We start from the raw sequence: 57,671 nt of genomic DNA on the forward strand, positions 1-57,671 counted from the left end.
AATGGTTAATTGGGGAATGGTTAATTGGGGAACGGTTAATTGGGGAAAAAATCAATCCGTGAATCTGTGGCATTTTTTTCAAGCCCCAAATTCCAGGCCCCAAATTCAACCAAAGATGTCCCGAAGGGACAAAAGATTGGTAGAAAACAATAACCCCGCAATATAAAGTCCCGTAGGGACGACAGATCGGGCTCCCTGGAACCTTCTGAAAGTGCTGTGAAGATCATATTAGAGTTCCGTCATACCATATTATTTAGAATGGAAAGCTAAATTTTCGGTATCACTGCCAACTAATTACTGCAAACTGCATACTGAAATTAAACCTTCTCCTGCTCATTCAGTCCAACTAAAGTACCTCTGGAACAATCTTTGCTTGGATTGTTTGCCTTCGGGTCCTATTTTAATTCATGAAAAAAATATTTTTAATTTTATTATCCCTGCTGCCATTGCTTTCTTTTTCTGTAGCTCACAAGTTTTATGTGAGTGCTACAGACATTAAGTACAACGAGGAACAGCGATCTCTTCAGATAATTTCCCATGTATTTACAGATGATCTGGAAAACCTTTTAAAGACCCGGTATAATAAAGAATTATACCTGGTTGAGGAAGAAGAACATCCGGCGGCCGATAAATTTGTAGAAAGATATTTTCAGGATAAGCTTAACATCAGCGTAAACGGTAAGAAAAGAACTCTCAATTATCTCGGAAAAGAATACAATAAGGATCAGCTTCTTATCTATATTGAAGTTGAAGATGTGGAACCCATTAGAAACATAAGTGTCGAAAATGCAATTTTGACCGATCTTTTTCCGGAGCAGAAAAATGTAGTGAAGGTCAGCTATAACGGCAAGATCAAGAGCTTATTGCTTATGCGGGATGCCGTGCAGGGAACATTAAAATTCAGCAATTAAAATTGTAAAACTTCAGAATTAAATTATTTTTAGCAACCTAAACTTAAACATTACATATGAATTCAATCAAAACTGCCCTCGCGGCTTTTTTCATTTTATTTTCTACCGGCTTATTTGCCCAGGAGACAGAATCAAAGAGCGAGCAAAGGGAAGGTGGGCACATCAATGAAAACAAATTCAGGCAGCTTTATCAGGAGTTTTCTACTCCAAATCAATACCGGACCGGTAGTGGTGCGCCGGGGCCTGCCTATTATCAAAATCAGGCAGACTACAAGATGGACATCGAACTTGACGACCGCAACCAGCGGTTAACAGGGCGTGAGACCATTACCTATCATAATAACTCACCGGATGTTCTTGAATATCTATGGGTTCAGCTTGATCAGAATATTCGAACAAAAGAATCTGTTGCTAAATTAAAGGATGGCAATGGTATTCCGCCGGTTGCACAACCAGGGAATTTTGTTTCAGAATATATGCAGGATTCCTTTGATGGCGGATTTAATATCACTGAAGTCAGTGCTAATGGGAAGCCGTTAAAAACTGTCATCAATTTTACTATGATGAGGGTGGACCTTCCGAAGCCATTAAAAGCAGGCGAAAGTTTCACTTTTGACATTGCATGGTGGTACAACATAAATAATCACATTACAGATCGTGCCCGTTCAGGTTATGAGCATTTTCCGGAAGATGGGAATAACGCATACGTGATCGCTCAGTTCTTCCCCAGAATGGCAGTTTACAATGATGTGGAAGGCTGGCAGAACATGCAGTTTTGGGGGAATGGAGAATTCGCTCTTCCTTTCGGGGATTATGAGGTGAATATAACTGTGCCTGCAGATCATATTCTTGATGGAACAGGAGAGCTTGTGAACCGGAAAGAGGTCTTTACCAAAGAAATGATGCGCCGTTATGAACAGGCAAAGAAATCTTATGATAAGCCGGTATTGATCGTAACTCAGGAAGAAGCAGAGGCGGCCGAAAAAGGTTTTTCTGACAAAAAGAAGACCTGGAAACTTAAGGCAAATATGGTTCGTGACTTTGCTTTCGCTACTTCCCGAAAGTTCATTTGGGATATGATGGCTGTAAAGCTTGACACCAAAGACGTAATGGCTGTTTCCCTGTATCCGAAAGAGGGAAATCCGTTATGGGAAGATTTTTCTACCAAAGTAGTAGGGCACACTCTTCAATCTTACTCTGATCATACTTTTGAGTATCCATATCACAAATCTATTTCTGTTCACGCGAAGAACCAGGGGATGGAATATCCCATGATCTCCTGGAACTACGGAAGACCGAATGAAGACGGGACCTATAGCGACCGGGTAAAATATGGAATGATGAGTGTAATCATTCACGAAGTAGGACATAACTTCTTCCCGATGATCGTGAATTCAGATGAGCGTCAATGGGGCTGGATGGACGAAGGACTTGACACCTTTATGCAGTATGTAGCTGAGCAGGAATATGGGGAAAGATATCCTGAAGATATTGCTCCGCATACCGAATATCCGTCGCGTAGAGGGGAGCCTGCAAGAATTGTAGATTACATGAAAGGGGATCAAAAGTATATTGCACCTATTATGTCCAATCCCGAGAATGTTTATCAGCTGGGGAATAATGCCTACGGAAAACCTGCAACTGCACTCAATATTCTTAGAGAAACAGTAATGGGCAGGGAGTTATTCGACCATGCATTTAAAACCTACGCTCAAAGATGGATGTTCAAGCACCCAACACCCGAAGATTTCTTCAGAACAATGGAAGATGCCTCGGCAGTGGATCTTGACTGGTTCTGGAGAGGTTGGTTCTATACTACAGATTATGTGGACATAGGCGTGGAAGACGTTAAAAAGTACTATGTGACAGATACACCTACTAAAGAAGGAACAGCATTGCTACAGCGTTACGGGGTTGAAGATCCTTCATCTCTTGATGTTCTGTATGTTGTTGAGGAAGGAAGTGAAGAGTTTGATCCTAATATGAAAGGGAAGACTCCTGCTGAAAATGCCACTACTTTAAATGAATATTTAATGGACAACTTCACTCCGCAGCAAAGAGCAGAGATGAAGATGCCAAAATATTTTTACCAGGTGACCTTCAACAAACCCGGCGGACTGGTAATGCCTATCATTGTGGAATATACTTATGCTGATGGTACTTCAGAAAAAGTAACTTATCCGGTACAGATCTGGAGAAAGAACGATCAGCAGGTAAGCAGAGCATTGGCTACAGACAAAGAGATCGTAAAGATCGTAGTAGATCCCGATCTTGAAACAGCCGACGTTGACACCAGCAACAACTCCTGGCCACAAGAGGCTGAGGTGGATAAGTTCCAGCAGTTTAAGGAAAAAACTCAGGGTTAAGCCTCCCCCCGCCCCTCCGAAGGAGGGGAGCTATATGAGGTTCAAAACACCTGAAGGTTTTTTCTCCTTTGGAGATTTCTATTTCAACTAATAAAAGAAAGCCTTTCGTTAAATCGGGAGGCTTTTTTGCATTTAGGGAATTTAGCAGTACACCTGCCGATCAGGCAGAGGATGCCGCAGGCATCCAAGGTGTTCCCCTCCTAAATTAGGAGGGGTGGCCGCCTTGGCGGACGGGGTGGTACATCCCCACTTCCTCCGCAGGAGGAGCGACAGCTGTCGGGAACAAGTCTTGGCTCTTGGTTCTAGCAGCGCAGCCGTCTTGTTTCTTTAATTCCCCTCATCCTCCCCCGGCCCCTCCGAAGGAGGGGAGTTAACTGGGTTAAATCTGAAGCTATTAGGCTGCCGAAGGCAGGGGGTGCCGCAGGCATCCAAGGTATTCCCCTCCTAATTTAGGAGGGGTGGCCGCCTTTGGCGGACGGGGTGGTTACATCCCCACTTCCTCCGCAGGAGGAGCGACAGCTGTCGGGAACAAGTCTTGGCTCTTGGTTCTAGCAGCGCAGCGGTCTCGTTTCTTTAATTCCCCTCATCCTCCCCCGGCCCCTCCGAAGGAGGGGAGTTAACTGGTTATATCTGAAGCTATTAGGCTGCCGAAGGCAGGAGATGCCGCAGGCATCCAAGGTATTCCCCTCCTAATTTAGGAGGGGTGGCCGCCTTGGCGGACGGGGTGGTTACATCCCCACTTCCTCCGCAGGAGGAGCGCAGCTGTCGTGAACAAGTCTTGGTTCTTGATTCTAGCAGCGCAGCGGTCTTGACTCTTTTTCATTCTCATCCTCCCCCCCAATCCATTTGGAGGAGGGGAATTAAAAAGTAAATTCGGAGTTAGGTTAGTGTTCTTTTCAAGCAATAAACCTGCCGAAGGCAGGGGATGCCGCAGGCAACCTGTGAGTACCCCTCCTTTGCTAAGGAGGGGTGCCCGCCGTAGGCGGGTGGGGTGGTAGGACCTCGCCCCCTCCGCAGGAGGAGCGCAGCTGTCGTGAACAAGTCTTGGTTCTTGATTCTAGCAGCGCAGCGGTCTTGACTCTCCCTAAAAACCTTCCTGAAAAGAAGTGGGCGCAGCCAATACAGAATTAACAAGCCCCCTTTTTCTATTGACTGAAAATCTGAGTATATTTGCAGTCTTATGCAAACACTTCCTTTATTTATCAGTGGTGCCGAAATTGCCTTCATCATGTTCATCCTGGTGATGGTCTTTGGTGCAGATAAAATTCCCGAGATCGCCCGCGGACTCGGAAAAGGAATGCGCAGCATCAAAAACGCCACCAACGATATCAAATCGGAAGTAATGCGCAGCGCCGAAAAGAACGGCATGGATACTTCCGTTGGTGATGATCTGAAAAAGGAAGTCGACAAGGTCAAAGAGGAGATCGAGGAGATCACGGGGAGTGTGAAACGGAGATTTTAGCCTCACCCCCGCCTCTCCAAAGGAGAGGAGCTATATTCCTTCAACACATTAGTTTAGCTAAATGTATACGTCTTTGCGAAGGAGCCGATAGGCGACTGAAGCAAGCACCAAAAATTCAAGCACCAAATTCCAACAGGTTATTGGTTAATAGTTAATCGGTTAATATGGGGATTGGTTAATTAGAAAATTCCATTACTCTGAGTTACGTTTTTAGTTTACGAAATCTCAGCTTACAGATATTTATTCGATCGATTTAGTAGAAAAAGTCTTGGTTCTAGTCTCTAGGCTCTAGGTTCTCAAAATTTGTATTTTTACCACCTCAATACTAAAAACATGCATTTCCTTCCCCAGAACATAGACGATTACGTAGTTGCACACTCCGCTAAAGAACCGGAGCTATTGCAGCAACTCAACCGGGAAACAAATCAGAAAGTTTTGGCCCCCAGGATGCTTAGCGGACATTACCAGGGTCGGATTCTCAGCATGCTCTCAAAGTTGATCAATCCGCAGAATATCCTGGAGATAGGTACTTACACGGGATATTCCGCTTTGTGCCTGGCAGAAGGAATGAAATCGGACGGAGTTTTGCACACCATTGATATCAACGAGGAATTGATGGACCTTCAAAAAAGGTATTTTGAAGCCTCTCCCTGGAATGAGCAGATCGTTCAGCACCTCGGAGACGCTACAGAGATCATCCCGACGCTGAAAGAGAATTTCGACCTAGTATTTATTGATGCCGATAAACGTAATTACCCCACATATTTTCAGCAGATCATGGAAAAGCTGCGTCCGGGTGGCGTGATCTTATCAGACAATGTCTTGTGGAGCGGCAAAGTCGTGGAGCCTGTGCAGGAAGATGATGACTCTACGAAAGCTCTTTTGGAGTATAATCATTTGCTAGCTGAAGATGAGAGGTTAGAGACGGTGATGTTGCCGGTGAGGGATGGATTGACGATTTCGAGGAGGAAATAGTTAATCTATCCCTTACAAATTCCAAGCACCAAATTCCACTGTTTTAATGGAGCTTTGGGAATGGTGTGTCACCCCGAGCGGAGTCGAGGGGTCTTTTTCCGTTTTGCCCCTGCCCTCAAGGGAGCCGGAAAAAGGTTCAGAGATTGATCTTCTTTAAAAGAAGTTTTAAAACTTTCTGCATAGCTTGTCTCACCTGCTGATTTGTGAAGCGGATTACATTTAATTCTTGAATAAAAATTGGCTCTGTACAAAAAAGAACATTTTCCAATTTTGAGGTCTCGACTCCGCTCGACCTGACATGAGAGTTTATTTCTTCTCAAAAAGTGTATTTTTACTTCGGTTTTTCTCACTACTCAATACTCAATTCTCAATACTTGAAGAATGAACTTCGAAAATACACAGCAATACGCCCAACAACTCGACCAACAGGATCCCCTTAGAAGCTACAGAGACAAATTCCATTTCCCAAAAGTTAACGGTAAAGAAGTTATCTACTTCACCGGGAATTCTCTTGGGTTACAGCCGAAGAATGCGAAGAAATATGTGGATGAGATCATGACCGACTGGGCGGAGCTGGCGGTGGAAGGCCACTTTCAGGCAGAGAAACCCTGGTGGGATTATCATGAGAGATTTGCTGAAAAATTAGCGCCTATAGTTGGAGCCAAACCTTCTGAGGTCACTGTGATGAATACATTAACTGTAAACCTCCATCTGTTGATGGTTTCTTTTTACCGGCCTACGAGTAAGCGGTATAAGATCATCATGGAAGAAAAGGCTTTTCCCAGTGATCAATACATGGTTGCGAGTCAGGTGAGATTCCACGGATTTGATCCGGAGGAGGCTATTATAACAGTGAAGAAAAGAGAAGGGGAGCATTATTTCAGGACTGAGGATGTTCTACAGGTCATTGAAGAAACAGGAGAAGAATGCGCACTGGTGCTGATGGGCGGAGTGAACTATTACAACGGTCAGGTGTTGGATATGGAAACAATTACTAAAGCCGGAAAAGGCATTGGAGCTTTTGTAGGCTGGGATCTCGCTCATGCCGCGGGGAATGTGGAGCTGAAGCTGCATGAGTGGGACGTGGATTTCGCTGCCTGGTGCAGTTACAAATATATGAATTCAGGTCCTGGAAACGCGTCAGGATGTTTTGTGCATGAACAATATCACGGGCAGAAGGATATTCCGCGGTTCGAAGGCTGGTGGGGACATTCTAAAGAAAGACGCTTTTTAATGGAACCAGAATTCCAACCTGAACCCGATGCCAATGCCTGGCAGGTGAGTAATGCTCCCGTTTTAGCATTGGCCCCGTATTTAGCCTCATTGGAGTTATTTGAGGAAGTTGGAATGCCGGCGCTGAACGAAAAGCGGAACAAGATCGTGGCTTACCTGGAATTCATTCTTCAGGAAGTGGCAGAGGAAGTCGGGGGGCATTTTGAGATCATCACGCCAAAGGAGCGGGGTACCCAGTTGTCCGTTTTCCTGCACGGGCAGGGGAAGGAGCTTTTCCATTATCTAATGAAAAATGGCGTAGTAACGGATTGGCGGGAACCGAATGTTATCCGGCTGGCACCGGCAGCTTTTTATTGTTCTTTTACTGATATGTATGAGTTTGGAAGAATTTTGAGGGGATATTTTTCTTCAGAGACTAGAACCTAGAGTCTAGAGACTAGACGTCTTGATTTGAAAATTTGAGGATTCTGGGAATTTGAAGATGAAGGCGTCATTGTCATCCCGACAGAGCTGCGCGGAACGGGAGTGGAGCGCAGTGACGAGGGATCTCATCTTGTAACGATCTGGTTCCGTGATGAAGTGAAGTAGTGGGTCAAGTTAAAAATCATGACAATTCTTCTCCATCACCAAAATGTCACACCAAATTCACAAAGAAAAATTTTAAGCTCCGGGAGAATACTGAATTTTATTAGAAGTTTTTCTTTTCGGGATTCTGTCTCACATCAAAGAAGGAAAGGATTATTATTCTGTCTTCTTTTACTGTATAAAATACCCTAAGCTGTGTAGTTAATTGTAATCCTCTAATATTTTTAGCAGGAAATTCAATAGAACCCATTTCGGGAAAGATCTCCAGGAGATCAAAAAAATGCCGGGTTCTCTTATTTAAAGCTTCAACAACATTAGCTCCCCATTCTTTATGGAGGTAGTTTGTTATTGATTTATAGTTCTTTTCTGCACGTTTGGTAATAAAGATTTTCATTTAAAAAAATCTTCTCTGGCTATCAAATTATCTTCATTTCGACTTTCCTCATAAGCGGCAAAGACCTCTTCCTTCTGTTTTTGGGTAAGGCGGTCCCAGTGCTTTCCGACTTGTTGGTTTTCATTTTCCTTTAGAAAGTTAAGAAGACTTTGTAGCAGTTCCTCGTTCTCTATTCTATCTACGAGAGCATGAAGGTTTTTCTTAAGTTCTGCTGTTTTCATTGTGCAACTTTTATTAAAGATAATAAAATAGAAAAATTTCCCCCTACCCATGAAGATAATTTTTCTCACAAAGAGAATCTTTAATATTGATTTTTAAACCATTAAACTTTTCTCGCAAAGGACGCAGAGATAAGGCGCAAAGAGCGCAGAGTTCTTTCACAGTCTGATCGTTCAAAGCTAATAGCCAACAGCTAGCAGCTTTTTAACTTCTAATTTCGTCCCTCTAAAATCGTACTTCAGATTTCCCGATAATTTCTCAGATTTTCGCTGATAAGCTAAAGGCCAACAGCTAACGACTAATAACTTTTAAATCTACTTTAAAACCTATGGTCTCAACAGCACCAAATCTTATACATTCGCATATTTTTACTTATCTTTGACGTTAGTAACGTAATTCATTATTATTTTTGATAAGATCATTTACAGACAAAGAAGCGAACAAAATTTGGAATGGTATTCAATCAAGAAAACTTCCTGCTAATATTCAGAATGTAGCCAGAAGAAAATTAAGAATGATAAATAATGCGCAAAATATAAATGATCTAAGAATTCCTCCAGCTAATCATTTAGAAAAATTAAGTGGAAAGTTAGAAGGTTTTCATAGCATTAGAATCAATAAACAGTGGAGAATAATATTCAAATGGGAAAATGATAATGCTTTTGACGTTAGAATTGTTGACTACCATTAAAACTAATTAGCAAAATGAAAAAACTTGGAAATATACATCCCGGAGAAATTCTAAAGGAAGAATTTTTAGATCCAATGGAAATAAGTGCATACCGACTTTCTAAAGAAACATTTATTCCCCAAACAAGAATAAGTGAAATCCTGAAAAAGAAGAGAAGGATTACTGCCGACACCGCTCTTCGACTTTCCAAATATTTTGGAACAACTGCTAAATTTTGGTTGGGTTTACAAAATGACTATGATTTGGAAGAAGAGAAATTATTGAAAGAGAAAGATTTTAAGAATATTAAACCTTTAGTAGATAATATCGAATCCTGATTTTTTGAACATAAACCATTTGTCGCAACGGCTGCTGAGAACGTAAAAAATATCCCATAAAATTCACAGAGATAATATTTAAGAACAAAAACTGCACTCTATTTATTTATTATTCGGAATTGAAGTCAGTAGCTCATTTTCTCAAAACTCTGTACTCATTTCTAATACTACTTTCTCGCAGGGCCGAAGAGCACGACGCAAAGAGGGCAAAGTTCTATCACTGTCTGATGGGTTTCTTTTCCGGTTCCTCCCGATCCGTCAGGATAGGGAAAGAGGCAAAACGGAAAAGGGATTTTTCTGCTAATAGCCGACAACCAATAACTTTTTACTTCTACCTTCGTACCTCTAAAATCGCACTTGAATATTTCCCGCTGATCTCGCAGATCTTCGCAGAACTTTGTCATTCAGAGCGCAGCTTTTGCGAAGCGAAGAATCTCTCTGCTTCTCAAGAAGAAGATTTTCGCGGTCGCTCCAAAAAGCTCCCTATCAAAGACGTAAACCGGGAGCTAACAACTAAAGGCCAATAGCCAATAGCACATAGCTGAGAGCTACCGACTCTTGACTACCGTCTGTAGACCATTTCTGACTTCGTACTTCTAAAATCTAACTTTCACAGAGATCTCTCGTCGCTTCATCTTTCTGTCGAAAGGAAATGCTCTGTCGAGATGACAGAAGAACCCGCAATTCAGTGGGCAGTAGGCAGTTCTAGGTCGGCAGTAGAGATTTGATTCTTCGCAGATACTACTATGCTTTTCCCGGCTCCTCCCGATCCTTCGGGATAGGGTGAGGGGTAAAACAGGAAAAGGACAAGGGCAGAGGATGAGATCAAAATCCGCAGATGTCTCAAATTTTAATCTTCTATAACCACTGCCTACTGATCACTGAGCACTGCCAACTTTTTCCCTGGTTCCTCCCGATCCGTCGGGATAGGGAAAGGGGTAAATCGCGGAAAGGGATTCTGAAGTAACTTTGGTAATGCGATAATGAGATTGCTTCGGCTGCTACAAATGCAGCCTCGCAAAGACGTAAATCATAGCCAATGGTTAATTCTCCTGCGCCTCAAAAAGCTTCGGAGGACAGGCAGCCAAAAGCTAAAAACCAAAAGCTCCAACCGGAGATCTTCGCAGATACTACTACGCTTTTCCCGGTTCCTCCCGATCCTTCGGGATAGGGATAGGGCAAAACGGGAAAAGAAATTTTTCTGCCAATAGCCAACAGCTTTTTTTTATAACTCCATCACTCCATTACTTCGTCACTCCCTCACTTCTTACCTCCAACACATAAAACCACCTCACCAGCCGGTCCTTATATCCTGAACTCCCGGGGGAAACCTGATTCAGATCGTATCTTTCGGAAGATTTGATGAGGTACTGCGGACCAAGTTCCTTCAGAATAACTGTGTCTTTTTCTTCTAACAATATACCGAAATGATTTCCTAATTGATCAAGTTCATATTCGGAGAGGACAGGAATGGGAGATCCGTAATCCCAGATCAATTCAGGAGCCGGATCGCCGTAAAGGTATAGGGGAAGTTTCTTTTCCTGAATTTTTTCTCTTAGCTCTGCATAGGTTCGGAACCTCGGATTATCTAAAAGGGCTTCGCTTAAAGGAAATCCAAAAATTATAATGCTGCTCATAAAGGCTATGGTCAGGTAGAAAACAATAGGATAGAATTGCTTTTTCAGATAGTATAGTGTTGCTCCGCCGATTCCGAAAAGGGTTACGGAAGTGAGAATATACCAGATCCAGTGGTCTTCTAGTTCAAGAACAAAAAAAGCGGCAACCGGGAAGGAGATTCCCAAAACAGCAATTATTCCGTGGTTAAAATAAACGATCCATTGCTCCTTTAGCGGCAAATCTTTGAACCTCCTAAAAAGATATGCAACATAAAAGCTGGTGTTCAAAGCCATGGGAATAAGAACAGGAAGCAGGTAGCGGGATTTTTTTTCAGGAATAAGGGAAAGAAGAATCACAGCACTAAGGGTCCAAAAAAGGGAAAATTGGTATGCTTTTTTGTCGGACACCCTGTTCTTCAGATAAGGATAGAGCAGGGCAACAAAAGCCGGGATGCACCAGATTCCACTTTGGATGAAAAAGCTCCAGTAGTAATAGAAAGGCCTCACATTATAACTGGTCCATCTGCTGGCTTCGCGGGTAGTGATTTCAATAAAAGCTTCAGGATCTGCAATGCGGACGTAAAGAAACCACCAGGTTCCTGCCACAATACCTGTAACTAAATACAGGAGGAGCGGCTTCCAGATCTGTTTCATATCTCTGAATTTGTATACGCTTCCGTAGGCCAGGAGAAAAGGAAGAAGCAGTGCATATGGAGAGACAGGCCCTTTACTTAGTATGGAACATCCAAAAAATATACCTCCCAAAAATGCGCTTTTCCACAGGTTTTTTTGGAGGGAGAAGAGTTGCCAGAGATAATAAATACTCAGCAGCATAAAGGCATGTGTGAAAATATCCCATTGGCCATTGCGGCCCATAAAAATGATGTAAAAGGAGGTGGCAAGAATCAGGCTTCCGAGGAAACTCTGTTTTTCAGAGATCTTCAGCACAAGGGAAAACTTGTAAAAGTAAATGAGGAGAAGTAATGTAACCAGGGCGGCGGGAAGACGGAGGGCAAAATTGCTGAATCCCAGAATCATTCCGCTGATGGCCGTAAGCCAGGTCGGCAGGGGAGGTTTTTCGTAGCGGGGTTCGAGGTTCAGGGTGGTGAGCAGCCAGTTATTTTCGTTCACCATCTCCCTGGCAGTAATGAAATTCCGTGCCTCCATGATATTTATGTAAAGCAGATCAAGATGCGGAAGAAAGATCAGCGCCCAAACTCCGATGATGATCCAGAGGTATTTTTTATCCAGCAACATAAGTGCTTCGGATTAGGCTGATGTTTCGGATGTAAATAAAGCTTCCGAAGAGATGACCCACCATTAGAACAGGATCCTGTCTAAAGAAAGCGTACAGGAGAATCAAGGCACTTCCGGAGAGGCTTAAAGTCCAAAATGGCAAAGGGAGAACAGAAGTCCGGACCTTTTCAGAATAAAGCCATTGAATCACAAACCGTAGTGCAAATATGACCTGCCCCAGGAGGCCTAAGATCAATAGCCAACTTGAAATATCGAAAAATGAGCTTCCGGGATGGGTGTAGAAAAAAATGATAAAGGCAAATGGTGGAAAGATCCAGATCAATAAGCGGAAGTACCGTGAAACATTCCATTCGCCTTGTAACTTTAGGTTTCTGATGTAAATACCAAAGATCAATACTTGTCCTGATATGATTGCCAGATCATTGCGCAGCATTCCGTAAATGAGTAAAAGAAAAGAGCCAAAGAGGGAAAGCTTCCAGAAGAGGGAAGGAGTAACTACTTGTTTTGCTTTTTCGGAAGCAATCCATTGAAAGAGGAATCTGCCCGTGAAAAGCAGTTGCGCAATAAATCCCAGGCTAAATACCTGCCAGCTATTCATTTGTTTGGGAGATCTTGTAGTTGATATAATTTCTTTTCATCCACAAATAGGCAAAACAGTCCAGAAAAGGATCGACCAGCCGATTGAAGAAATTGAATTTCGCCTCCCCTGCGATTCGCGGGTAATGAGTGATAGGAACCTGCTTTACGCTTCCCCCCTGAAGCAGGATCATGGCAGGTAAAAACCGATGAAGACCGCGGAACATCGGGATCCTCTTCGCATAATCTGCTTTTATGATCTTAAGAGGACAACAGGTATCTTCCATTCCGTCATTGGTAAAAAAGCGGCGCGTATGATTCGCAACCAGAGAAGACATTTTTTTGGTCAGGGAATCTTGTCGATGAACTCTCATACCTGTAACCAGATCATTAGCCTTTATAAATGGTAAGAGGAGCTCGAAATCCTTAGGATCTGTCTGCAGATCGGCATCCATATAACCAATGAGCGGAGTTGATGCATGATTTATTCCGGCTTTAATTGCGGCGCTGAGTCCGTAGTTCTTGTCAAAAGAGATGAAGCCGAAATTACTATTGCGCTGTGAGATCTGCCGAATAATTGAAAAGCTGTCATCTGTGGAACCATCGTTGACAAACAGAACAAAGGTTTTAATACTGGCTTTTTGGAGGTAGGAAGTCAATTCGGCTTCCAGTCGGGATAAATTCTCCTCCTCATTAAAGAGAGGGACTATGATGGTGAACTCAAATTCCATTATAAATAATCTGGTGGCAAAGGTATTTTATTTTATTCAGAACCTTTGAACCGGATAAAAGATTGTTAATTTGCAGTTAAAATTTTACTGAATGAAAGTACTCGTGACCGGTGCGGCAGGATTCCTTGGATCACATACTGCGGAAAGATTGCTGCTAGCAGGTATGGAGGTGACAGGCCTCGATAATTTTTCTGATTATTACGATGTGGCGCAGAAACGGTCAAATGCTGAAGCAGTTATTTCCCGAGGGGCAGAGATAGTCAAAATGGATCTGCGGAATGCTGAGGAATATCAAAAGCTCGACAGGGATTTTGACTTTATCATACATTTTGCTGCCCAGCCTGGAATTTCCGGCAGCAGTACTTTTGAAGATTATTATACAAATAATGTTTTAGCTACCCGGAACCTGATCAATTTTGCCTTAGAAAATCCCGATCTGAAACATTTCTTTTTTATCTCCACTTCTTCTATTTATGGTTTAGAAGCCACACATCCCGAAACTGCAGTTCCCAATCCGGCTTCTGATTACGCATCCACTAAGCTGGAAGGAGAGAGATTGATCTTAGAACAAAGTCACTCCGGGAAGATATCTACCTCGGTACTGCGTCTTTTTTCTGTTTACGGCCCGAGGGAGCGACCGGAAAAACTGTATGCCCAACTTATTTCCTGCGGAATTAACAATCAACCTTTTAAGATCTTCGAGGGAAGTGAAATGCACCTGAGAAGTTTTACCTATGTGCGAGATATAGTAGAAGGAATATATCGGGCATTGGTGAGGCACAAAACCTTAAATGGAGAGATTATGAACCTGGGTGCTTCAGAAGAATATAGTACCCTTGAAGGCATTAAACTGGTTGAGGAATTGCTTGGCAGGGAAATTCGGTTAGAGGTTATTCCAAGAAGGGCAGGAGATCAGAACCGTACTGCTGCAAATATTGAAAAAGCCCGGAAGCTGCTGGATTATAATCCATCTACTTCTTTACGAGAGGGATTGATAAAGCAAATTGAGTGGTATAAACAATTTGAAGATTTGAAGATTATGGAATTTGAAAATCAACTTCTTTGAACATCTCACTTCATACTTCTACAATCGTAATTCGAGTTGTCATTCAGAGCGTAGCTTTTGCGGAGCGAAGAATCTCTCGTTCTGTAGGGATTCCTCCTTCGTCGCAGTGACCTTGGTAATCAGAAACAAAATACTGCCAACTAATTACTGCCGACTGCCTACTAAAATTTCTAACTTCTAACTTCTAAAAATCTGACTTCAAATTTCTCGCAGAGGACGTAAAGGCTGGCGCAAAGGACGCAGAAAGTTTGAGTAACTAATTATCCTACTCAACATACTTTTTCGGTTCCTCCCGATCCGTCGGGATAGGGAAGGGGCAGAAGGAAAAAGTTTCCCGCTGATTTCGCAGATCTACGCAGAAGCATTGTAATTCAGAGTGGAGCTTTTGCGGAGGGAAGAGTCTCAAGAGTACTATAGAGATTCCTCCTGCGTCGGAATGACAAGGAGAACTTTGTGGTGGTGGAAACAATCGAGCCAACTGCTATCGGCCAACAGCTAATGGCTACTTTTAATTGCTGCTTCATCACTGCATTACTCCGTCACTTCGTCACAGAATAATATACTTCAGGCTAACTCCCGCCCCAAAATTAGGATCCAGGAGGCTGTTGAAATCTGCAGCGAAAAGGAAGTTCAGCGTAAGGCGGGGAATGTCAAACTCGAAATCGCCATTGTACAAACGGGTTGTGAGATAGGTGGAGAGAATTTTTGGTTCCCGGTCAGCCGTATAAGGATCTCTATAGTAGCTTCCTTCATTGTTGCGGTAACTCAGCATTACTTTAAAGGGATAAGGATTAAAAAAAGTTCCGAGATTTCCGGCCAATCCGAAATGATGAGCTGTGAATTTATTGTTGATAATCCTGTCCTGCTGTTTGTCGTAAAGGAAAAAAGGAGAACCTATAACCTGGTCAAAATAGCTCCAACCTGAGTTATAAGTCATTAGGTGGTTCAGATAATTGTCTGCGCCCCATCTGTTTACATCATGACTTTGATGTTTGGTATAATAGAATTCATAAAGAAGACCAGAGATTAGAGCTGCCGATTCTTCATTCTCCCAAAACAAGCCGTATCTTCCGTCCGGAAAATTTGCTAGTCGGCTACCCGATCCATCTTCAAAGATGTTGTTAAATATAAATTGAAGGGAATGGTCATTAAAGGCTTTTTTCACCTGGACCTCCCATGATCCTAAATGATTTCCCAAAGAATTATTTATATCTCCTTGGAGGGCTCTCTCTCCTCCCTGTCTTCCTGCAAAAACACGTAAGTAATCTATGAAACTTTCCGGTTGACGTCCTCTATCAGGCGAAACGCCACCCCACTGAGCGAAGTGCTGAATACCGGCTTTTATTTCCCAATCTTCAGCAGGCTGTAAGACAATATTAATTTTCTTGTGATGCACTCTGGCCCAGGGCACGTGTCGCTCTTCCTCAAGAATATATTCTCCCCACCTGCCTTCAAAGCCAACTCCCGGGAGAGCAAAAACCGGTTTTGTCGTTCCTATTTCCAGTCCGGGTAGGGAACGGGCATTAAGGGACCAGAGGATGTTTTCGTTAGTTGCACTTAAGCCGTAATACAACTCCTCTTTTTGCTTTACTCCACCTGTTACATAGAAGTGCTGATTCTTTAATTGAATATATGCTTCGTCTAAAGCCCGTTTCTTAGTAAATCCGTCATGGACTACACCACCGGCACCAATTTCCAGTATGCCTTTTCCACCCAATTGGTGTTGCATTCTGGCAGTCGCCAAGCCCATTATGTGGGTTTCGGGAGATATTCGTCCCCGCTGATTGCTGTACATCCAGAAGGGGAGTTCTTCTTTAGTGGAAATTTGGGCTTTGAGTTCCACTTCGGCTGAGTAGGTGGTTTGGCTTAATGCTGTAGTGGCATTAAAAAATATTAGCAGCAAGATGATGCTGCTAACAGAGACATGTTTACAAGTCATGAAATAATTGTTGTTGTACTATTAATTTCCCCAGATTTCATACAAAGGTCACGAAGATGAAAGGGAAGAGCACTAAGAAGTCGAATTGAAGATCATATGTTTCCCGCAGATAGCGCGGATTTTCGCAGATCTATTTTGGTAAATAATAGAGGGTGGAACTTACGAAAAGTTTTCGGTAGCACTCATCCCACTCCCCCGCCTCTCCCCAAGGGAGAGGAGCTAATTGTGGAATTACTCCCTCTCCTTTGGAGAGGGTTGGGGAGAGGATGAGCAGGATTTTCTACTGCCAACTAATAACTGCTAACTGCGCACTTACTTCGTACTTCTAACTTCGTAAATCTAACTTCAGCTTACCAAAAAGCCGCTTTCCCCCTCATTTTCTTCCAGAAGCTTTCGCTTTCTTCACCGTAGGCATAGCCGTATTTGTTTCCGTAACCAAAGTTTGCTGCCTCCACATCATTAAGAACAAAGCTGATGTTTTTCAGCTTTCCGTCTTTTTTGGCGTCCAGGGCGAAGTTGAGTAGCTTCTTCTCAGTATAGCCGGCACGGGTGACGTAGAGGGTGATGTCTGCGTATTTGTTGATAAGGAAGGTATCTGTTACCAGCATACATGGGGCGGTATCTACAATAACATAATCATATTTTCCTTCCAGCTCTTTAAAGAAAGTAGCTGCTTTTTTGCGTCTCCAAAGTTCTGATGGGTTGGGAGGGATGGTACCTGATGCTAAAAGATGTACACTCTCATGAGCTTTTGAGGGGGTGATTAGGTTGTTAAGATCCAGATTATCATTCACCAGATAATCGCTGACTCCCAAATAAGATCGTGCATCGGACTCATACCGCTGTAACTGCGGATTCCTTAGGTCGGCTCCTACCAGCAGTACTTTCTTACCTGAATATGCCAGGGTAAGTGCGGTATTAAAGGCTACAAAGGTTTTTCCTTCTCCTTTTACTGTAGAGGTAACGAAAATAGTATTGCCTTCAAACTTATCTCCTGCATTGACAAGCAGGTATTGTAAATTTGTGTGAAGGATTCGGAAGGATTCAGCCAGGACAGAACGGTCATTGTTTGCGATGAGATCACTTTCTTTTTTCGCAATTCTCGGTACTTCCCCCACAATAGGAATTTCTTTGGTCACATCTTCAATATCACTGCGATCCTTGATCTTATTGCTTAGAAGGTTTTTAAGGTAGATGTACATGAACGGAATCAGAACTCCTAAAATCAATGCAGCAAGAAGGATGATCTTTGGTTTTGGGGAAACTGGCTCATTGGAGCTGTAGGCGGCATCAACGATCTTTGCCTTTGGAGCTGTAACTGCAAGAGAAAGAGAGGTCTCTTCCCTCTTTTGAAGCAGGAACAGATACAAAGCTTCTTTGATATTCTGCTGGCGCTCAATATTTCTAAATTGCTTTTCCTTGGAAGGAACGCGGGCGATCTGAGATTCGATCTTTGCCTCCTGGGCATCCAGATCTCTCTTCGCGATCTGCAGGGAAGTCTGTATGTTGGTGAGACTCTCCAAAACGTTAGCTTTGATCTGTTCTATCTGATTATTAAGATTTACAATTACTGGGTTGCTTGGAGTAGATCCTGCGAGGATGCGATCCCTTTCTAGTACCAGCTGGTTGTAGGACTGGATGATATTCACCACTCCCTGGTTCCCACCTTCTTCAAATCCCAAATTTGCAGGAAGTAATCCACCTTTGTCTGACTTGAGGTAATTGATCATGGTACGTGCCAGTTCCAGCTGGGTTTCTACAGCTAACTGCCGGTTGCGGAAATCGCTGGCATTTTCGATAAATACCTTAGACTCTGCTTCGATATCTGTAAGCTGATTCTCCTTTTTGAACTGCTCCTTGTTGGTTTCTACAGAATCCAGTTCTTCAGTAATTATGGCAAGACGGTCTTCAATGAATTCGGCCGTATTTTGAGATACGAGGTTCTTGTCTTCAATAGCTTCTCTGTTGTATTGATAGATAAGCTGATCCAGGATCTGCTGCGCTTTGTTTCTTACCGGGTCCTGCAGGCTAAGTTCAATAAGACTTGAATTTTTGTCAGTCAGATTCACCTGAACCTTCTGGCGATAATCGGCAGCGGCGGATTCAAGGGTGCTAAAAATTACTTTTACGGGGCCTTTTTCAGCAGCTTCAGAAAGATTTGTAATATTTGGAGTTACTGATATTTCGGCATAAGGCAGAGTAAGAGCTTCTCCAAAATTCATTTTCTTTCTAAAATCAGAATTTACCAATTCTATGATGTACGTAGAATCTGATGTGATCTCGAAAAGAGCAGGTTCGATCTCATCTTCCTTGGCAAATTTTTCGAAACGCTTCTGGTCAAAGGCAAGCAACTGAAGGTTGAACGGACGTTCAGCAAAAACTTCAGTTGGAGGCACAGTTTCTACGTAGAAATAGCGAATGTTTAGATTCAGTTCTCTTGCGACATTGGTCATAAGACGCTTTGACTTCAGAATGCCAATTTCATTTTCAATAGAAGCAGTACCCATTCCGCCCAAAAGTCCGAGGTCGGCAAAGGCAGCAAGTTCCGAAGAGCCGGCACCTTTCTTCTCATCTTTAATAATTATAGTGGCAACAGTATTATAAACAGGAGTAGAATAGCGCAGGTAGAGAAATGCGGCGGCAACGCAAACTACGACAACAAGGGCAAAAAGGGGCCAGCGGCGAAGATAGATTTCAAGCTGTTCCCTAAGATCTATTTCTTCTTCCTGTGGGCGGACGGGAGTAGGTTGTTGTGACATGTTTAACGGAAAATTACAACGATTAATGAAATAAGCACAGAGGCGATGGAAATGTAGACGGAGGCATTACGGTTATAGCTGGCACCCTGTCTTTGAGCCTTGTTTGGCTCCACATAGATCACATCATTCTGTTGAAGATAATAGTAGGGGGAATTAATAAAATCACTGCTGGTGAGGTCGATATATTTATATTCTGTCTTCCCGCCGGTTTCACGCATAACCAGCACGTTATCCCTTTGGCCGTAGATAGAAAGATCTCCTGCGAGTCCGAGGGCTTTGGGGAGGCTGATCCTTTCGTCGGGAACGGTAAAAGTGCCCGGACGAACCACTTCTCCTAACACTGTAACCTGGAAATTGACGATCTTGATATTGACAATAGGATTCTGCACGTAGACGGAAATTTCCTTCTTTAGTTTTTCCACCAGTTCCTGTCTTGTAAGGCCGGCAACACGAACAGTACCTAAGACCGGAAACTCGATATTGCCGTCGCTATCCACCAGGTACGACTGCAATTCCATTCTACCATTTACACCGCCACCCGCAAGACTGGGTGCGGAAGTTAGGGGAAGATTGAAAGGCTGCACTGCTTCAATATTGGCTGCGGAAACTGTAATTGTGAGGAGATCATTTGGCTGAATTTCCAGATTCGATTTTGCCAGATCAACCTCTGTCTGTAATTCAGGCAGATCCTGAAAATAGGCTATTTTTTTGCGGGAGACACAGGAAGTAGTAAGCAGCAGGGAAAGCATTAACAAGATGATAAATTTGTTCTTCATTAGGTTCTTTTAAAAGAGGGGCAAAGGTATGCTTTTAAGGTTTTATTAACAAGAGTGAGATAAAATGCCTGAGTTAGGGAAATTGAGGTTTTATAAATAGGTAAATGTATTATGCGATCCCATAAGTTTATTACTTACTTCTTGCGCCTCTCAATAATATATTTTGAAGAGTAAGTAGAAAATATCTCAAGTCTGTCTTAAAGGGAGCCTTCTCATAAGCATCTAAATATTTTAATTCAGAAACGATTATCTCCTCCAGGGTTTTTGGCATATCGGCATAAAAAGGTGGAAGGAGCCCAGGTTTTGTTTTCGTTCTCTTTTCCTGAAGTTCTTTAGTGTATAAATTAAAATATTGCTGACTTAAGGGTCTTACCCCAATTAATTTCATCTCTCCTTTGAAGAAGTTGATGAACATTGGAAGTTCATCGATCCAGAATTTGCGAAATATTCTACCCTCTTTTGAAATCCTAAAATCATCTTTAAATTTTCCACCTTCCTGTAACTCATTTTTTTCAAAAACATAATCCTGAAGATATTCTGAAAAGGGATACATTGTTCTTAGCTTATAGACCCGTATTAATTTACCATCTTTACCTACTCTGCGAAGTTTGATCAATGGACCATAACTTGGATGTTTATCATAGGCCGGTTCTTTTACCTTCCGGACTGTAAAATATGTTTCCCCCTCAATTACGTTTTCTTCTGTTATCTCAAAGCCGCAAGAATATAATCTGCCAAATGCTTCTGCTTTTGATAAAACTCTTCCTTTTCCCCGGGTAATACTAAAGTAGACCTTTTTAGAACCGGGAAATTTAGGGACGACTCTGTTAAATATTATGTCTCCTGAATGGACTAAATACTTGATTGGTTTTGAATGTGGATGTAACAACCTTAATTTCCTGAAGTTATATTCTTCAAAGCGACCGATAAACTCTCCTCCAACTGATAATTTAGAATTAACCGTCTCGAGAAATTTATTTAGGTACCTAATATCATTGAGACGTTCGAGGTTAATGATCTTTTCCAGATCTCCTTCAAGAGATGTTAGCGTTAGATGTGAAAAACTAGAAATTACCTGACAGGTTCTCTCCTTAACGGATGCTTCCACTACTTTTGTGTAGGCGGTTTTTCCGATTTTAACTTTAATGAAATCTTCTTTGCTTAAGTTTTGAGCATGGAGGAATTCTGTAATAATCATAATTGTTTATTAATTGGTTGATAGGAAGTTGAGAACTATGATTACCCACAGTAGGGGAGGGCATATAAAATTACTTTTCAACTAGGATGAAATGGAGGAATTCTTAATTAGTGTATCACAGATAAATTTGGCGGCATTACCATTTCCGAAAATGGGGGGGAATTTATGTTTGGCAGTTGATAAAACGTCGTAAGCTTTTTTCATTCCTTCTGGATCTGCATCTACTAAAACAGCCGTTCCAGCTTCAACTATTTCCACCCATTCAGTTTCTTTTCTTAAGACTATACAAGGTTTAGAAAAGAAATAAGCCTCTTTTTGAACTCCTCCTGAATCCGTAATAATTAAATCAGCATTTTTTTCAAGTTGAATCATGTCAAGGAAAGACACAGGGTCGACTATTTCAAGAAAAGGAGATTGGTGAATTCTCAGTACTAAATCAGTATAAAGTGAGTCGAGTCTATTTTTCGTTCGAGGATGGAGTGGCAACACCATCATTTTTTTAGAATTTTCAGCAATTTCCAAAAGTCCTTCAAAAATGTTCGAAAGTCTCTCTACATCATCAGTATTGTTATTGCGATGGATCGTAACTAAATTGAAATTTTTCTCATAAAGTTCTAAATCTTTTGAAATGGTAGATTTAACTTCTGAAATTGCCGAGAAATACAAAGAATTGTCATACATAACATCTCCACAATGAAAAATGCCGGGATTATCCATAGTGTATTTTCCCTTGTTAACAGAAAAACCTTCTTTTTTCAAATTTTGGAAGCCAGTGCTGGTAGGGGAAAAGAGGAATGTAGAAGCATGGTCGCACATAATTCTATTGATCTCTTCAGGCATGGATTTATTAAAGGATCTTAGACCCGCTTCAATATGAACTATGGGAATATGAATCTTGGAGGCGGCAATTGCACCTGCCAACGTTGAATTCGTGTCACCATATAATACTAGGTAATTAGGTTTTTCTTCAATTAATATATCTTCAATTCCTTTTATCATAGTAGCCGTTTGTGCACCATGAGCGCCAGACCCCACATTCAAATTATAGTTCGCTTTTGGTATTTCTAACTCCTTAAAGAAAACTTCTGACATATTTTCGTCGTAATGTTGACCGGTGTGGATAATAATTTCTTCGATTTTATGTGCAAATGACTTACGAATTGTCCTGCTGAGAGCAGCCGCTTTAATAATTTGAGGGCGAGCACCAACAACAGTAATAATCTTTAACATATAAATTTATTTTGGTAATCAGGATTTACAGTAATTATCGATTTGCTTTTAGGATAATTTGTAATGAACCAGGTCAGAAAAGCTGTAACATCAATTTTTTCCCTTAGCAAAATTTGCCTTCTTTTTTGAAAAATTTCTCTTAGTTTGTTCTCCTGTAGTAGAGTAGAGAGCTTTGTGAGCACATCAATTTCTCGTCCTACTTTAAATCCAAATGTCAATTGATATTTATTTTCCAATTCTTCAAGAACAGAGATTCTACCGGCAAAATCACTATACCTAATGGAGGGTATTCCGAGTACTGCAGCCTCTACACTCATGCTTTGACTATCACAGAACAGAAGGGAAGAATGGGCAAGGATGTGATGCATATCTGAAGGATCGACTTGAAGTAAATATTTCTCAAATTGACCACTCAATTTTCCTTCGGCAGAGATGATAGGTTGGTAGCCGTTTGCTTCTATAGAGGTAATAGTTTTTTTTAAAAAACCATTGTTTATTCCCTTTACGCCAAAATCATGATGTGCTGTCAATTTGGCCAATCGTATGACAACATATTTTTCAGGTAAGTTATATTTAGCCTTGATTGAACTCTCTGGAGTAAAGACATTTGGATGCAAATATCCGAGTTTCATATATCCTTTATATCCAATTTTTTTATTTTTCCATTTTCCTACCTCGCAAGGAATGGGACATAAGATGGTATTCGTAAAAGGATAGGTTAGGTCACCTAAAGTTTTAATAACCTCATAGTCATCTTCTGTAATGGATATACAGGAAATTCCAAGAAGTTTCCCCACTTGGGCAATTGAGGCATCTGTCCCAACCATAAGATCGGGTTTCTCTTTAATTAGAATAGGCAGAATTTTAAAATTTCTCTTTAGCAGGCTTAGCCCAATCATCAATTTACTTTTTCCTCGTTCAGTAGGTAAAATATTTTTATATGGGAGATCATCTGCTATGAGCAAATTCTCCAATACATCCTTTGTCTTGATTAAAATTATAACATCGTAACCAGGTTTTTGCAATAGCCGACTAATTGTGGCACGAGCGAATAAATATTGAGCCGGATGTCCAAAGTAGAAAAGTATTTTCATTTCTATTTTTTTTTGAGATGATAAAGAATAAGATGCAGAACAGGCTCAATCGATGTATTTCCTGAACCACAGTTCCAGGTGAATCCATTTCCACAATTCTTTAGCAAGGTTTTTTTCTCTATTCAAATGTTCCTTAAACATTTGCTGAGTCCTATTCACATTAAAAATATTCCGTGATTTAAAACTATCGCTCTTCAGTATATCCCAAATTTTTTCTTCCCATTCTTTTGACCTGAACCATTCATCTTGAGGTGTGGAGTACCCTTCTTTGTCGACACGCATTCTTATTTCTTCTGGAACAACACCTTTCATTGATTCCCGAAGTAAATTTTTAGTCATTCCATTTTTTATTATTTCCTTTGAATTTGTCGCTAGAGTTCTTTCTACCAAACGGTAATCTAGAAAAGGTACTCTTGCTTCTAAGGAAAAATGCATAGAGTTACGATCTTCCCACTTTAATAAATGTTCTAGCTTGTACTCAAAATGATTCACCAAGGCCTCTTGTAGACTATTAGAAGCGTATAAATAATCTGAGATTATATTTGTCTTATTATGTCTCTTCGCAAATTCTGAGGTGATGTAGCCAAGTTCACTAACTTTTAATTTTGTACGTGTCGTTTTTGGTAATAAAAAGAATAAAAAAGTTTTTAGACCGAAAGTACTTTTATGTATCTTTAAATAAGAATAAATCTCTCTGTTTAAAGAGGTGAATTTGCCCTGTTTAAGTAAATCCTTAAAATAAAAGCCGAAGAAATAATGATATCCTGCAAGTTGTTCATCTGCTCCTTGTCCATCTAAAGTAACGACCACATTTTTAGAAGCTAGTTCCATGATCTTATATTGAGCGTATGGCGAAGTTGTTGGAACGGGCTCCGCATGACAGCTAATGAACTCATCTAAATCATCTAAGAGAGATTCTGCAGATGGAGTTGTATAATGTCTACGCCCGGGTTTATCGTCATAAAGCTTCATGAATTTTGATTCATCACCAGAAAAAGATTTATCATAGACGGCTGAAAAAGTATTCAAATCATTTTTTTTAAAAGTGTCTATGACAACTGAAGTAATTGCGGAGGAGTCCAATCCGCCACTAAAGCTAACACCCACTGGTACGTCGCTCCTTAATCGCAGGTCTATAGCCGACTCAAAGGCTTGTTTATAGTCATCAGGAGAGCAAAAGGGCCTGGCATTTTTCACCCTGCTGTTTATGTTATACCATTTATTGATATAGATAGACAAGTTGCGCTTCTTTTTCTTCAAATCAAGTTTTATAGAATGACCGTGCATCAATTTGTTTACTTCCGAAAAAAAAGTTTTTTCAGAATGTTCTGTTTTATTATACACCAGAAAGTCGAATACTACATCATAATTAGGAGTAGGTTTTTTTTTCAAAATTTCCAAAATAGGAGGAATTTCGGAAGCAAAAATTAAATTATTTTCTGTAAGGCTGTAGTAAAAAGGCTTAATTCCGAACCTGTCGCGTGCGAAGAAAATAGTTTCTTCAAAAGTGTCGTAGATTGCAAAAGCCCACATCCCGTTCAACCTATGCAGTACACTTTCTCCCCAATGCAGGTATGCATTGAACAGTACTTCGGTATCTGTTTCTGTTTTAAAAAAATAACCTTCCTTTTTTAGTTCATCCTTTAATTCTATATAATTAAAGATTTCTCCATTAAAAACCATAATAAATCTTCCGTCTGTACTTTTAAAAGGTTGATGTCCTGCAGGGGAAAGGTCAATGATGCTTAGTCGAACAAATCCCAAGCCCACATTATTATTTATAAATGTACCTTCGTCATCAGGACCTCGGTGTTTCATAACCGCCATCATTCCTTTAATGTCGCTTTCTTTTACAATTTTATTTTTATCAATATTTATTACACCGCAAATTCCGCACATGGATTCTTATATATTATGGTAAATTTTTATAATTTTTTCTGCAACCGATTGTGAATCTAATTTCAGATCCAAAATTCGTTTTCTTCCTTGAGTACGGCCTTTAATTTTAGAAAAGAGAAGGGCTGCTTTAATTTTTTCGGAATACTCTTTGGGGTCAAAAGAGCTAATAAAACAACCTTCTGTATCCTGCATAACCCAATTAACGTCTCCCACTTTGGTTGAGACTATTGGACAATTACAGGCCATGGCTTCTTTTATTACATTTGGAGATCCTTCATGGAAGGAGGAAAGAAGAAGGACATCAGCAGCATTATAAAGCTTTACAAGTTTGTCCTGAGATATTCCCACTAGGGGGATAATTTCAATCTTGTTATTCTCGAGCAAGGAAATTGATTTTCTAGCCAAATCGAAATTCTTTTCTGGGCGAGAAGGATCTGAAGCAAATAGAAGTACCTTTTTGTCGTGAGAAATTTCAAGTTCTTGTCTTGCTGAGAATTTATCCAGAGGCCTGAAACATTTCAGATCTACTCCATTGGGTATTATGACTGTTTTCTCTGGTCTTTTGATCTTCAAAAACATTTCTTCCGATTTCACGATACACTGGTCATAGAATGTTCCCGCCAGAAAGGAATTTAGAAGAGATAAATAACGGCTAATGACGGTCACCTTTCCACTTGAAGAATTGGAGCCACAAATATCATCACCCATAAAAGATATTACTACTTTTTCCTTTCGCACAGACAAAAGAGCAATAATACCAGTTAGTCCGTAATGTGCATGGACCACATCATACTCTGATGTTTTCAAGGAACGTCGTACAGCAAACATATTTTTCATATATCCCTTTAAGCCTTTCCCCCTTATGGAAAAATAGACAATTTCAGGACCTAATTTAGATATTGATTCTCCCTGGCGAAGAAAAATGGGAGAAATTCCCTTATCGGAATTTCCACTACTTAAAAAAAGAATTCTCATTTACCAGTTTTGGAAACTTCATTTATAATATTCCGGAACTTTCCATTCTTCGAATTTTCAATTTTTACAACTTGAAGGATCTCGACATTGCTGAAAAACCTCTTCAGTGCTATCCTCAACTGTTTTTCTTTATGATCCTCTAGATTTTTTTGACATTCCAACTTTAGAATTATCTGCCCAACCTTAGTCTGAATAACTTGAAATCGTTGTACTTTATCAGTGAAAATTCCTAGTTCATAAAAAATATCAGTAAAAAAAACAGCATGTACATGAACATCATTTTTCAGAACAATAGTGTCAGCAGTTCTACCTTCAATGGAATTTAACCTGGAATGGTTTATGCCGCAGCTACATTTTTTAGTCGATAAAGAAGAACGATCTCCATTCTCATAACGTATAACAGGCATCACGTAGTTGTCAAGATTAGTAATAACTAAATTTCCTGATTCTCCCTGAATGACATTGCTCCCATTATTTTGGATTTCAACTATACAATGTTCTTCAGTTATGTGCAACCCATCATGTGCCGAACACTCGTAAGCAATGCCATTAATCTCGCCACATCCATATTGATCAAAAATTGGAGCCTTAAAAATTTTTTGAAGAAATTCTCTGTTGTGAGGAAGCAGTGTTTCAGTTGTAGAGGAAAGAACTTCAGGCTTAAGCGTGTTTAGGTTATTTTTCTCAATAAAATGAGCAAATTCAATAAGAGAAGAGAGATAACCTTTTAATATAGAAGGTTGAAAACGAGAGATTTCGTCATAGGTTTTCTTCCAATTCTTTTCGTTATTGTCAAAGGTATTCACTGTTTTTTCATTCAGGAGGAAATTTGTTGCCTTGTCTTTAAATTTTGATTTTGTTGATTGCGATAAAACGGTTTTTGCACCCCATAAAGTAGATTTTTTATCATAATAATTAATTCCCATCCATTCAAACCAGCGATAATATGAGGCCCACGTGAAGGATCTATCAGTAACATCCTTATATATCAGCAAAGGAGACCCAGTTGTTCCACCAGTTTTTCCTTTTTTTATCTTTCCTAGAGAGCTATGATTCTTTACCAGTAGCCGGTGATTTTCTCTCCTCGCTATTTCCTTTGTCAGAACTGGAATTTTATAAAGATCATCTTGCGTTTTAATGTCAGATGGACTTAATTTAAGCTCATTAAAAGTATCACGATAAAAAGGAACATTCTTATAAGCATGGTTCACCAGAGATTTCAATTTTTCATTCTGATAGTTTCTTATCCTGTCCTGATCCCAAGATTGACTATCCCTCAAAAAATTTAAAGTTTCTAATATTTTTGTTCCTTTTACTTTATCCTGTAAAGGGTAACCTACGGTTTTGGACAATGTTTTTCTCATGAGTTTATATCCAGTTATAAAGAGCACTACTTCACGTTTTACACATAACTTAGGCTAGGGAAAGTTTTGATTTAAATGGTTTGCAGCAGTACGAGAAACTTCGTGAAAAGATAGTTGAAATAATTCCTTCCATCTGGGATAGTCAAAATGGGATATCAAGAGAAAATTACAGAAATGTATTCATTGGTTATCTTCCGCATATCAAAATCTGAAGATCGTTCTATTAATTTTGAGATATTATGGTTCTTAGACAAATTCCTTTTTATACAAGCAACGAGGTCCTCAATATTATCAGGCTCAAAAAGGCTTCCGTACTTTCCATTCTGAATAATATTTACAGGTCCTGAGTCCTTATAGTCTCCAACTATTACGGGGATTCCTAAAGTTAAAGCTTCCGCTACAACCATTCCAAATCCCTCTCTCCTTGAAGCGAGAATAAACAAATCAGCATCTCTTAAAATTGGGTATGGATTAGGTATATATCCAGTGAAAGTCACATGAGGAGTTATTTTTAATTCGCCAACAAGGTTCTTTAAATGCTCTTCTTCGGAACCGCTACCAACAATGATTAGTTGGGTTGTTTGATCTTCCTTAATAACATGATGGAAGGCTCTTATTACAAGATCCATTTTCTTATAAGGAATTAATCGTCCAATACTGACTATCGTTTTTTCTTTAAAATTTGTGATTGGAAATTCCTTTAAATTAGCTTTTTCTCTAATTCTATCTAAGTCTAAGGGATTATTAATTTGAAAAACATTTTGTTTTTCTTTAGGAATTATGCCGGACCGAATTAAATCCTTTTTTGTAGCTTCTGAGTTAACAATAACTTTGTACGCTTTATTATAGCTGATTCTATAAAGAAATCTATAGAGTTTTTTTTGAAACCAATTATGGTTTTCAAATGCAAAATTAAAATTACTGCCAGCTTCTCTCACTATATGATTTGTTTTTTTGAAACTCAATAAATTTGCAAAATATGCGAATATTGCTGCTACTCTTTGAGTTGTAAACAAGACGGAATAGTGTTGATTTCTTAATTCCTTTATAAGACCGATGAAAGCTTTCCAGTAATTTCCATTGTATTTTTTTATTTTAACTCCACTGTTTAATTCTTCAAACATGGTCCCTTCTTTTACCGACAGAATTGTTACTTTGATTCCCATTTGTACCATTTGATTTGCTAGGTTAGTTATAACCCATTCTGCACCTCCTCCTTTGTTATAATGAAAGAGGAAAAATAATAGTGGTTGAGAACTACGCATAAAGATGTTTTTGAAGATTTGTTGAGTACCTCATATTTGAAAGGCCAAAACATATACATAACGGAACTAAACCAAAATCCGAAAATATCCCTCCATGAGTTAAAAGAGCCAGTAATAGAATGGAGCTAAAAGCTACGGTAAAGAAATTTTCTTCATTGATATCTCTCTTTAAAAGCCATAAAAGCCTAACAAAAAGCCATAATATAATTATGGAGCCAAATACCCCGAAATACATTAATAATGTTAAGTATCCAGAGTCAATGGAATAAAAGCCGCTGATTCTTTGGTCCTCTTCATCATTGCTTTTTATTCCCAGTTTTTGCCCATAAGGAGAAGAATGGTGAATAAAACCCCAACCAAGAATAGGCCTTTCTTGTAATCGTGGTATAATAGATAAACGATCTCGTTTTTGCCTCCCCTGAAGAGTGCTCCCTTCTTCTTTTTCAAGATCCAAAAATATAGTCGTGAATTTGACTGAGATTTGCTGTCCAAGTAATGCTTGATCAGCAGCAAACAACAAAGGTAAAAATAATAACAGTACTAGGGTTTTGCCAGTTTTTCGATAGTCCCAGTACTTTAGGAGAAGAAAAACAAGTACTAAAATAGTGCCTAAAAAATAAGATCTGAAACCTTGTAACGCGCTTCCAAAGAAGAAAAGAATGAAAAAAAATAAATAAATTTTCTTATATCTTTTATTCAGGAGTTGCCAAGATATTATTAATAATCCCAGGTGAGGGAACAGCATGCTTTTTGACAAGAAGTGATTTCGCTGCATGCCATATTTCGTACCTTCTTTTGCTCTTACATGTTCAAAGATTCCTGATATTAGTTCTGGATCAAATGCGTTAAGCAGTATTTGGATAGATGTTATGGAAGCGATAAAAAAAACAAGCTTCTTATAATACCTTAGGTTGTTCTTTTTCCAGACATCATATGAAATTAAAAAGGCCAAGGGCAGTATGAGAAAATCTCTACCTACTTTAATAGAATCTAGAATGGAAATTTCTCCCCTCAACGGCATTGTCAAAAATATCACAATAATCACTGCATAGATGAAAGTCAAAAAGCGTAGAGGTTTTTTTAAGACGATTTTTCTCATTTGGTGAAAATTCAGGAAATAATGTAAAAACATTATATTTAAGAATATCAGGAAAAAGTCTAAACTGTTTACCCCTAAAAATATACGATCTGTACCAAAATTGAATAACCCAAAAAAACCTGTTGAGAGTATTATAAATGACGTATTGATCTTTTTCAACATTTTTTGTTAGCTCTTTAATTCCCTCTGAAGGTGTAAATAATAGAATAGTGAGACAATCGTTGTAGAAGATGCTAATCCGTAAATTACTCCATTGAGTTCCTGAAAAAATAAGAATATTGGAACGAGAATAGTAATAGTAGTAATCTGGAACAGTGAGCCGAGAAAAAATGTCCTGTCCTTTTCAAAATTGTTCATATATCCCACGAGAATCATATAAATTGGCCAAATTGGAACTAAGTAAATGCTAAAGGTTCTAATAAGATTCTGGGAAGAGGAAAATTCGCTGCCAAACAATAACTTGAGAAAGAGGGGCCCAATAAAATATAGAAATAATCCCCCTAAGATTCCGCTGATGAAATATCCAATAACTAACTTGTTGAAAAGTTTTAATTTCTTCGAAGAATTTTTTTCAGTTTTCGACTCAACAATCCACGGAGAAAATACCAGATTCATTGACTGTAGCATCAAGCTGCTAACCATAAAAACCTTAAAGGTAGCTGAATAAATTCCAAGATCCTCTGTGCTAAGGAAAAAAGGTATAACCAAAATAGGAAAGGAGTTTTGGAAAAAAGTTCCCTTTGCTCCTAAACCCAGAAAAAAGTTATCTTTAAATAATGGTATAGCTTTCTTTGATGGGAATGAAATTTCGAGAGTTTGTTCTTTTTTGAACAGTACTATAAGTATAAGACTTTCAAGAAGACGGTAAAAAATGTTTATGGTCATTAAAATCAAGAGATCATTTTCATTTTCAACAAAAACATAAACGAGCAGTAAGAATATAAACTGGCCTAAGAGGTGAATTGCGCTAGGGGTGAACGTGTCTTTTCTTCCATAAAAAAAGAAATCCAAGGTAATAGCAAGACCGAAATTAGTGAGAATGGCCATCAGTATATAAAGATTAAATAGACTGAAACCATAAATAACAGTGGTAAAAAAAATAATTATTATACCGCCTAATAGATAGAGTGTTAAACGTGATGATAAAATATCAGATGCAATTTGCGCCGATTTAGAAGGTAGTTTAGCAACATCACGAATACCTTTGGCTAAGAATCCCCAGTCAGCTGGAAGGAAACCATAATTGGCTACTGCAATAGCAAAAGAATAAACTCCATATTGTTCTGGCCCAAGTGCTCTTGAAATAATTGGAATTGTGAAAAAGGCAAGAAATCTTCCTATGGTCACCAACCCCAGACGACTGGTTAAATTAAACAATAGTCCCTTTGCTTTCATTGTTGCCATTGTATTTTTTAGAATTTCGGTTTAATTTTTGAAAAAATACTTTAGTCTTTAATCTCAACAATGGAATAAGAAACTTTTTTCAAGGGGCGACAAATAATTTTTTAAAATTATTTCTGCCAAAGCCTCTCCCAGTTCAAATCCGAAAAACATGGTCCTTGTGTTGCTTCTGAAAATTTGATATCGTTATGGTTGCCATTGTACTCCATCACCTGTACGTTTTCATCAATATCAATAATCATGTCCCACCCAATACATCGTACAAAAGGTTGGGTGCTGTGAAGATGCTTAGCAGTAGAAATTAAACTTTGGAATCGAGGTAATTGTAGTTCGGAAAACAATACATTAGTGTCAGGATGTTTTTCAATTGAACTCCAGTTATTAAGATAACCATACTTTTCAAATTTTCCACTTTTGACATTGACTGGTATCCGAATATGGGAATGTGATTGAACATGTGTTTCAAATTTTCTTCCAACTCTTAAGTAACAAGATCGTACTGATATTGAACCCGAGTCATCGACAACTGTTGTAACTCGCAGTGTTGCCACGGAAGAAGGCATTATCTCCTGAAAAAAAGGATGTTGAATAATTAACTTTTGGAAAACTCCATTTCCTAGCTTTTTTACCTTGTTAAGGTCAAAATTATTTTTGTTAAAAAAATATACACCCTTACCTTGTACGGAATTATCAATTTTATACACGGTATGGGTATTGTGCCGGAAAATTATTTTTTCTACAATTTCCTCTTTAATAACCTCATATTTATAATTAAACCACAGACCATTTATATGGAAAGCAATGTCAGGAAAATAAGAGCTGTTAAAGATTTTTTGTGTAAAAGATTTCATGTCAGAGATTTTACCTTGATCACCTTTTAGTGCTGGTACTACTATTTTACCGTAATAGTTATCTGGAATCCATCCATCTAAAAACTTTTCGTTTATTGCAGAATAAACGTAAAGCCAAGGGGCATAACCTCTCCATCCCAAAATTTCAGAAGCATAATCGTCAGCCAATTTAATAATTCTACGAGGCGTCTTACCTTTTTCCCCCTCAATATCTTTTAGAATTTTTTCTGCAATTCTTTTATGTTTGCGATGATAGTTATAGTTGTTCGTTTTATTAACTAAATTTTTTATCTGTGCTTTCATCGATTTAATAAGTATTCTGTGGGAATTGAGACGCAATACATTACCATGAAGAGGTAATAAAGATAATTTGGGTTAAGTTGTTGTAGATTCAAAAGGATGCTTTGATTGAGCTAATTTTATCAGGGGATGGTATTCTCCTTGGATAGGAGCAAGACCATCATTTCTTATGCCATGTACAATTTCTATAGATTGTTTAGCGTCCTGTAGATCAAAACCTTTTCCATTTAAAATATCCTTATAACTTTCAGTGTGAAGATCAGTAAATCCGTTACTGAATTCAATTTCTTCTCCTTCGACTTTAATTGATCGATAAGTTCTCTGTCCAATATTTTGAACTTCCGAAGGAATAGTGTTATAATTTATAGAGAGAAACCATCTGACTCTAGCTTGTTCAAATTCCAGATATCCCGCTGCCCTGTCGTGAGTATGTATATGTACCTTATTTTCTTTCACTTCTCCGAAAATCCAGCCTAACATATCGTAAAAATGAACTCCAATGTTAGTAGCAATTCCACCAGATTTATCCTTATCACCTTTCCAGGATGTATAGTACCAATGTCCTCTGGAAGTTAGATAAGTGAGATCAACATCATAAATCTTGTCCTTGGGACCTTTCTTCACTTTTTCTCTTAACGCTATTATGCTGGGGTGAAGACGCAACTGAAGAATAGAGAAAATTTGATTTCCGGTTTCTTTTTCTATTTCTGCAAGGGCATCAATGTTCCAAGGGTTTAGAACAAGAGGTTTTTCACAAATAGCATCTGCTCCTCTACGAAGAGCCATTCTTATATGAGAGTCATGGAGATAATTTGGGGTGCAGATACTCACGTAATCTAATTCTATGTTTCTTAGCCTGTGAAGTTTTTCAATATGTCGATCAAATCTTTCGAACTCCACAAAGAAATCCGCTTCTGGGAAGTAACTATCCATTACTCCCACGGAATCAAATTTGTCGAGTGCCGCTATTAAATTATTATTAGTGTCTTTAATAGCTTTTAAATGACGGGGTGCTATATAACCTGCAGCACCGATCAAAGCAAAATTTTTCATTGTATAGCGGTTTTTAGTTGATTTGAAATGAATTGTATTTCTTCTTCTGACAAATAGGGATTCATTGGCAGGCTTAGAATCTCCTCGGAAATTTTTTCTGCCAAAGGGAAATCCCCATCTTGATATTCAAAATATTTAAAACATTCCTGAAGGTGAAGTGGCCGTGGATAATGAATTGCGGTGGGAATGCCAGCTGCTTTTAATTTAGTCACTACTTCGGCCCTATTTTGCACTCGTACAGAATATTGAGCCCAAACAGATGAATTTTCTGCAGCAACTTTAGGAACCTTAACTGCGCCCTGTATTAATGAAGTGTATCCTTCAGCTACTCTTTGCCTGTTGATAATGTCTTTTTCATAATGGTTCATTTTCACATTAAGAACTGCAGCTTGAAGTGTATCCAGTCTACCTCCCATACCTATGTACTTATGAAAGTAGCGTTCGGTCTGCCCGTGGAGACGGAGACTCTTCATTTTCTCTGCAAATTTCTCGTCACTTGTAAAAACAGCCCCGCCATCTCCAAAACATCCTAATGGCTTTGCCGGGAAGAAACTCGTGCAGGCAAAGGTGCTCAGGTTGCAACTTCTTTTTGCTTTATAAGTTGCTCCAAAGCTTTGAGCAGCATCTTCAATCACAAATAAGTAATGCTTGGCAGCAATTTTATTTATTTGGTCCATATCCGCCACTTGTCCAAAAATGGAAACAGGAATAATTGCTTTTGTTCTAGAAGTGATCTTATCTTCTATTTTTGATGGATCGATATTATATGTATCCTCTTCTATATCAACAAAGACAGGTTTAGCTTTTAAAAATGCAATAGTTTCAGCAGTTGCTATGAAAGTGAAGGGAGTGGTTATAACTTCATCTCCGGGCTGAATATCAATTGCCATAAGAGCAAGTAAAAGAGCATCTGTTCCAGAGGAACAGGTTATGGCATGTTTAGCTCCTGTAAATCTTTCCAGCTTTTCCTCCAACTCTCTCACAGGCTCACCCATGATGTAATTGGCATTTTTTAGCACTTCTGCTATTGCGATATCAAGCTCTTCTTTGTGCTCTTCATAAGCCATAGGGAGATTGGCGAAATCTATTGAGGTGATTGTATTATTCATCAATTTTAATGACAGCGTTGTTTTTTATTTGATATTTTTCCTTTGTCTCCGGGCACTGAGCTATTCCTTGTTCATCGAATTGAAGCTTATGTCCATACTCGCTCACCCAGCCAATTTGTTTGGCAGGATTTCCAACTACAAGGGCGTAATCCGGAATGGTTTTAGTCACTACCGCACCGGCACCAATAAATGCATATTTTCCAATATCATTTCCACAGACAATAGTTGCATTTGCGCCTATCGACGCTCCTTTTTTAACTGTGGTCTTTGCATACTCTGCTTTTCGGTTAACCGCACTTCTCGGGTTTATAACATTAGTAAATACCATTGAAGGTCCTAGAAATACGTCATCCTCACAAATTACTCCCGTATAGATAGAGACATTGTTCTGAACTTTTACGTTTGTTCCGAGAATAACATCCGGAGAGATCACCACGTTTTGTCCAATATTACAGCGCTCCCCAATTTTACAATTCGGCATGAGGTGCGAAAAATGCCAAATTTTCACTCCTTTGGCAATTTCACAACCTTTGTCAATTACAGCGGTAGGATGTGCAAAAAAGTCTTCGCTCATATTTATAATTTATTATCAGCTTCTTCTAAAATTCCTTTCACGTCATAAACTACAGCACCTGTTTTTTTCAAGGGGGCAAGTTTCAATTGTAGGAATTCTTTATGTGCCACAGTCAAAACCACAGCATCAAATTTAGCCTCGGGTAAAATATTAGTGGTTGCAAGGTTGTATTCATTTTTCACTTCAGCAGGACTAGCTAAAGGATCATAAATAGTCACATTGGTTTCGTAGGATTGTAACTCCCTTATCAGATCTACAACTTTAGTGTTTCTTACATCGGGACAGTTTTCCTTAAAGGTGATCCCCAGTACCAGGATGTTGGCACCTTTTACCTTCAAGTCATTTTGCAGCATCAATTTTATTACCTCTGAGGCTACATATTGCCCCATGGAGTCGTTCATGCGTCTTCCCGCCAGGATGATCTCCGGGTGGTAACCCAATTCCTGCGCTTTTTGTGCCAGGTAGTACGGATCTACTCCAATACAGTGTCCGCCAACCAGTCCCGGTCTGAAAGGAAGGAAGTTCCATTTAGTACCTGCGGCTTCCAGAACATCATTAGTATTTATGCCCATTCTATTGAAGATCTTGGCCAGCTCGTTTACAAAAGCGATATTAATATCACGTTGGGAGTTTTCGATTACTTTGGCTGCTTCGGCTACTTTTATGGTGGGAGCAAGATGGGTTCCGGCGGTGATTACAGAAGCATATAGATCATCTACCCTTTTTCCTATTTCGGGAGTCGAACCTGAGGTTACTTTTAATATTTTCTCTACTGTATGCTCCTTATCTCCTGGGTTAATGCGCTCGGGAGAATAGCCCACGAAGAAATCTTCATTGAATTTGAGGTTACTAAATTCCTCCAGTACCGGAATGCACTCTTCCTCGGTTGCTCCGGGATATACCGTGGATTCATAGATCACAATGTCTCCTTTTTTCAGAACTCTACCAACACTCTCGCTTGATTTGTAAAGTGGAGTAAGGTCAGGGCGGTTGTTTTTGTCTACGGGAGTCGGTACGGTGATGATATAATAATTACAGTCCTGGATGTCGCCGAGGTCTCGGCTTATATATAAGCCTGTTGTGGGTTGTGAGTTGTCGGTTGTCGGTTTTGCCTCCTTAATGCTGCCATTCAACCTTGTTGGTTTTTCCCAGTGTCCGGCGATGGCAAGTTCTTCTACTTCCCTAGGAAGTTCAATAGGCAATGGATATTTTTTAAGCAATACTGCCTGTAAAACCTCATCTTCCACCTCTAAAGTGGAATCATGTCCTTTCTGTAGTTCGTCAACCCGCTTGGCATTAATATCAAATCCAATTACGGGATATTTTGTGGCAAACAATCTTGCTAAAGGAAGACCTACATAGCCGAGGCCTATTACGGCGATTTTAGGTGTTTCTGTATTCATGTTATATTGTGGTGCCTTGGGAGGTAGGGGCTGTAGGCAAGTTAAGGGTTATGAGTGATGCTGTACGTTGTCGGTTGTGAGTTGTCGGTTGCCTGTTAAAACAACCTGGAACTTTAAACTTTGAACCTTAAATGCCGCTTCGCGGCATGGCTCCGCCGCTCTGAGTCACAGTCTATTATGAGCTTCAGTTCGGTTAAAGGCGCTAAAAACCCGATGAATGGGAGTAATTCAGTACCGCGCTGCAAATGTATTTCTTAACTTTACTTTAAGACAAATTGTTAATGTTAAAACTTTAGAAGTTTTATCAACAAACCCATAAAATAGAGGTGTTTTACGGGAAACCGTAATTTGTGAGAAGGTGGAAATGTTAACTGAGATCGATTCCTGAGCTGTTTCTTTAACAATAAATTATAGATATAAATGGCAAGCCGATCTAAAAAGTCATGAAGGAATAGTAGTCTGAAGTGGGAAGTTTCCTATGTTACTAAATAGAAATTTAGAAGGTTAGGTGTAGATAAAAAGACTAATGAGGACAAGAAATGTGCTACCGGAGAAAAATTTACTCCAAAACTTCAGAAACCTTGATATTTACTACCAGCCCCAGATTTTTTAAAATCAGCCGGAGACGCTTTTTCCCTATCTGTAGAATCTTTGCCTGCTTTCCCTGAAAACTTCCCTTGGCAATAGTGAGTTGGTCACCGGGGGAGAGATGGCTGACTTCAATTTCTTCCACCCGCTCGTCTTCAAGCCAGGATTTAATAGTGTCAATCTCCACCTCTCTTATAACTGCGGGTTTGCCAAGCCAGAAGAGATATTGTACCACACCGGGAATGTCAAAAACTTTTGAGCGGTCCTTTTCCTCCAGGTGCACAAAAACATAGGATTTAAAAAGGGGAGAAATGACTTTCTTTTTCCTGTCACTCCATTGACGGACTTCCGTGACCTGGGGGCAATAGGCTTCTATTCCATTTTCCTCCAGTTCTTTAGCAACCTTTTTCTCCCACCGTGATTTTGTGTACAGGGCGTACCAGTTCATTTATCTCTCTAGTCTGTGATTTATTTACTCTGCGGTAGGGAAGCAAAGTTGTGAATGGAAGAGCATCTTCCTTAGAAGAACAAAAATAGGAAAAAATGGTTAATTAGCTATTTGGTGATTGGTTAATTGGTGATTGGTTAATCGGGGATTGGTTAATTGGGGAATGGTTAATTGGGGATTGGTTAATTGGGGAATGGTTAATTGGGGAATGGTTAATTAGGGATTGGTTAATTGGGGATTGGTTAATTGTATTAGTTTCCTAATCCCTAATCCCTAATCCCTAATCCAATCCCTAATCCTTATTCTCCTTGCTTTCTGAGGTATTTTATATAGTCGTTAATGAGTTTAATACTGGAGTCGGTTTGGAGTCTTATATTTTGCAGAATCTCATCCGAAATATAGTTCCACGCTCTTGCTTCCAACGCATGATCGAGGATCTCCGCTACCGAGCCCCGGGCGTTTAGTAAAAATTTGATGTTCTCTTTGTAATGATATCTACCCCAACCTTCTGCTATATTTGCCGTAGCTGATCTTGAAGCTCTTAATAATTGGCTGTATTATAATTCATAACGCTCCATCTTTGGCAGAGAAGGGAGTACCTGCTGTCTGATATAGACCTTCAGATCGTACACACCTGCCAACATTGAAGCTTCTCAAAATTTTCAGCCATTTCTTTTTAGTTAATTGGTTAATTGGTTAATTGTGATTGGTTAATCGGTTAATTAGTTAATTGGAGAATGGTTAATTAGAAAAGCGGAAAAAATAAATATTCTTTAAATTTCACTAATCACTAATCACTAATCACTAATCACTAATCACTAGTCACCAATCCCTAATCACCAATCCTTAATTAACTACTCACTACTCAATACTCACGTCAGTAAAAAACAATTCAAAACTCCCATCCTCACTCCGGTGCAAAGTAGCAACTTTGATTCCCCCTTGCTCCTCGTAATCTTCCCAGGTGGTGGCGAAAGGACGTTCCCTGCTGCCGCCGGATAAATAGACCCACTCTCTGATCATGTGATCATCTCCAAAGTAGATCTCGTACACATCTCCCGGAGTATAGCCGGCGCCGTCGGGATAGGTGACGGTGACGCTCTGCATTTGTTCGCCGCTGATAGGCGCTGTGGCTTCCTCAGAGTGCTCCCATTCCATTTCATCCCACACCAGGTGAAAGGGAAATAGGAACCAGTACTGATCGTTAATGAACCGCTGATCGGTTTTTTCGTGTTGCGCAGCTTCTGTCTCGTAGTTATAGGTGACGGTGCTGTCGGGTGTGGTTAAAGTAGCGGTTTTCTCCTGTGGTCGCCACGTCCAGGCCCTGCTGGTTCTGAGGGTGTCATTGACTCTGACGTTGAAAGTGTAGCGGAGCTCTTTGATGTCATCAAAGTTTTCTATGCCGTTTGCTTCGGCTATTTTTTGAATGATGGTTTGTTCTTGTTTCTGATTGTTGCAGGAAATCAGGAGCATAAATACAAGGAGGGGGAGGAGGAGATTTTTCATTTTGAATATTGGTTAGTACTTGTAAAGATAATGAAACTGTCAGTTGAATTTGAGGATTTGAAAATTTGCGACTTTGAAAAGGTGGGTAACTTCTGTTTCCCGCAGATTTCGCGGATCCTCGCAGAAAAAATTTGTCTTTAATTTCACACAAAGCTCACAAAGTTTAAATTTTAAGATCACAAAGAGATCCTGGAACTTTCTTGTTATCAGGAGCAATCTTGAATCTTGAATTTTGAACCCGGAATCCTTTCTCGCGAAGGGCGCAGAGGTTAAGCGCAAAGGCCGCAGAAGGGTCTCAAAAAAAAGTTAGAGGCTAACAGCAAAAGGCCAACAACCAATAGCTAAAAATAATGAGATCTCTCGTCGCATCCTCTTTCTGCCGAAAGAAAATGCTCTGTCGAGATGACAATTTTAGTGTTCAGTGCTCAGTATTCAGTGATCAGGTTGAAATAAGAAAAACATTAAACGGAAACGGTAAACCGAAAAAACTGGTAACCGGCAACGGGCAACTGTTTTTCTGAACTCATAACTCATAAAAACTTCGTACTTCTAAAGTCGTAATTCTAACTTCACAAGGCCTTCACACTCATTCCCCCATCTGCGACTATGGTTTGACCCGTAATGAAAGAGGATTTATCCATTGCTAAAAATGCGATTATAGAGGCGATTTCTTCGGGTTCGGCGATGCGGTGCAGCGGAGTGCGACGGAGGATCATCTCCTTACGCTTGTCGTCGTTTAGTACAGAATCTGTCAGCGGAGTGCGGGTGTACCAGGGAGAGACGGCGTTGACACGGATGTTGTCTCTTGCCCATTCTACCGCCAGACTGCGGGTTTGCTGCAGGAGTCCGGCTTTTGACATGGCATAGGGTGTTCCCGTGCCTACATCCTGAGTAGCGGCTGCCGAGGCTACATTGATGATCTTACCGTTACCCGATTTCTTCAGAAAAGGGTATAGTTCCCTTGCAAGAAGAAATGGGGACATGAGGTTCGTTTCAACAACCTGCCGGTATTCGTCCTCGGTAAAATCCATGGCTTTTTTGCGGATGTTCATTCCGGCATTATTCACCAGGATGGTTACTGCCTTCCAGTTATTTTCTGCCCAATTGATGATCTTTTGACGATCCTCTGCTATAGTTACATTTGCTACAATTCCTTTTACGGAATGTCCGGCAGCGGTGAATTCATCTTCTACCTTCAGAATATCATCTGCATTCCGGCCGGTATAAAGCACCTCTGCCCCGAGCTTGAGAAATTCCGATACCGTCGCCCGACCTATGCCCTTAGAGCCGCCGGTGATTATTGCTGTTTGTCCTTTTAAGTTCCACATGTTTTTAATGTATATTGAATATTGTATATTTGAGTCTAGAGCCAAGACTCGGTCTCACTTAAGCTTCCGCTGGCGCGGATTCCAATCCTTGACAAGGCTAATGGCCAACGTCTAATAGTTCAAATGGTGAGATCTCTCGTCACACTTCCTTTCTGACGAAAGAAAATGCTCTGTCGAGATGACAGAACCCGCAATACGTAACCCGCATCACTTTCTTACTCCATCACTCCATCACTCCATCACTCCGTCACTCCGTCACTCCATCACTCCGTCACTCCATCACTCCATCACTCCATCACTCCGTCACTCCGTCACTCCGTCACCACAATTAATCTTCAAAAGCCAACAGCTAACAGCTAACAGCCAACAGCTTATTTTAGAAATAACTGCCTACTAACTACTGCGCACTGCCTACTTCCTTCTACCTTCGTAAATCTACCTTCCCAAAATGGGAGAGACCGCCCCAAATACGGACAAGAAAATTAGAAGCCGCTTTAAAAAGGCAGATTCAGAAATTCTTCTCAGTACTTACCGGGGCGGCCTCTTATTCTGTGACCTGTAAAAACTTTACAGGCTCCTTCCTGTCAGTAATTTGTAAATGATCAGGATCACCGCGATCACGATCAGAATGTGAATGATACTTCCAAGGTCAGGAAAGGCGAAATAGCCGATCAACCAACCAATGATCAGTAAAACGATAATAAGCCATACTAAATCTCTCATAATTGATAGTTTTATGCAATCAAAAGATTGCTGGTTAGGTTTTATTGGTTAAAATACCTGCTCTGATCCAAGGATTCAGTTAGTTTCCTACAAAGCAATAAATAAATGTACGAAAGCTTCTTTAACAAAAATCTACTTTAACGGAGGTTTAACGGCGCCGCGTAGCGGCGATTCAGGATTCAGGATTCAAAATTCAAGATTAAAGCAGGTCTACTCCCTCCCCTCCGGAAAGCCTGCCCGCCGCGGAGGGGGGTGGGGAGAGGATGAGTTCTAATTGAATTTTGTACTCCATCACTTCATCACTCCATCACATCAAAAAGTTTAAATCCAAAGGCCAATAGCCAGTAGCTTTTTAATTGACAACCAAAAACCATAGACAAAAAACAATAAACGACAAACCCCTAAATCTCACTACTCAATACTAACTACTCAATACTATAAAAAATAGTAAATTCGTACCCAACATGCAGCAGAAGAAAAATATTGCCATAGTAGGCACGGGACTAGTGGGATCTCTCCTCGCCCTTCACCTGAGACAAAAAGGACATACAGTCACGGTCTTTGACCGGCGGCCCGATATTCGGACCGTGGAATTCTCCGGACGTTCCATTAACCTTGCAATGTCCAATCGAGGTTGGAAAGCTCTGCGAGAGGCCGGAGTAGAGGAGGAGGTGAGAAAACTTGCCATTCCTTTGTACCGTAGGGCAATGCACATAAATAGCAGTCCGGTATATTTTCAAAATTACGGAAAGGAAGGAGAGGCAATTTATTCAATTTCCCGCGGAGTGCTTAACCGTAAAATGATCGACCTGGCAGAGGCTGCCGGCGCCGAATTCAGGTTTGAAGAAAAAGTATGGGAAGTAGATCTGTCCGAGGCAAAACTCTATACCGGGGAATCTGAAAAAGGAAACTGGGAGGAGTACGATTACGATCTGATCTTTGGTGCCGACGGTGCTTTTTCCCGTGTGCGTCACAAAATGCAACGCCAAAGCAGGTTCAATTATTCCCAGCACTTTCTGGATGTCGGGTATAAAGAACTGCGCATCCCTGCGAATGAGGACGGCACTCATAAACTGGACAAGAATTCCTTCCACATCTGGCCCCGGGGAAAATTTATGTTGATCGCTATGCCCAACCTCGATGGGAGTTTTACCTGTACACTCTTCCTGCCGTTTGAAGGAGAAAATTCTTTTGAGACTATTACTACCGAAGCTGCTGCCGAGAATTTCTTTAGTGAATTTTTTCCCGATATTCAACATGAGATCTCGAATCTAACGCGTGATTTCTTTAAAAATCCAACCAGCGCCCTGGTGACGGTGAAATGTTATCCCTGGACCTATTACGACAAAATTGCCTTGGTAGGCGATGCAGCTCATGCTATAGTTCCTTTTTACGGACAGGGGATGAACGCCGGCTTCGAAGATATTTCTGAACTCAGCCGACTCGAAGAAGAATATGGAGATGACTGGGAGCAAATCTTTAAGCACTATCAGCAACTCCGGAAGCCAAATGCCGATGCTGTTGCCGAACTCAGTTACCGCAATTTCCTCGAGATGAGCAGTAAAACTGCCGACGAACAATTTTTGCTTCGGAAAAAAATAGAAAAACGTTTTGCTGAAAAACATCCTGAACAATGGATCCCCGTCTATTCCCGGGTAACTTTTTCTGAAGCCCCTTATGCTGAAGCTCTGAAATTAGGCGACCAACAAGCCGCGATCATGGATGAAGTGATGAAAATACCTGAAATAGAGGAGAAGTGGGATTCCCCGGAAGTGGAGCAGAAGATGCTGGAGTTGCTGGAAAAATAATTGAAAGTCTGTAGACGGTGGACGGTAGTTGTAAAAGCAATTGGCTTTTAGCTTTTAGCTGTTGGCTCATTTCTCTTAATTCTTTTCTTTCTGACCAATGATCACCGACCACTGAACACTATTTTGTCACCCTGACGCAGGAAGGGTCTCATCTGATTAAGCGGTGAAATCCGCACGGAGCAACAGGATGAGATTCCTCCTGTCGTCGGAATGACAAATCATCCATTGTCATCCAGAGCGGAGCTTTTGCGGAGCGAAGGATCTCTACATATAGCCCCCTTCAGGGGGTTGGGGGTAAAAGGAACAGTACTGCCTACTAACCACTGCTTACTGCCAACTTCTGGCCCAATGTCATCCAGAGCGGAGCTTTTGCGGAGCGAAGGATCTTTACATATAGCCCCCTTCAGGGGGTTGGGGGTAGAAGGTGGTATCACTATCATATGACTAAACAAATAATCTGATGGATATGTTTCGCCCCTACAGGGCTCTTGTCAGGTGGTTCTTTAAACCCGGGGTTAAAACCCCGGGCTCTTAATATTGCGCCCCGCTGGGGCTTAAATATGCTGTCCCACTTCTGAAAATCTAAATCAAAAAAAGTTACCTGAAGTCATACTGCAGGGTAGTCCCACTGTTCAGCGGGGGAGGTACTGCGCACTGCCCACTTCACTTCCTGACCACTGCCCACCGCCCACTGACCACTATTTTCAGAGATTCCTCCTGCGTCGGAATGACAATTGTCCCGTTTTGTCACCCTGACGCAAGAAGGGTCGCATCTGGTGAGTGGTCCGAATCCTGGTATTCCTTAAACCTTAAACATTATTCCTTATGAGATGGGATTCCTCCTGCGTCGGAATGACAAAGTCGCTTTTTTGTGTTTTTTTTAGGGAACAGTATTTCTGTTTACTAACCACTGCGCACTGCTTACTTCCTGATCACTGACCACTGACCACTGACCACTAATTCAGAGATTCCTCCTGCCGTCGGAATGACATATAGCCCCCTTCAGGGGGTTGGGGGTAGAAGGGATTTTTCTGCCCACTGCCCACTGATCACTGATCACTGAACACTAAATATTCTCCTCTTCCACCGTATCAGGATCATAAGCGAGATGCAGGCTATGGTAGACTCTTTCCACATTTTGCTGGTTCTCCAGGAGAACTATTAGTGTGTCCTCCTCCTGAATTTCTGTAGCTCCGTTGGGAGTGAGGAATTTTCCGTTTCTGGAGATCATTGCAATAATGGCCGTACGTGGGAAATGCAGATCCACAATTCTTTTTCCGACCGAAAAATTATCAGGCGGAATGGTGATTTCCCTGATAAGAGATTTGGTGCCTTCAGAGAGAAAAGCGTCTACAGGGGAGACCTTTTTTGCCTTTTTTGGGAGGGCTACATGCAGCCATTTCGCTACTGTCGATAAGGTTGTTCCCTGAATAAGGACTGAGGTTAGCGATACAAAGAAAACTATATTAAAGATCATGTGAGCCTTCTCTATTCCGGCAAGGAGAGGATAAGTTGCAAATACAATTGGCACAGCGCCCCGCAGACCGACCCATGAGATGTACCAGCGGCGGCGCATCTTCATTTTAAAAAAAGAAAGGCTGAGAAAAACTCCAATCGGTCTGGCTATAAGGATCAGGAAACCTGAAATTAAAATTCCGAGGCCAACGTAAGGGACAATGTCACTCGGATATACCAGCAGCCCCAGGGTAAGGAAGAGAACGATCTGCATCAGCCAGGCTACCCCGTCAAAAAATCGCATTATTGTTCGCTTGTGGATTAGATCCTGATTTCCGAGGTAGACACCGGCGAGATAAACAGCCAGAAATCCATTTCCGCCAAGGCTGTCTGTAGCAGAAAAAACCAGGAACATCAAAGCGATTGCGAGTACCGGGTAAAGTCCCTCGAAATCCAGGGTGATACGATTAATGATCATTTTGCTCACTTTTCCGAAGAGAAATCCGAGAGCTGCACCGATAAGGATCTGTTGTAAAAACAGCGGAACAATGGAAAGCAGGCTCTGGTCCTGGTTTACTACCAGCCCAAGAAAGGCGATGGTCAGGAAATAAGCCATGGGATCATTACTACCGCTTTCCAGCTCGAGGGTGGGTCTAAGGTTTGCTTTCAGCGCCATACTCTTTGCCCGGAGAATGGAAAATACTGCAGCGGCATCTGTAGAAGACACGATTGCACCCAGTAACAATCCCTCATAAATGGTAAAATCTGTAATAGCCCAAACGAAGGTGCCTAGGGAAAGGGCAGTGAAAAGGACGCCAAGTGTGGAAAGGGAGATCCCGTGCCACAAAATGGGTTTTATGCTGCGCCAGTTGGTATCCAGTCCCCCCGAAAATAAGATGAAATTAAGGGACACAATTCCTATGAATTGCGCGAGCTGGGGATCGTCAAATTCGATCCTTCCAAGTCCCTCAGAACCGGCTAGCATTCCCACCGTTAAGAATAAGATAAGCGTAGGTACACCGAATTTATAGGAAGTTTTCCCGGCAAGGATACTTATGAGAAGTAAAAGGGAGCCAATAAGCAATACATTCTCTGTAGTAATATCCATGGGTCTCAGCGCCGGTTTTCAGGTTGCAAAGAAAGTATTTTTTGCGCTTTTTGGGAGGTTATTGCGAATTGTTTTCTTTTAGCAGCTCAGGAAACTTTTCTTTAAATCTGTTAAACCTGGGAACTGAAACATTTCGGATGTATGGATCATTAGGATTCCTTTCTTTATAATCCTGATGGTAATCTTCTGCCTTCCAAAACTTCTGGAATGGAAGCACCTCTACCGAAATGGGCTTCTTATAATCGCCTGCCAATTCTTTTATTTTTTCTTCAATGATCTTCTTCTGTTCTGCATTCTGATAAAAGATGATGGAGCGGTACTGGGAACCGAGATCCGGTCCCTGTCCGTTCTTCTGAGTGGGATCCATGGAGCCAAAATAAACATCGGTTAAGGTGGCGAAGTCTATGACCTCTGGATCATAAATGACTTCAACTGCTTCGGCATGTCCTGTACGGCCGGTATTACTTTCTTCATATGTAGGGTTCTCTGTATGGCCGCCAGCATATCCGGAAATAGCTTCTTTAACTCCGATGACACTTTCAAAAACAACTTCCACACACCAGAAGCAGCCACTGGCGAAATAAGCTCTTTTTAGCCCGTCCTGCGGCGGAACTTCAACAGGTTCGGCATTAGCGATCTCGGGTAGGGTCACAGTACTTTCAGAAGAATTTCCGCAGGCGGTTAGGCTAAAAAACAGTGATATTAGCAGATAAAATTTCATTTTTTCATTCTTTTTTATAGGTTCCTTCCAGCGTTTTCTTTCCATAGAGCGCATAATCTGTTGCAACTTCTCCATTGGTAGAAAAGCCCAGCCAGTCGAGTTCCACGCCGCCGTCGGGAGTAAATACTAATGTCGCTATAGGGATGTTTTTATCAAAATCGTCCCAGGGTAAGGCTCTGTCCGGCTCAATCTCGCGAGAAGCAGAAATAAAAAATAAATCGGCAGTATTTTCTCCGGATTTACGGGTTTGGGCGGTGATGTACAGTTTATCCTTATCAATACACCATTCGGTAGGTTTATCAAAATCGATCTCTATACAGTCACAGTTACAGTCGGTCGCAGCTTTTCCATCCACTATCTTCCGGTAACGACCATCCAGGTTGGCTGCAATCTCGGGTTGCACAGGTTCTGCTCTTTCAGTTTGTACTGCGTCTCTTTCTTCCTGAATGTTTCCCGGGGGTGGCATTTCCGAAGAAATTGTATCCTGCCCGTTAACATCGGAAGAAGTCGTTGTCGTACTTTTCCGATCGTTACATCCAACGAGCACTACCGACAACAATAAAAAGATCAGCTTTCTCATATTTGTAGGTTTAATCCTTAAAGGTAAGCCTTCCTGCTTTCTTTTTTGTGAAATAGATGTTAATCAGGTCGTTTGAAAATCGAACCTAGAGCCTGGAATCTAGAGTCTAGACTTTTATTTCTATTCGTCTAGACTCTAGACTCTAAGATCTAGTCTCTAAAAAAGAAAAACCCCTCACTTGCGCGAAGGGTTCCTGATATTTAACAATGTGGTATGAATTAGAATTTCTGAAATAATTCTCCCATTTTCTCTCTTTCTTCTTTTGCAAGTTCCTCATCAACAAGGATACGACCACTGTGCTCATCTGTAATGATCTTTCTGCGGCCGGCGATCTCCATGATCACCTGTGGAGGAATGGTAAAGAAAGAACCTCCCGAAGCTCCTCTCTCAACAGGTACAACGGCAAGACCGTTCTTTACGCTGCCGCGGATCCTCTTATAGGCATTTACAAGACGCTCTTCAATTTGCTCCTGGAACTCTTCAGATTTCTTGATCAAAGCCTGCTCTTCTTTTTCAGTTTCGGCAAGGATCTCATCAAGTTCACTTTTCTTGTGGTCAAGATGCTTTTGACGTTCGGCAAGACGCTCACGGGTCTGTTCGATCACTTCTTTCTTCTGGTCGATCTGTGCACGATATTCTCTAATCTGCTTTTCGGCAAGTTCTATTTCCAGCTCCTGAAATTCCACTTCCTTGGAAAGGGCGTTAAATTCGCGGTTATTGCGAACATTCTTTTGTTGCTCAGAATATTTTTTGATCAAGGCTTTTGCATCCTCTATAAGGATCTTTTTAGCGTTGATATCCTGATCGATCACTTCAAGATCGGCTTCCATTTTCTCCATTCGGGTAGTAAGGCCTGCTACTTCATCTTCAAGATCTTCTACTTCCAGAGGAAGTTCACCCCGTACATTCCTTATTTCGTCCACACGGGAATCAATAAGTTGTAGATCGTACAACGCTCTTAACTTCTCTTCTACAGTAACATCGGTTTTTTTTGCCATACTTAAAAATACTTGATAGGATTGGTATCTGTGTTTGATAAAACGACTGCAAAATTAGCAAAATTTTTCTTAAGAAAAGAGGCTAAGAGATTTTTTGTGTATTGCTCGCTTTCATAGTGTCCAATGTCTGCCAACACCAGTTTTTGCTCAGCTTTATAGAAGTCGTGATACTTAAGATCGGCAGTGAGATAAATATCTGCTCCCGCAGCTGCTGCATTTCCAATGGCAAAGCTTCCGCTGCCGCCCAGAACAGCAACTTTTTTAATGGGTTTTTTCAGCAGTTCTGAATGTCTTATACAACCCGTACCGAAGATGGTTTTAACCTGTTCCAAAAATGACATTTCCGGAACCTCTTCTTCCAGCTCTCCGATCATTCCCATTCCTATATGCTGATTCTTATTTTCAAGAGTTATCACCTCATACGCTACTTCTTCATAGGGATGACTCTCAAAAAGGGCATTTAATACTGCTCTTTCAAAATGCTTCGGAAAAGTAATCCCAATCTGAACTTCTGCCTCATAATGTATCTCTCCTTTTTGCCCAATGACGGGATTGGCTTCTTCGTTTCCGCGGAAGGATCCGCTGCCTTCCAGGTTAAAACTGCAGTGGTCATAGTTGCCAATACTTCCTGCACCGGCCGCGAACAATGCCTCCCGGACTCCTGCTGCATCTTTCTTGGGAACAAAGGTGATCAGTTTTTTAATGCTGCCCGACTGCGGAATAAGGATCTTTCTGTTTTTCAAGCCCAGTTGTTCACAGATCATATCATTCACACCCCTGAAGCTGTTGTCCAGTGCGGTGTGAATGGCATAGATCGCTATGTCGTTCTTAATCGCTTTTAAAACGGTCCTCTCCACATAATTACTACCGGTGAGCCTTTTCAAGCCGGAAAATATAATGGGATGAAAACTCACGATTAAGTTACAGTTATTCTCTACAGCCTCTTCAACGACTGCTTCGAGAGTGTCTAAGGTTACCAGGACCCCTTTTACTTTTGCGTCCGGAGAACCCGTAAGCAGGCCCACATTGTCAAAATCCTCTGCGTAAGCTGTGGGTGCAAAAGACTCCAATTCGTTTATTACGTCACGAATAAGCATATCATTAATTTTTTGGAAGTATTCAAAGATAGAAATTTAGATGAAGTCTGTGGTCTGTAGTCTGTAGTTGGTAGTTTACAATTTTCCCTGCCTACCGTCTCCCGACTACCGTCTCCTGTCTACCGTCTGGAAAAGTGGAAAATGGAGCAAAATTCTACGTTCCGGGATCAAAAATTCCCATTCAACTTTCAAACAAAAAATTTACCTTCGCTATCATGTTGACACCCCGAAAATTTCTTTTTCCTTTCTCTGTCCTTTATGGCGGAGTAATGCGGCTGCGGAATAAACTCTATGACCGCGGAATTCTTTCTTCCCGAAAATTTGATGTTCCTGTAATAGCTGTAGGAAACCTGAGCATGGGCGGTACAGGGAAAACTCCCATGGTGGAATATCTCGTTTCCATGCTAAAAAATGATTATAGGGTAGCTGTGCTTAGCCGGGGTTACAGAAGAAAAAGCAGCGGATTTATTTTACTTACGGGACAGGAAACAGCGACCGAAGCAGGAGATGAGCCCCTGCAGTTCAAGCAGAAATTCCCATCTGCATTGGTTGCTGTTGATGAGGACAGGATCAATGGAATTGAACAATTACTACAGGAAAATCCGACGCCGGAAGTGGTCTTACTGGATGATGCTTTTCAACACAGAAAAGTTGAGGCCGGTTTCTACATCCTGTTGACTTCATACACACATCTTTACAGGAATGATCTTGTGCTACCGGCCGGGAATCTCCGGGAGCCTGCATCGGGGGCAAAAAGGGCAGATGTTATTGTAGTTACCAAATGTCCTGCTGATATGAGTATCCCGGAAATGAAAGGCATCATCAAAAAATTGAAGCCCAAAAAGGATCAGGAAGTTTTCTTTACTACAATAGGTTATAGTGACAGTGTGTTTGGGAGGAACAGGTCTCTTAAACTCGAGGAGCTCAAGAAAACTGAATTTACTCTGGTAACAGGTATTGCAAATCCGAAGCCTTTGGTAGAATACCTTGAATCTCTCGGCTTAAAATTCAGTCATAAAGCTTATCGGGATCACCACAATTTTTCTGAAGAGGAGTTGAAGGAGCTTCAGTTCGAAGAGCTTATTATTACTACCGAAAAAGATTATATGCGACTCAGGAACGAGATCTCCCGCGAAAAGATCTTTTACCTGCCAATAAAAACCCATTTCCTTGAAAGAGGGGAGAGTTTTGATGAACAGATCAAAGATTATGTGCAAAAAAAATGAGACCGTGGAGAGGTCTCATTTTTGTATTTTGGCTAATTCAAACTATCTTTAACAATAACCTGAGCCATTAAATTATCAAAGGGTGTGCCAATCTATGCCGGCGTCTTTTCTTTGCTTAAATATTTATTGATCTTCTGAAAGAATTCCTCGGTTTTATAAGGCTTTGGGATGATATCATTAAAGCCATTCAAATAGAATTCATCAAGACTTTCCTCCAAAGTAACAGCTGTTAAGGCAATTATCGGGATGGTTTCATTGAACTTTCTGATTTCCCGGGTGGCCTCGATCCCACTGATTCCCGGCATATGAATATCCATTAGGATCAGGTCGAAATCATTATTCTTCACCTTAGATATAGCAATGGTCCCATTATCGGCTACATCACAAATCACCTGATTCTTTTCAAGGATCTTACGGGTGATCATCTGGTTGATCTTATTATCTTCGACAATAAGGATCTTCTTATTGTGCATAATATCATTGGAAAGAGGTTCCGGTATATCATTGCTGCCTGCCTCTTTTGGAGCTGCGGGTTCTACAGCTTCAAAATTCAATTCAAAATAGAATAAGGAACCTTCTCCCAACTCACTTTCAAGATGAATTTCACTCTCCATAAGGTTAAGAAGGTTCTTAACAATTGATAATCCAAGACCGGTACCGCCGAATTTTCTGTTGATTTGCAGGGAACCCTGGGTAAAGTTCTCAAAAATGGCCTTTTGTTTCTCCTTGCTTATCCCTTCTCCGTTGTCCTGTACTTCAAATCGGAGTAATACCCTGGCGTCGGTCTGATTTAATTTTTTTACCCTTACCCAGATATCTCCGTTCTCAGTGAATTTAATGGAATTACCAATCAAATTGATAAGGATCTGGGAGATCTTTAACGGGTCTCCTTTCAGTTTCCTCGGAATATCTGCATCGAATTCCAGGTGTAATTTTGTTTTCTTGTCTTCAGCCGAATTCTTTAAAGCAACCAGTACGTCTGTGATCCTTTTCTTAAGATTAAAGGAGCTTTCCAGCATCTCAACCTTTTTTGCTTCAAGTTTGTTGAGGTCAAGGATGTTATTGATAAGGGACAACAAATATTCTCCCGAGAATTTTAAGGAATTCAAATGTTCTTTTTGGTTTTCTGTCGGGCTTTCCTCGAGCAGCAGGTGGGTGAGACCCGTTACCGCATATAAAGGAGTCCGCAGTTCATGTGTGATGGTAGAAAGGAACTGCGCCTTTGCCAAAGAAGCCTTTTCGGCATTTTCTTTAGCAGTGACCAGTTCAGAATTCTTTTTCTGTAAAAGATCATTCGCGCGGGCACGCAGATTGTTGTTCTTATAAAGGGATAACGTGAGCAGCGAAAGAATAGTTATAAGCGCCACACTTAGAATAGTAGTAAGTTTATTTACTTTTAGCGTCCTTTCATTCTCTGCCTGTTTTTTTGTCAACTCATTGATATTGCTTTTCATGGCGTCAAGACCGTACCGCGCATCAGCATCAGATGCTATTGCTTCCTTGTTCAGATTATACAGGGAATCCCGCATCTGGTTGTTGGTCCTGAGAAGAGCCAGAGCATCAGCATAATTTCCGGATTCTTCTTCAATGCGGCTCTGGATAAGGATGGTGTGCTGTATCATTCCGCCAAAGTCATTCCTTTGGGCGATTTCCAGGCTCTTTTCTGCTTCTGCCATAGCCCTGTCCAGATTTCCGACAGAGAGATTTGCCCTGGCCTTATAGAAATGTACCCGCCCTACTTCGTAAGCATTGGTGCTGGTTCTTAATTTTTCCTGGGCGGAGTTAAAAAGGGTTAAAGCAGCAAGAGGCCGTTGTGAGGTATTCAGATAAAGTATTCCACGGTTCAGGTCCACAGTACCCTGTCCCTCAATATCTCCTAATTTCTTGTAAAGGGTTTCAGATAGATCAAAATATTCTGTAGCTTTTTCAAAAACCTTCTTTGCAGTAAAGATCTTTCCGAAGTTGAGATAGCTATAGGCAAGACCGGCTTCGTCATTAATTTCACGCTGAATGGATATGGCGCGTAGCAGCTCTGTCGATGCCTTATCATGCTCGTGTCGAACATAATATAATTGTGCCATTATGCTGCTGGAAAGGGCTATAAGCCGCGGATGATTGATCGTGCGGGCCAATTCGAGAGCAGTATTAAGCTCGCGCAGGGCCTGATCAAAGTGAACACTGTTTATAGACTCTTCTGCGTCTTCCAACAGCTGTTCAATAGTGGCATTGATTTCGTCAGTTTCCTGTAGGTTCTTCCCCTGGGCGTGGGAAAAGGAAAATATGAGAAATGCCACCATTAAAAGACTAAAGTTCTTCATTTGGGACGTAAATAACTTGGCTAAATATAATTATTTAATTGATACGTGGGAAATTAAATCAATAAGTCGGCTCGAATATCCTATTTCATTATCGTACCATCCAATAATTTTGACCAGGTTATCACCTACCACAGAAGTCATTTGTGCATCAAAAATACAGGAATGGCAATTGCCCATAATATCGATGGAAACTATAGGATCTTCTGTGTACTCAAGAATATTTTTCAGCGAACCTGCCGCTGCTTCTTTAAAAGCCGAGTTCAAGGCTTCAATACTTGTAGAACGTTCCACATGAAGGGTCATATCTGTAAGGCTTCCGTTTGGGACGGGAACTCTTATTCCGCATCCACCTATGACGTCACTCAGTTCGGGAAAAATACGGGTAAGTGCTTTGGCAGCACCGGTGGTAGTTGGAACAATAGACTGCCCCGCCGCCCGGGCTCTGCGCAGATCCTTGTGGGGCTGGTCATGCAGACTTTGGTCTGTGGTGTAGGAATGTACAGTGGTGATGTAGGCTTGCCTGACTGTGGCCAGTTCATGTACTACTTTCAGCATTGGCGCCGCATTATTAGTAGTGCAGGAGGCATTGGAGATAATATCCTCAGTACCGTCAAGAATGTCCTCATTCACCCCAAACACTACCATTTTTATGGAGTCATCCTGGGGAGGGACACTTAAAATCACCTTTTTGACACCCTGCTGTAAATGCGGTTGCAGCTCTTTCCGGGTTTTAAATTTTCCCGTACTTTCTACAACTATTTCGACATTATAGCTCGTCCACCCGAGTTTTGAGGGATCGGGTTCATTAAGAACGGGAAAATGCCTGCCGTCTACGATTATCGCATTACCCTGTGAGATGATCTCTCTCCTTAAGACTCCGTGAATGCTATCGTATTTGAGCAAATGCGCCAGCGTGGCTGCAGGTGCAATGTCGTTTATAGCTGCTACTTCCAGCCGTGGGTGATCCAGCAGCAGCCTAAAAAGGTTTCGGCCTATCCGGCCGAATCCATTGATCCCAATCCGGATCTTTTTCTTGTTTGCTGCGGAATTATATTCTTCCCGCATTAGGTGAGGTGTTTTTGAGCTTTATAAGATGATCTTACCAGGGCCCCGCTTTCCACATGCCTGAAGCCGAGTTCAAGACCTATTGTCTCATATTTTTTAAACTGCTCCGGTGTAATGAATTCATGCACGGGTAAATGTTGCTTTGTTGGCTGTAAGTACTGGCCTATAGTAACAATATCCAGATCTACTTCTCTAAGATCCTTTAATGTTTGGATCACTTCATCTTCTTTCTCTCCCAACCCAAGCATCACTCCGGACTTTGTTCTTTTGATCCCCTGTTGTTTCAGGTATCTAAGCACCTCCAAACTACGCTCGTATTTCGCCTGAATTCTCACTTCCCGCGTCAGCCTTTTTACCGTCTCCATATTGTGTGACACAATTTCGGGATTTACCTCTATGATGCGGTTAATATTTCGTTCTACCCCTTGAAAGTCGGGGATAAGAGTTTCCAGCGTGGTTTCAGGATTCATCCGGCGAATGGCTTTCACAGTTTCAGCCCAGATAATAGAACCCATATCCTTAAGATCGTCACGGTCCACACTAGTGATAACCGCATGTTTGATCTTCATTAGTTTTATTGAACGGGCCACTTTTTCCGGCTCATCCCAATCTACGGTTTCGGGCCTTCCCGTCTTTACACCGCAGAATCCGCAGGAACGGGTGCAGATGTTCCCAAGGATCATAAAGGTCGCAGTACCTTCTCCCCAGCATTCTCCCATGTTGGGACAGCTTCCGGAGGTGCAGATCGTATGCAGATTATATTTATCCACCACTCCCCGTAATTCTGTGTATTTCTTTCCTGTGGGCAGTTTAACCCGAAGCCACTTGGGTTTAGGTGTTCTTTGTGTAGGGATTTGCTGTGTTTCCATAGCCTGCAAAGGTACAATTCCGAAGGGGAAATAACAACGTTAAAAATTAGTGATCAGTGTTCAGTGATCAGTGATCAGAAAGTGGCAGTGCGCAGTCTTGAGTTGGCAGTGGATTTCAGGAGCTGTTAGCTTTTAGCTATTGGCTATTAGCTCTTAGTGGCTTTTAAGAAGGTTAATAAAATCGCGTCCCCGGATTCAGGTTAAAATAAAAGTCGGAATTAGAAGTTCGAAGTTTCAATATTAAAGAACCTGCAACCTTAACCTGGAGCCTCTCTCCTCTAAAAGTAAATTTCCCGCTGATCCCGCAGATCTTCGCAGAGTAAAAAAGGTTAACCCGCAACCCGCAACTCGCATCCCGCAACTCAGGTCAAAAACCTGCAACTGAAACCTTGAACCTTGAACCCGAAAACTCTTAAGATTTTCTCTTTTCAATTACCTCTGCCAGAAGTTTTTTAGCTCTCAAAAGTTTCACTTTCACGTTGTTCATAGGTTCCTGGAGGTGTGCCGCGATCTCTTTGTAGCTCATTTCTTGAAAATACCTGAGCGTGATCACTTCCTGGTAAGGTTCTTTTAGTTTTTTGATGTCCCGTAACAACTGGGCCAGGTTCTGTTCTGTGATCAGAGTATCTTCAATAGTGGGGGCATCATCGGGTATCCGGTGTACCCTGTCATCCTCTTCGTCTGTAGTACGGGAGCGGATGGAAGCTTTTCTTTTCCTTACGAGATCAACATGTATATTCTTGGAAATAGTGATTAGCCAGGTTTTGAAGGTGTATTTCGGGTCAAAAGTGTCAATTTTATCGAATGCTCTGGAAAAGGTCTGGATGGTGATGTCCTCGGCATCGTACTCGTTCTGGGTGCGTTTTAGCTGAAACCCGTATACTTCATTCCAGAAGCTGTCCAAAAGATAATTGAATGCCGACTGTTTTCCTTTTTTCGCCTTTTCAATTTGCTGCTGAAGTAGATTGGGTTCTATTTCCAATGAGTGGGTTTTGAAATAAGGTTAGCTATAAAGATACCTAATTGCGCCCAAATTAAAAACAGTTCGAGGAACGGAAATATCCAAAAAAGGTCTGTTTCCCCGAATTTTTTACCTGACTGGTAAAAGACTGTTCCCTGTACGATCCATCGAACAGCCAGAAATATTAAAGCTGCCTGCCAAAAAGAACTGAATAAGAGAACGAAGAAAAACAACCAGAAGAGGAGCTGAGAGAGGTAAAAAAGTCCGAGCATTAACTGGTGTTCCTTGCGATAATGCCCGGCAATGGAAACGTGTCTTCTCTTTTGTCTCCACCAGGACTTAAGATCCTCCTTTGGTACACTACGGGTGATCCCGTTTGGAGAAATACACAGGGCTGTATTGAACTTATTTGCAGCCCGGTTCACAAAAAGATCATCGTCGCCTGACTTTACGTGCAGGTGTGTGGCAAAACCATTCTGCGCATAAAATTCTTCGGAGGTGTAAGCTAAATTCCGGCCTACGCCCATATATGGTTTTCCCCAGCTGGCATAGGAAAAATATTGTATTGCCGTAAAAAGAGTTTCAAACCGTATGAGCTTATTTAAAAGGGAGCGGGTGTTGATCAAATATCCGCCATAGCCCAGAACAATGCTCTTCTGGTCCTCAAAATGCTCACTCATTTCTTTAAGCCATTGGTCTGTCTCCGGTCTGCAATCGGCATCAGTAAATAAAAGAAAGGGCTTTTTTGCCTTTTTGATCCCGAGAGTTAAAGCATATTTTTTATTAGCCCAGAAAGCCTCGTTATTTTGCACATTAACGATCTTAACCCTGTTATCCATCATCTCAAATTCCTCCATTACCTCCAGCGTTTCATCTATAGAAGCATCATTGATCACCACCACCTCGAAATTAGGATGATCCTGAGCTAAAATAAGCGGGAGAAAATTCCTGAGATTTTCTGCTTCATTTTTTGCACAGATAATTACTGAAACCGGAAGGTTTTTTTGTGTGGGATTTTGAATTGTGCGGGCAAAAGCAAACTTAAAGAAGCCCAGATAATATAACAGGTTGATAAGGCCAATGAGAACAAAGGCTATTAGGATGGTTAGCATTTATGTGGCAGGAATTATTTTACCGTTTGAGGTTCGTCGCAATCCCTGGCTTCATCGGGTAATTTTCCGCAGTAACTGCAGGCTTCCCCTTCTTTATTTAGAAACGGACTCTGACTTGCACAGGTGCCGCTGAACTTCCCATCTTTTTTTCCCCAGATCTTAATGGCGATCCCGGCAAAAGCAAGGGCTAAAAGTACTATGGTAATTAAAACTAGTTCCATACTCAAAATTTTCTGCAAAAATAAACAATAAAGTACAGTCTATGAAGGGAATGAAAGAGTTTATTATAGGAGTGTGTTTACATTTTAACTAAAATTTAATTCCGATGAATATGTAGTGGAATTATTACCTGATAACTTGCAGTTAACGCTATAAAATTAATAAAAATGAAAACCAGGACCTTAAGAATTTTAATAATTTTTCTTACTGCAGGTTTTTTCTCCTGCCAGGATCGGGACAAAAATACCTCTGAAAACGTGGAAATCATTCCTGCCGAAGAGAAAAAGGATGAGCTTCGGGAAGATGATGCCCCTATGGAAAGAAGCCGGATCCTTGCCCGCATGAGGGAGGAAGGAGAATTGAGCAGGTTCACGGAAGAAATGCAAAAATCGGGGCTCGAAGAAGAATTTGAAGGTAAGGAAGGGCTTTATACTATTTTCGCTCCTTCCAACGCTGCATACGACAGGATTCCTGCTAAAGAGATGACTCCGGACAGCAGTTTGGGAACAGATAATTCTAAGGGTGATGACCTGCGCTATTATATGGTTGAAGGTGAAATGACATTAGATTACCTGCGCCAAAAAATTAATGCTTCCAATAACAACAGGTTTGAATTCAGAACCGCCCTTGGCGAAAAACTTTGGGCAACCGAAAAAGGAGATAAAATCATTCTTACAGATGTCCTGGGAAATCAGGCTACTATTGTTACCTCAAACATGGAAGACCATTTTGGAGTTTATCATATTATAGATAATACTCTGCATGCTAAAAAATAGCGGGAGAAAGGGAAGGCCTAACTGTAGCCTGTTAATTCTTTAAGAAGGGTTGGCATTTCAAAACCTGATTTTTAACT

The 57,671-nt window shown here is 40.9% G+C and carries 52 protein-coding genes; 13 read left to right on the forward strand and 39 right to left on the reverse strand.

What is annotated here, in order from left to right; all coding sequences use genetic code 11:
- The first annotated feature begins 407 nt into the window (after positions 1–407).
- From G564_RS0114890 to kynU, 5 genes are all read left to right on the forward strand, one after another.
- Positions 408–911: a DUF6702 family protein gene (locus tag G564_RS0114890; protein ID WP_029038355.1), complete on the forward strand. Its 504-nt coding sequence runs from the start codon at positions 408–410 to the stop codon at positions 909–911.
- 56 nt (positions 912–967) lie between these two features.
- Complete coding sequence (locus G564_RS0114895; RefSeq protein WP_029038356.1) at positions 968–3,277, forward strand: M1 family metallopeptidase; 2,310 nt, start codon at positions 968–970, stop codon at positions 3,275–3,277.
- A 1,180-nt stretch (positions 3,278–4,457) separates the two neighbouring features.
- Positions 4,458–4,739 carry a Sec-independent protein translocase subunit TatA/TatB gene (locus G564_RS0114905; RefSeq protein ID WP_029038357.1) on the forward strand — a complete coding sequence of 94 codons (282 nt, stop codon included), beginning with the start codon at positions 4,458–4,460 and terminating at the stop codon, positions 4,737–4,739.
- Positions 4,740–5,072: 333 nt separating this feature from the next.
- On the forward strand, positions 5,073–5,714 hold the full coding sequence (locus G564_RS0114910) for an O-methyltransferase (RefSeq protein WP_029038358.1): 642 nt from the start codon (positions 5,073–5,075) through the stop codon (positions 5,712–5,714).
- Between the two features lie 381 nt (positions 5,715–6,095).
- Complete coding sequence (gene kynU / locus G564_RS0114920; RefSeq protein WP_029038360.1) at positions 6,096–7,373, forward strand: kynureninase; 1,278 nt, start codon at positions 6,096–6,098, stop codon at positions 7,371–7,373.
- A gap of 262 nt (positions 7,374–7,635) precedes the next feature.
- Here the strand turns inward: kynU and G564_RS0114925 are convergent, their stop codons facing one another.
- Positions 7,636–7,926, reverse strand: a complete 291-nt coding sequence (locus G564_RS0114925; RefSeq protein WP_029038361.1) for a type II toxin-antitoxin system RelE/ParE family toxin — start codon at positions 7,924–7,926, stop codon at positions 7,636–7,638.
- Positions 7,923–8,147: a hypothetical protein gene (locus G564_RS0114930; protein WP_029038362.1), complete on the reverse strand. Its 225-nt coding sequence runs from the start codon at positions 8,145–8,147 to the stop codon at positions 7,923–7,925. The genes G564_RS0114925 and G564_RS0114930 overlap by 4 nt, the downstream gene beginning before the upstream one ends.
- Positions 8,148–8,554: 407 nt before the next feature.
- Between G564_RS0114930 and G564_RS0114935 the strand changes: the two genes are divergently transcribed.
- Complete coding sequence (locus G564_RS0114935; RefSeq protein ID WP_029038363.1) at positions 8,555–8,836, forward strand: type II toxin-antitoxin system RelE/ParE family toxin; 282 nt, start codon at positions 8,555–8,557, stop codon at positions 8,834–8,836.
- Positions 8,837–8,850: 14 nt separating this feature from the next.
- Complete coding sequence (locus G564_RS0114940; protein ID WP_029038364.1) at positions 8,851–9,153, forward strand: HigA family addiction module antitoxin; 303 nt, start codon at positions 8,851–8,853, stop codon at positions 9,151–9,153.
- A 685-nt stretch (positions 9,154–9,838) separates the two neighbouring features.
- On the opposite strand, the gene G564_RS20605 is transcribed toward G564_RS0114940, so the two are convergent.
- Positions 9,839–10,000, reverse strand: a complete 162-nt coding sequence (locus tag G564_RS20605; protein WP_211224630.1) for a hypothetical protein — start codon at positions 9,998–10,000, stop codon at positions 9,839–9,841.
- 192 nt (positions 10,001–10,192) lie between these two features.
- Between G564_RS20605 and G564_RS20815 the strand changes: the two genes are divergently transcribed.
- A complete protein-coding gene (locus tag G564_RS20815) occupies positions 10,193–10,324 on the forward strand; it encodes a hypothetical protein (protein WP_262504847.1) in 132 nt (43 codons plus the stop codon).
- A gap of 73 nt (positions 10,325–10,397) precedes the next feature.
- On the opposite strand, the gene G564_RS0114950 is transcribed toward G564_RS20815, so the two are convergent.
- From G564_RS0114950 to G564_RS0114960, 3 genes are read right to left on the reverse strand one after another with little or no spacing between them, the layout of a single operon-like run.
- A complete protein-coding gene (locus G564_RS0114950; RefSeq protein WP_029038366.1) occupies positions 10,398–12,026 on the reverse strand; it encodes an ArnT family glycosyltransferase in 1,629 nt (542 codons plus the stop codon).
- Complete coding sequence (locus G564_RS0114955; protein ID WP_029038367.1) at positions 12,013–12,624, reverse strand: lipid-A-disaccharide synthase N-terminal domain-containing protein; 612 nt, start codon at positions 12,622–12,624, stop codon at positions 12,013–12,015. The genes G564_RS0114950 and G564_RS0114955 overlap by 14 nt, the downstream gene beginning before the upstream one ends.
- A complete protein-coding gene (locus G564_RS0114960) occupies positions 12,617–13,333 on the reverse strand; it encodes a glycosyltransferase (RefSeq protein ID WP_029038368.1) in 717 nt (238 codons plus the stop codon). The genes G564_RS0114955 and G564_RS0114960 overlap by 8 nt, the downstream gene beginning before the upstream one ends.
- Positions 13,334–13,424: 91 nt before the next feature.
- Here G564_RS0114960 and G564_RS0114965 point away from each other — a divergent pair, with 91 nt between their 5' ends.
- Positions 13,425–14,399: an NAD-dependent epimerase/dehydratase family protein gene (locus G564_RS0114965; RefSeq protein ID WP_029038369.1), complete on the forward strand. Its 975-nt coding sequence runs from the start codon at positions 13,425–13,427 to the stop codon at positions 14,397–14,399.
- Between the two features lie 547 nt (positions 14,400–14,946).
- Here G564_RS0114965 and G564_RS19430 read toward each other — a convergent pair.
- From G564_RS19430 to G564_RS0115055, 18 genes are all read right to left on the reverse strand, one after another.
- Positions 14,947–16,338, reverse strand: a complete 1,392-nt coding sequence (locus tag G564_RS19430; protein ID WP_051205521.1) for a capsule assembly Wzi family protein — start codon at positions 16,336–16,338, stop codon at positions 14,947–14,949.
- 350 nt (positions 16,339–16,688) lie between these two features.
- Entirely contained in the window at positions 16,689–19,097 is a 2,409-nt protein-coding gene (locus tag G564_RS0114975; protein ID WP_029038370.1) for a GumC family protein, read from the reverse strand.
- A 2-nt stretch (positions 19,098–19,099) separates the two neighbouring features.
- On the reverse strand, positions 19,100–19,873 hold the full coding sequence (locus G564_RS0114980; RefSeq protein WP_029038371.1) for a polysaccharide biosynthesis/export family protein: 774 nt from the start codon (positions 19,871–19,873) through the stop codon (positions 19,100–19,102).
- Between the two features lie 130 nt (positions 19,874–20,003).
- Positions 20,004–21,071 carry a sugar transferase gene (locus tag G564_RS19435; RefSeq protein WP_051205523.1) on the reverse strand — a complete coding sequence of 356 codons (1,068 nt, stop codon included), beginning with the start codon at positions 21,069–21,071 and terminating at the stop codon, positions 20,004–20,006.
- 81 nt (positions 21,072–21,152) lie between these two features.
- Complete coding sequence (gene wecB / locus G564_RS0114990; protein ID WP_029038372.1) at positions 21,153–22,301, reverse strand: non-hydrolyzing UDP-N-acetylglucosamine 2-epimerase; 1,149 nt, start codon at positions 22,299–22,301, stop codon at positions 21,153–21,155.
- Positions 22,295–23,395, reverse strand: a complete 1,101-nt coding sequence (locus G564_RS0114995) for a hypothetical protein (RefSeq protein ID WP_037374111.1) — start codon at positions 23,393–23,395, stop codon at positions 22,295–22,297. Before G564_RS0114995 ends, wecB begins: the two co-directional genes overlap by 7 nt.
- Before the next feature lie 45 nt (positions 23,396–23,440).
- Complete coding sequence (asnB, locus tag G564_RS0115000; RefSeq protein ID WP_029038374.1) at positions 23,441–25,294, reverse strand: asparagine synthase (glutamine-hydrolyzing); 1,854 nt, start codon at positions 25,292–25,294, stop codon at positions 23,441–23,443.
- A 6-nt stretch (positions 25,295–25,300) separates the two neighbouring features.
- Positions 25,301–26,269, reverse strand: a complete 969-nt coding sequence (locus G564_RS0115005) for a glycosyltransferase family 4 protein (protein WP_029038375.1) — start codon at positions 26,267–26,269, stop codon at positions 25,301–25,303.
- Entirely contained in the window at positions 26,266–27,633 is a 1,368-nt protein-coding gene (locus G564_RS0115010) for a phenylacetate--CoA ligase family protein (RefSeq protein ID WP_029038376.1), read from the reverse strand. The genes G564_RS0115005 and G564_RS0115010 overlap by 4 nt, the downstream gene beginning before the upstream one ends.
- Before the next feature lie 155 nt (positions 27,634–27,788).
- Positions 27,789–28,898: a glycosyltransferase gene (locus G564_RS0115015; RefSeq protein WP_029038377.1), complete on the reverse strand. Its 1,110-nt coding sequence runs from the start codon at positions 28,896–28,898 to the stop codon at positions 27,789–27,791.
- The gene (locus G564_RS0115020; RefSeq protein WP_169578139.1) at positions 28,891–29,997 is read right to left on the reverse strand and encodes an O-antigen ligase family protein; all 1,107 of its coding nucleotides are present in this window, start codon (positions 29,995–29,997) and stop codon (positions 28,891–28,893) included. The genes G564_RS0115015 and G564_RS0115020 overlap by 8 nt, the downstream gene beginning before the upstream one ends.
- A gap of 168 nt (positions 29,998–30,165) precedes the next feature.
- Positions 30,166–31,401 carry a lipopolysaccharide biosynthesis protein gene (locus tag G564_RS0115025; RefSeq protein ID WP_029038379.1) on the reverse strand — a complete coding sequence of 412 codons (1,236 nt, stop codon included), beginning with the start codon at positions 31,399–31,401 and terminating at the stop codon, positions 30,166–30,168.
- Between the two features lie 107 nt (positions 31,402–31,508).
- Positions 31,509–32,552, reverse strand: a complete 1,044-nt coding sequence (locus tag G564_RS0115030) for a sugar-transfer associated ATP-grasp domain-containing protein (RefSeq protein ID WP_084625656.1) — start codon at positions 32,550–32,552, stop codon at positions 31,509–31,511.
- A gap of 72 nt (positions 32,553–32,624) precedes the next feature.
- A complete protein-coding gene (locus G564_RS0115035) occupies positions 32,625–33,602 on the reverse strand; it encodes a Gfo/Idh/MocA family protein (RefSeq protein WP_029038381.1) in 978 nt (325 codons plus the stop codon).
- A complete protein-coding gene (locus tag G564_RS0115040) occupies positions 33,599–34,711 on the reverse strand; it encodes a DegT/DnrJ/EryC1/StrS family aminotransferase (RefSeq protein WP_037374113.1) in 1,113 nt (370 codons plus the stop codon). Before G564_RS0115040 ends, G564_RS0115035 begins: the two co-directional genes overlap by 4 nt.
- A complete protein-coding gene (locus G564_RS0115045) occupies positions 34,704–35,285 on the reverse strand; it encodes an acyltransferase (protein ID WP_037374115.1) in 582 nt (193 codons plus the stop codon). The genes G564_RS0115040 and G564_RS0115045 overlap by 8 nt, the downstream gene beginning before the upstream one ends.
- 2 nt (positions 35,286–35,287) lie before the next feature.
- Positions 35,288–36,688 (reverse strand): nucleotide sugar dehydrogenase, encoded by a 1,401-nt coding sequence (locus G564_RS0115050; RefSeq protein ID WP_029038384.1) that lies wholly within the window; start codon positions 36,686–36,688, stop codon positions 35,288–35,290.
- A gap of 559 nt (positions 36,689–37,247) precedes the next feature.
- Complete coding sequence (locus tag G564_RS0115055; RefSeq protein ID WP_029038385.1) at positions 37,248–37,724, reverse strand: UpxY family transcription antiterminator; 477 nt, start codon at positions 37,722–37,724, stop codon at positions 37,248–37,250.
- A gap of 148 nt (positions 37,725–37,872) precedes the next feature.
- Between G564_RS0115055 and G564_RS20915 the strand changes: the two genes are divergently transcribed.
- Entirely contained in the window at positions 37,873–37,944 is a 72-nt protein-coding gene (locus tag G564_RS20915; RefSeq protein ID WP_394330248.1) for a hypothetical protein, read from the forward strand.
- 79 nt (positions 37,945–38,023) lie between these two features.
- On the opposite strand, the gene G564_RS20740 is transcribed toward G564_RS20915, so the two are convergent.
- The 4 genes from G564_RS20740 to G564_RS20375 all read right to left on the reverse strand — a co-directional run bounded on the left by G564_RS20740 (position 38,024) and on the right by G564_RS20375 (position 41,281).
- The gene (locus tag G564_RS20740) at positions 38,024–38,239 is read right to left on the reverse strand and encodes a four helix bundle protein (RefSeq protein WP_245583704.1); all 216 of its coding nucleotides are present in this window, start codon (positions 38,237–38,239) and stop codon (positions 38,024–38,026) included.
- A gap of 346 nt (positions 38,240–38,585) precedes the next feature.
- Positions 38,586–39,230, reverse strand: a complete 645-nt coding sequence (locus tag G564_RS0115060; protein ID WP_029038386.1) for a hypothetical protein — start codon at positions 39,228–39,230, stop codon at positions 38,586–38,588.
- Between the two features lie 569 nt (positions 39,231–39,799).
- A complete protein-coding gene (locus G564_RS0115070; RefSeq protein ID WP_029038388.1) occupies positions 39,800–40,558 on the reverse strand; it encodes an SDR family oxidoreductase in 759 nt (252 codons plus the stop codon).
- Between the two features lie 567 nt (positions 40,559–41,125).
- Positions 41,126–41,281, reverse strand: coding sequence for a lmo0937 family membrane protein (locus G564_RS20375; protein ID WP_029038389.1), 156 nt, complete (start codon positions 41,279–41,281; stop codon positions 41,126–41,128).
- Between the two features lie 464 nt (positions 41,282–41,745).
- Between G564_RS20375 and G564_RS0115090 the strand changes: the two genes are divergently transcribed.
- Positions 41,746–43,089 carry an FAD-dependent oxidoreductase gene (locus G564_RS0115090; RefSeq protein ID WP_029038390.1) on the forward strand — a complete coding sequence of 448 codons (1,344 nt, stop codon included), beginning with the start codon at positions 41,746–41,748 and terminating at the stop codon, positions 43,087–43,089.
- A gap of 1,066 nt (positions 43,090–44,155) precedes the next feature.
- Here the strand turns inward: G564_RS0115090 and G564_RS0115100 are convergent.
- The 5 genes from G564_RS0115100 to G564_RS0115120 all read right to left on the reverse strand — a co-directional run bounded on the left by G564_RS0115100 (position 44,156) and on the right by G564_RS0115120 (position 49,048).
- Positions 44,156–45,652: a potassium/proton antiporter gene (locus G564_RS0115100; protein WP_029038392.1), complete on the reverse strand. Its 1,497-nt coding sequence runs from the start codon at positions 45,650–45,652 to the stop codon at positions 44,156–44,158.
- A 58-nt stretch (positions 45,653–45,710) separates the two neighbouring features.
- Positions 45,711–46,373 (reverse strand): peptide-methionine (S)-S-oxide reductase MsrA, encoded by a 663-nt coding sequence (gene msrA, locus G564_RS0115105; protein ID WP_029038393.1) that lies wholly within the window; start codon positions 46,371–46,373, stop codon positions 45,711–45,713.
- Positions 46,374–46,377: 4 nt separating this feature from the next.
- Positions 46,378–46,953: a hypothetical protein gene (locus tag G564_RS0115110; RefSeq protein WP_029038394.1), complete on the reverse strand. Its 576-nt coding sequence runs from the start codon at positions 46,951–46,953 to the stop codon at positions 46,378–46,380.
- 218 nt (positions 46,954–47,171) lie between these two features.
- Entirely contained in the window at positions 47,172–47,951 is a 780-nt protein-coding gene (locus tag G564_RS0115115) for a zinc ribbon domain-containing protein (protein WP_029038395.1), read from the reverse strand.
- A 2-nt stretch (positions 47,952–47,953) separates the two neighbouring features.
- Positions 47,954–49,048, reverse strand: a complete 1,095-nt coding sequence (locus tag G564_RS0115120; protein ID WP_029038396.1) for a Nif3-like dinuclear metal center hexameric protein — start codon at positions 49,046–49,048, stop codon at positions 47,954–47,956.
- Positions 49,049–49,263: 215 nt separating this feature from the next.
- Between G564_RS0115120 and lpxK the strand changes: the two genes are divergently transcribed.
- Positions 49,264–50,274: a tetraacyldisaccharide 4'-kinase gene (gene lpxK / locus G564_RS0115125; RefSeq protein ID WP_029038397.1), complete on the forward strand. Its 1,011-nt coding sequence runs from the start codon at positions 49,264–49,266 to the stop codon at positions 50,272–50,274.
- 92 nt (positions 50,275–50,366) lie between these two features.
- On the opposite strand, the gene G564_RS0115130 is transcribed toward lpxK, so the two are convergent.
- The 6 genes from G564_RS0115130 to G564_RS0115155 form a co-directional block, all read right to left on the reverse strand.
- The gene (locus tag G564_RS0115130; RefSeq protein ID WP_029038398.1) at positions 50,367–52,592 is read right to left on the reverse strand and encodes a response regulator; all 2,226 of its coding nucleotides are present in this window, start codon (positions 52,590–52,592) and stop codon (positions 50,367–50,369) included.
- Positions 52,593–52,622: 30 nt separating this feature from the next.
- Positions 52,623–53,657 (reverse strand): type I glyceraldehyde-3-phosphate dehydrogenase, encoded by a 1,035-nt coding sequence (gene gap, locus G564_RS0115135; RefSeq protein ID WP_037374117.1) that lies wholly within the window; start codon positions 53,655–53,657, stop codon positions 52,623–52,625.
- The gene (lipA, locus tag G564_RS0115140) at positions 53,657–54,526 is read right to left on the reverse strand and encodes a lipoyl synthase (RefSeq protein WP_029038400.1); all 870 of its coding nucleotides are present in this window, start codon (positions 54,524–54,526) and stop codon (positions 53,657–53,659) included. Before lipA ends, gap begins: the two co-directional genes overlap by 1 nt.
- 412 nt (positions 54,527–54,938) lie before the next feature.
- A complete protein-coding gene (locus G564_RS0115145) occupies positions 54,939–55,508 on the reverse strand; it encodes an RNA polymerase sigma factor (RefSeq protein WP_029038401.1) in 570 nt (189 codons plus the stop codon).
- On the reverse strand, positions 55,499–56,599 hold the full coding sequence (locus G564_RS0115150) for a glycosyltransferase (protein WP_029038402.1): 1,101 nt from the start codon (positions 56,597–56,599) through the stop codon (positions 55,499–55,501). Before G564_RS0115150 ends, G564_RS0115145 begins: the two co-directional genes overlap by 10 nt.
- Positions 56,600–56,613: 14 nt before the next feature.
- Positions 56,614–56,820 carry a hypothetical protein gene (locus tag G564_RS0115155; RefSeq protein WP_029038403.1) on the reverse strand — a complete coding sequence of 69 codons (207 nt, stop codon included), beginning with the start codon at positions 56,818–56,820 and terminating at the stop codon, positions 56,614–56,616.
- Positions 56,821–56,985: 165 nt separating this feature from the next.
- Here G564_RS0115155 and G564_RS0115160 point away from each other — a divergent pair, with 165 nt between their 5' ends.
- Positions 56,986–57,594 carry a fasciclin domain-containing protein gene (locus G564_RS0115160; protein WP_029038404.1) on the forward strand — a complete coding sequence of 203 codons (609 nt, stop codon included), beginning with the start codon at positions 56,986–56,988 and terminating at the stop codon, positions 57,592–57,594.
- Positions 57,595–57,671 lie beyond the last annotated feature (77 nt).

Source organism: Salinimicrobium xinjiangense DSM 19287 (assembly GCF_000423585.1).
GTDB lineage: Bacteria > Bacteroidota > Bacteroidia > Flavobacteriales > Flavobacteriaceae > Salinimicrobium > Salinimicrobium xinjiangense.

Excerpts from the sequence above, each read along its gene's own strand:
- G564_RS0114890 (WP_029038355.1), top strand. The coding sequence starts at position 408 with ATGAAAAAAATATTTTTAATTTTATTATCCCTGCTGCCATTGCTTTCT.
- G564_RS0114895 (WP_029038356.1), top strand. The coding sequence starts at position 968 with ATGAATTCAATCAAAACTGCCCTCGCGGCTTTTTTCATTTTATTTTCT.
- G564_RS0114905 (WP_029038357.1), top strand. The coding sequence starts at position 4,458 with ATGCAAACACTTCCTTTATTTATCAGTGGTGCCGAAATTGCCTTCATC.
- G564_RS0114910 (WP_029038358.1), top strand. The coding sequence starts at position 5,073 with ATGCATTTCCTTCCCCAGAACATAGACGATTACGTAGTTGCACACTCC.
- kynU (WP_029038360.1), top strand. The coding sequence starts at position 6,096 with ATGAACTTCGAAAATACACAGCAATACGCCCAACAACTCGACCAACAG.
- G564_RS0114925 (WP_029038361.1), bottom strand. The coding sequence starts at position 7,926 with ATGAAAATCTTTATTACCAAACGTGCAGAAAAGAACTATAAATCAATA.
- G564_RS0114930 (WP_029038362.1), bottom strand. The coding sequence starts at position 8,147 with ATGAAAACAGCAGAACTTAAGAAAAACCTTCATGCTCTCGTAGATAGA.
- G564_RS0114940 (WP_029038364.1), top strand. The coding sequence starts at position 8,851 with ATGAAAAAACTTGGAAATATACATCCCGGAGAAATTCTAAAGGAAGAA.
- G564_RS20815 (WP_262504847.1), top strand. The coding sequence starts at position 10,193 with ATGGTTAATTCTCCTGCGCCTCAAAAAGCTTCGGAGGACAGGCAGCCA.
- G564_RS0114950 (WP_029038366.1), bottom strand. The coding sequence starts at position 12,026 with ATGTTGCTGGATAAAAAATACCTCTGGATCATCATCGGAGTTTGGGCG.
- G564_RS0114955 (WP_029038367.1), bottom strand. The coding sequence starts at position 12,624 with ATGAATAGCTGGCAGGTATTTAGCCTGGGATTTATTGCGCAACTGCTT.
- G564_RS0114960 (WP_029038368.1), bottom strand. The coding sequence starts at position 13,333 with ATGGAATTTGAGTTCACCATCATAGTCCCTCTCTTTAATGAGGAGGAG.
- G564_RS0114965 (WP_029038369.1), top strand. The coding sequence starts at position 13,425 with ATGAAAGTACTCGTGACCGGTGCGGCAGGATTCCTTGGATCACATACT.
- G564_RS19430 (WP_051205521.1), bottom strand. The coding sequence starts at position 16,338 with ATGACTTGTAAACATGTCTCTGTTAGCAGCATCATCTTGCTGCTAATA.
- G564_RS0114975 (WP_029038370.1), bottom strand. The coding sequence starts at position 19,097 with ATGTCACAACAACCTACTCCCGTCCGCCCACAGGAAGAAGAAATAGAT.
- G564_RS0114980 (WP_029038371.1), bottom strand. The coding sequence starts at position 19,873 with ATGAAGAACAAATTTATCATCTTGTTAATGCTTTCCCTGCTGCTTACT.
- G564_RS19435 (WP_051205523.1), bottom strand. The coding sequence starts at position 21,071 with ATGATTATTACAGAATTCCTCCATGCTCAAAACTTAAGCAAAGAAGAT.
- wecB (WP_029038372.1), bottom strand. The coding sequence starts at position 22,301 with ATGTTAAAGATTATTACTGTTGTTGGTGCTCGCCCTCAAATTATTAAA.
- G564_RS0114995 (WP_037374111.1), bottom strand. The coding sequence starts at position 23,395 with ATGAAAATACTTTTCTACTTTGGACATCCGGCTCAATATTTATTCGCT.
- asnB (WP_029038374.1), bottom strand. The coding sequence starts at position 25,294 with ATGTGCGGAATTTGCGGTGTAATAAATATTGATAAAAATAAAATTGTA.
- G564_RS0115005 (WP_029038375.1), bottom strand. The coding sequence starts at position 26,269 with ATGAGAATTCTTTTTTTAAGTAGTGGAAATTCCGATAAGGGAATTTCT.
- G564_RS0115010 (WP_029038376.1), bottom strand. The coding sequence starts at position 27,633 with ATGAGAAAAACATTGTCCAAAACCGTAGGTTACCCTTTACAGGATAAA.
- G564_RS0115015 (WP_029038377.1), bottom strand. The coding sequence starts at position 28,898 with ATGCGTAGTTCTCAACCACTATTATTTTTCCTCTTTCATTATAACAAA.
- G564_RS0115020 (WP_169578139.1), bottom strand. The coding sequence starts at position 29,997 with ATGAGAAAAATCGTCTTAAAAAAACCTCTACGCTTTTTGACTTTCATC.
- G564_RS0115025 (WP_029038379.1), bottom strand. The coding sequence starts at position 31,401 with ATGGCAACAATGAAAGCAAAGGGACTATTGTTTAATTTAACCAGTCGT.
- G564_RS0115030 (WP_084625656.1), bottom strand. The coding sequence starts at position 32,552 with ATGAAAGCACAGATAAAAAATTTAGTTAATAAAACGAACAACTATAAC.
- G564_RS0115035 (WP_029038381.1), bottom strand. The coding sequence starts at position 33,602 with ATGAAAAATTTTGCTTTGATCGGTGCTGCAGGTTATATAGCACCCCGT.
- G564_RS0115040 (WP_037374113.1), bottom strand. The coding sequence starts at position 34,711 with ATGAATAATACAATCACCTCAATAGATTTCGCCAATCTCCCTATGGCT.
- G564_RS0115045 (WP_037374115.1), bottom strand. The coding sequence starts at position 35,285 with ATGAGCGAAGACTTTTTTGCACATCCTACCGCTGTAATTGACAAAGGT.
- G564_RS0115050 (WP_029038384.1), bottom strand. The coding sequence starts at position 36,688 with ATGAATACAGAAACACCTAAAATCGCCGTAATAGGCCTCGGCTATGTA.
- G564_RS0115055 (WP_029038385.1), bottom strand. The coding sequence starts at position 37,724 with ATGAACTGGTACGCCCTGTACACAAAATCACGGTGGGAGAAAAAGGTT.
- G564_RS0115060 (WP_029038386.1), bottom strand. The coding sequence starts at position 39,230 with ATGAAAAATCTCCTCCTCCCCCTCCTTGTATTTATGCTCCTGATTTCC.
- G564_RS0115070 (WP_029038388.1), bottom strand. The coding sequence starts at position 40,558 with ATGTGGAACTTAAAAGGACAAACAGCAATAATCACCGGCGGCTCTAAG.
- G564_RS20375 (WP_029038389.1), bottom strand. The coding sequence starts at position 41,281 with ATGAGAGATTTAGTATGGCTTATTATCGTTTTACTGATCATTGGTTGG.
- G564_RS0115090 (WP_029038390.1), top strand. The coding sequence starts at position 41,746 with ATGCAGCAGAAGAAAAATATTGCCATAGTAGGCACGGGACTAGTGGGA.
- G564_RS0115100 (WP_029038392.1), bottom strand. The coding sequence starts at position 45,652 with ATGGATATTACTACAGAGAATGTATTGCTTATTGGCTCCCTTTTACTT.
- msrA (WP_029038393.1), bottom strand. The coding sequence starts at position 46,373 with ATGAAATTTTATCTGCTAATATCACTGTTTTTTAGCCTAACCGCCTGC.
- G564_RS0115110 (WP_029038394.1), bottom strand. The coding sequence starts at position 46,953 with ATGAGAAAGCTGATCTTTTTATTGTTGTCGGTAGTGCTCGTTGGATGT.
- G564_RS0115115 (WP_029038395.1), bottom strand. The coding sequence starts at position 47,951 with ATGGCAAAAAAAACCGATGTTACTGTAGAAGAGAAGTTAAGAGCGTTG.
- G564_RS0115120 (WP_029038396.1), bottom strand. The coding sequence starts at position 49,048 with ATGCTTATTCGTGACGTAATAAACGAATTGGAGTCTTTTGCACCCACA.
- lpxK (WP_029038397.1), top strand. The coding sequence starts at position 49,264 with ATGTTGACACCCCGAAAATTTCTTTTTCCTTTCTCTGTCCTTTATGGC.
- G564_RS0115130 (WP_029038398.1), bottom strand. The coding sequence starts at position 52,592 with ATGAAGAACTTTAGTCTTTTAATGGTGGCATTTCTCATATTTTCCTTT.
- gap (WP_037374117.1), bottom strand. The coding sequence starts at position 53,657 with ATGCGGGAAGAATATAATTCCGCAGCAAACAAGAAAAAGATCCGGATT.
- lipA (WP_029038400.1), bottom strand. The coding sequence starts at position 54,526 with ATGGAAACACAGCAAATCCCTACACAAAGAACACCTAAACCCAAGTGG.
- G564_RS0115150 (WP_029038402.1), bottom strand. The coding sequence starts at position 56,599 with ATGCTAACCATCCTAATAGCCTTTGTTCTCATTGGCCTTATCAACCTG.
- G564_RS0115155 (WP_029038403.1), bottom strand. The coding sequence starts at position 56,820 with ATGGAACTAGTTTTAATTACCATAGTACTTTTAGCCCTTGCTTTTGCC.
- G564_RS0115160 (WP_029038404.1), top strand. The coding sequence starts at position 56,986 with ATGAAAACCAGGACCTTAAGAATTTTAATAATTTTTCTTACTGCAGGT.